This is a genomic window from Nonomuraea sp. NPDC051941 (assembly GCF_044593615.1).
The window spans coordinates 1-57,671 of the sequence record NZ_JBIUCF010000026.1 but is presented as its reverse complement, the minus strand read 5'-3'; the positions used below and the strand labels follow the sequence as shown (position 1 = coordinate 57,671).

The window sequence follows — 57,671 nt, the reverse complement described above, 5'->3', positions numbered from 1 at the left end:
TGTTTCACTGCAGTTCCGACAACTTCCCCCACGCCCGGCCGGGCGTGTCGCCCGGGCGGGTTTCCCTCCGGGTAGCGCGGTCCAACGGCGCAACAACACGCGGAGCGTAACTACACCCCGCCCAAGCGCCCCGGAACGTCCCCGGACCGCACGCGGCGCGGGGACCGAAGGGGCGCACGGGCGAGCGGCATATGGGCCAGAGCGCGACGGCGTATGGGCGAGTGACATGCGGGCCGGAGCGCAACGACGCACGGAGGCCGAAGGGCGCGCAACGGCGTGAGGGGCGCAGTGGCGCACCGGACCGGAGCAGCGTTCCGATCGTGGGCGGGGTGACGTTGGGGATAGAGGCGTGGAGTGGGGGTGGTCGTGGGGCGGGGGCGGGCGCACAATGGGCCGCGAGGAGGGGATTGTGAGCAAGCGATCACGCAGACGCCGCGCTCTTCCCAGCGGCGCACCCGCCTGGATGCCCGGATACGGGCCCGGCGAGCCGCACTGGCCCGGCGAGAGGGATTTCCCGTTCGACGACCCGTCGGAGGGTGGCGAGGGTGGGGTGCGTGAGCCGCGCAAGCCCAAGCCCGCTCCGCCGGCGCTGTCGGCGGAGGCCCCGTTGCCCGAGCAGCTCCTGTACGCCCGCGACCGGACCGAGCCGTCGCCCGGTGAGGTGACCGGGGTTCTGGCTGGTCAGGATGCGTAGGACGGTCCTGTGAGGGAGGCGGTGGGGGCCGCGAGGGGGAGGGGAAATTCGTCCTTTCGGAGGGCAACATCCGCCGATCCGGGTGGGACCATCTACGGAGGGATTTATCCCAAGATGGCGTGATGTATCCCAGCAGGACGGATATCGATGTCAGACAATGAGTTCCCCCTCGTCCAGTTCATGCGCGAAGGCTTCGACCCCGTGGGCGAGCTCGGACGGATCCGGGCCGAGCATCCGGTCTTCCCCATGGAGATCCCCGGCAGCCAGACCGTCTACCTCGTCACCCGCTGGGAGGACGTACGCGGCGTCCTGAGCGACCACGAACGCTTCAGCAACGACTTCGCCGGGGTGATCGGCCTGGGCTCCAACCAGGAGGACCCGGGCGGCCTGGGGTTCCGCGACCCGCCCGAGCACACGCGGCTGCGCAAGCACCTGACGCCCGAGTTCACCATGCACCGCCTGCGCAGGCTGGAGCCGCGCATCGAGGCGATGGTCGAGGAGCACCTGGACCGCATCGAGGCCAAGGGCTCTCCCGTGGACCTGGTGGAGGAGTTCGCGCTGCCGATCCCGTCGCTGGTGGTGTGCGAGCTGCTGGGCGTCCCGTACGAGGAGCGCGCCGACTTCGTGAAGATCAGCAAGGACCGGTTCGACTTCACGGCCGGGCCGGAGGCGTCGCTGCAGGCGATCAACGACGCCATGGCCTATCTGACCGACCTGGTCGCCCGTGAGCGGCAGAACCCCGGCGAGGGGCTGCTCGGCCAGCTGCTGCGCGAGCACGGTGACGAGCTCGACGACCGTACGCTCGCCAGCATGGCCGACGGGCTCCTGACCGGCGGGCATGACACCAGCACCAGCATGCTCGCCCTCGGCACCCTGTGGCTGTTGCAGAACCCCGAGGAGGCCGCCAAGGTCCGCGAGGTCGACGGCTACATCAACGACGTCGTCGAAGAGCTGCTGCGCTACATGACGGTCGTGCAGGTGGCCTTCCCCCGGTTCGCCCGCGACGACCTGGAGCTGCACGGCGTACAGATCAAGAAGGGCGAGATGGTGCTCTGCTCGCTCACCGGCGCCAACCGCGACCCCGCCCTGGGCGAGGACATGGACCGGGTGCGGCCCGGCAGGGAGACGGCGGGCTCGCACATGGCGTTCGGCCACGGCATCCACCGCTGCATCGGTGCGCCGCTGGCGCAGATGGAGATGCGCATCGCCTTCCCCGCGCTGCTGCGCCGCTTCCCGGGGCTGCACGTCGCGGGCGAGGTGCCGTTCAGGGAACTCGCCATCGTGTACGGCGTCAAAGAGCTACCCGTCGCCTGGTAGAGCGGTTACGTTCGCAATGTGAACGAGCCTGTCATCGATCTGACCACGATCAGCGCCGTCCTGTTCGACACCGACGGCGTGGTCACCGACACTGCTCGGGGGCACGCGGCCGCCTGGAAGCACGTCTTCGACGCGTTTCTGCGCGGCCACTCGACACCGTTCGACATCCGGGACGACTATCTGCGGTACGTGGACGGCCGCCCGCGACTCGACGGCATCCGCACCTTCCTCGAGGCACGCGGCATCACGGTGCCCGAGGGTTCGCCCGACGACGAGCCCGGCGCGGCCACCGTGCACGGGCTCGGCCTGGCCAAGGACCAGATCTTCATGGCCCAGGTGGAGAAGTACGGGGTGGCCGCGTTCCCGTCCACGGTCTCGCTCCTGCACGAGCTGCGGCAGCGGGGCGCGCGTACGGCGGCCGTCTCCGCCAGCCTGCACGGTCGCAAGCTGGTCACGTCGGCCGGTGTGCTGCACCTGTTCGACCTGGTGGTGGACGGCAACGACGCAGCCCTGATGAACCTGCCCGGGAAGCCCGACCCCGCCCTCTTCCTGGAGGCGGCGCGCCGGCTGGCGCTGCCCGCCGTCAGGGCCGCGGTGGTGGACGCGGCGCTGCCCGGGGTGGAGGCGGGCGAGAAGGGCGGGTTCGGGCTGGTCGTCGCGGTCGCCAGGGACGGGGCCGAGGCGGCGGAGCTGCGCGCGGCGGGGGCCGAGGTCGTGGTGTCCGACCTGGGCGAGCTGGCGGTCCGCGGCCGGGTCCCGCCCACGATGGCGTGACCCAGGCCAGGTGATCCCACCCCGGGCCAGGGGATCCTGTCCCGACGGCGTGGGCGCGGGTCGGGGGGGGGAGCGGCTCTACCCTTGACGGCGTGACCGTTCTCATCGACCCGCCCAACTGGCCCGGGCCGCGCGGCCTGATGTGGTCGCATCTGGTCAGCGACCGCTCGCTGGAGGAGTTGCACGACTTCGCCTCGCGGCTGGGGGTGCCGGAGCGGGCCTTCGACCGGGACCACTACGACGTGCCGGAGACCGTGCACGCCCGGGCGGTGGAGCTGGGGGCCGAGGCGGTCACCTCGCGCGAGCTGCTCCTGCGGCTGATCGAGTCCGGCCTGCGCCGCCGCAAGCGCCGCTGACCCGGCTCCCGTCAACAGCCGCGAGCGCCGCTGACCCGGCTCCCACGACGACCCGTCGCCAGTGCCGCCGGTCGGGCCCCTGCTACGACGCGCCGTGGCCTGAGGTGAGCGAGGCCAGCTCGCGTGTCATGTTCGACCGTGCCCGCTCCTCCCACAGCTCGCGGGCGCGTTCGGTCCGGTAGAGGCGCGGTACGGCCAGCAGGCGGCGCAGCACCTCGGCCCGTCCCGTCCTGAACAGGTCGTCGGGCACGTGGGCGTACTCCTGCCGGATCCGCCCCGCGTAGTCGTCGTATCCGGGCAGCCCGAGCACGGCCAGGTCGGCGTCGCACAGGACGGCGCCGTCGCGGTCCCCGTCGGCCAGCGTGTCGTGGGCGGCGGTGAGGCGTACCAGCCTGATCACTTCGGCGACCCGGGCGGCGGGCACCCCGCACCTGGGCAGCCTGGACTGCGCGAGCTGGGCGCTGCGCTCCTCGTCCAGGCCCGGCCGCCCGTCGTAGACGGCGTCGTGGAACCAGGCGGCCAGGCGCACGGCGGTCAGGTCGTCCGCCGTGGCCGCGAGCTGCGCGATCCCGGCGAGCACGACGGCCAGGTGGTCGAGGGTGTGGTAGCGGCGGTGCGGCTCGGACCAGCGGGCGATCAGCTCGGCCCCCGTGGTGAGGGACACGGGCGAGTCCCCCACGAGCACCGCCCAGTCCCCCGCGAGCACCGCCGGGTCCCCCTCCGGCACCGCCCGGTCCCGCCCAGAGGCCGCCGAGTCGTCGATCACGCTCTAACCGTACCTTTTGGTAACGTCCAAGACATCGACGGGAACGCGAAGGAACCCCGGCGCCTGCCCCGGTGGCGGGAGCTGCGGGCCGTCGTGCCCGGCCGCCCGCGGCTGTCCAGGGCGCGCCGGGTGGCCGACGCCGCCGACATCGCCGATCTCCGGCTGCTCGCCAGGAGACGCGCCCCGCACATGGTGTTCGACTACGTGGACGGCGCGGCCGAGGGCGAGCTGTCGATGGCCAGGGCGGTGGAGGCGTTCCGGCGGGTGGAGTTCAGCCCGCGGGTCCTGCGCGACGTGTCGCGGGCCCCGACCGCGGTCGAGATCCTGGGCAGGCGGGTCGCGATGCCGGTCGTGCTCGGCCCCACCGGGTTCACCCGGATGATGCACCGCGGGGGCGAGCGGGCCGTGGCCAGGGCGGCCGAGCGCGCGGGCGTCCCCTACACGCTGTCCACCATGGGCACCACGACGGCCGCCGACGTGGCCGCCGCCGCGCCCGGCGGGTGGAACTGGTTCCAGCTGTACGTGGTCCGCGACCGCGCGCGCAACCTGGAGACGCTCGCCCTGGCCCGCGAGGCGGGCATGGACGTGCTGGTCGTGACCGTCGACGTGCCGGTGGCGGGGGCGCGGCTGCGCGACGTGCGGCACGGCCTGACGGTCCCGCCGTCCCTGCGCTGGCGCAGCGCGCTGCAGGCGCTGCGGCACCCGGCGTGGTGGTTCGACTTCCTCACCAGCGAGCCGCTGAGGTTCGCCACCATCGAGGGCGCCCCCGACGACCTGCCCGGGCTCACGAACCTGATGTTCGACCCTTCGGTGACCATGGACGACCTGGAGTGGATCCGCTCGGCGTGGCGGGGGCGGCTGCTGGTCAAGGGCGTGCAGCGGGTGGACGACGCCAAGGACCTGACCGCCCTCGGGGTGGACGGCCTGGTGGTGTCCAACCACGGCGGGCGGCAGCTCGACCGCGCCGCCACGCCGCTGGAGCTGCTGCCCCAGGTCGTGGCCGCCGTGGGCGATCGCACGGAGGTGTTCCTGGACGGAGGCGTCCGCAACGGGGCCGACGTCGCCGCCGCGGTCGCGCTCGGCGCGCGGGCCTGCTTCATCGGCCGGGCCTACCTGTACGGCCTGATGGCGGGCGGCGAGGCCGGGGTGCGGCGGGCGCTGGATTTGCTGCGCGCGGAGCTCGTACGCACCCTTCAGCTGCTCGGCGCCGGCGGGATCGACGGGCTCACCCCCGACATGGTGCACATCAGGGCTTGATCGAAGCCCTAGGCGATGGTGCTGACGGCCCCTTGGAACGCCGCCCCCTGGAAGAACGGCTCCAGCACCAGCGTCGCCGCGCCCAGCGCCACGGCGTCGGGGCCGAGCCGGCCCAGCACGATCGTCTCCGGCTGGAACGGCTGGGCCTGCGTGTTGGCCGCGGTCGCGGCCCTGATCTCCGCCAGCATCCGCCCGCCCAGCATGAGCCCGGCCCAGCCGCCGATGACGATGCGCTCGGGGTTGAACAGGTGGACCAGGCTCGACAGGCCCACACCCAGCAGTTCGACGCTCTCGGCGATGACCGGGGAGCCCTCGTCGAGCAGCCGGGCCAGCGCGGCCTCCTCGTCGGCGGAGTCGGCCACGACGCCCCCGCGGTCGAGGATCGCCTCGGCCCCCAGGTACGCCTCCAGGCAGCCGCGCGCCCCGCACCGGCAGGCCCGCCCGCCCGCGACCAGCTTCAGGTGCCCGACCTCGCCGGCGGCCTTGCCCGCGCCCCGGTAGATCTGCCCGTCGGTCACGACCGTGCCCCCGACGCCCGAGCCCATCAGCACGATGATCGCGTCGCGGGTGCCCTTCCCCGACCCGAACCAGAGCTCGGCCTGCCCCATGGTCTTGGCGCCGTTGTCGACGAACAGCGGCAGCGCCGTGCCCGCGCGTAGGAGCGCTCCCAACGGCACCGCCTCCCAGCCGAACGTCTTGGCCCGCACCAGCGCGTCCGGCCCCGGCTCGACGATGCCGGGCACGCCGACGCCGACGCCGAGCACCCGTTCGGCCGGTACCTCGCTCTCGGCGATCACCGTGTCGACGCCGGCCAGGATGTGCCGGGCGACCAGTTCGGGGTCGTGCCGGGCCGAGCGGACCGCGTAGTGGGCCCTGGCGAGCTTGGTCATCTCCAGGTCGAACAGCTCGACGCTGACCTGCGTCTCCCCCACGTCCACGCCGACGGCGTACCCGTAGGCGGGGTTGACCCTGAGCACCACGCGGGGCCGGCCGCCGTCGGAGTCGACCTGGCCGGCCTCGACGACGACGTTCTCGGAGAGCAGGTCGCCGGTCATGGTGCTGACCGTGGCCGGGCTGAGCCCGGTCGCGGCCGACAGGTCGTTGCGGGTGGCCGGGCCGCCGAAGTAGAGCGCGCGCAGGAGCATCGCCCGGTTCCCCCTGCGAAGATCCCGTACGGTCCTGCGCCCTGACGTGCCCATCCTCGTCCCCGCCTCTCCCGCGATCGCCTCGCCATGGTAGTTCACCAGCTGAAATCGCCATGAACCCGCTGTTACCGAAGCGTTTCCGGTCTGCTCCTGACTTTTTTCAAGGCTTAGATTATGGTCTGGCCATCCCCCCGATGAGGAGATGACTATGAGCCGAGGACTCGTGCGAGGCGTCGTCGCGACGGCACTCGCGGCGGCGCTCGCGACCGGGCTGGCCGCCTGCGGCAGCGGCGGCAGCGGCAGCGCGGACAAGACGCTGACGTTCTGGATGTACCAGGACCGCACCCCGCAGGCCGGACAGGTCATCGAGAAGGTCCGCAAGGACTTCGAGAAGGCCAACCCCGGCGTCACGGTGAAGCTCGTCAAGATCCCCAAGGACGACTACAACACCAAGCTCGGCAGCGCCGTGGCCAGCAAGAGCGCGCCGGACGCGGGCATACTCGACCAGCCCCTGGTCTCCAAGTACGCCCTGGACGGCACGATCAAGGAGGCCCCCGCCGGTCTGATCGACGAGGCCGGCTTCTACAAGGGCGCGCTCGACACCAACCGCGCGAACGGCAAGCTCTACGGCCTCCCGCAGGACCAGACCACGGTCGCGCTCTTCTACAACAAGAAGCTGGTCCCGACCCCGCCCAAGACCTGGGACGAGCTGAAGCAGACCGCCGCCCGGGTGCACGCCGCCGACGCCAAGGTGGCCGGCATGAACGTCCCCAAGGGCGACGGGTACGGCGCCTGGATCCTCCCCGGCGTCGTGCACGGCGCGGGCGGCCAGATGGTGGACGACGCGGGCAAGAAGGTGCTGTTCGACCAGCCGCCCGCGGTGGAGGCGCTGCAGCTCTGGGTGGACCTGGTGAAGTCGTCGCCGCGCCAGATCACCGACTCGGACAAACCCTTCGAGAACGGCCTGGCCGCCATGACGATCTCCGGACCCTGGGACGTGCCGACGATCCACGAGCAGTTCCCCGACCTCGACTTCGGCGTGGCGCCGCTGCCGTACAAGACCGAGCCGGCCGGCAACATCGGCGGCGAGGACTCCGTCGTCTTCTCCTCCAGCAAGAACGCCGACCTGGCGTGGAAGTGGCTGGCCTTCCTGGCGAACGAGACCAACAACGGCGCGGTCGCGGACGCGTTCGGCGGCTTCCCCGTCAACCTCAAGGCGCAGGTGGTCGCCGGCGGCCCCGAGCAGGCGGCCTTCCTCGAGCAGCTCAAGGTGGCGCACGCCCGGCCCGCGGTGCCGCAGTGGATCCAGGTCAACGACGAGATCATCGCCCCGGCGATCGAGTCGGCGCTGACCGGCAAGGTCACCGCGCAGCAGGCCCTGACCGACGCGGCGGGCAAGACGCGCTCCCTGCTCGGCTGGAACGGCTGACGTGGCGGCACCCGCACTGGCGGAAGCGCAGGTGGCGACCAGATCGCGGCGGCGGCCGTCGGCCCGCCGCCGCGACCGGCTCATCGGCTGGCTCCTGGTCACCCCCGCGCTCGCCTATTTCCTGATATTCCTGCTTTATCCGGCACTGTCGGCGCTCTACTACAGCTTCACAGACTGGAACCTGCGCTCCGACGCCGCCTGGGTGGGCCTGGCGAACTACGCCGACCTGCTCTTCGACAACGTGAAATTCCCGCACTTCTGGAAGTCGGTCGGCGTCACGCTGCAGTACACGCTCATCGCCGTCCCGCTGACCCTGGTCTCCGCGCTGGCGCAGGCGCTGCTGCTGAACGCGATCCGGCGCGGGGCGAACCTGTTCAGGCTGCTGCTGTTCCTGCCGGTCGTCACGGCCGAGGCGGCGGTCGGCGCGATCTGGCGCTGGCTCTACGACCCCCAGTACGGCCTGATCAACGCCGTGCTCGGCCTGTTCGGCATCCCGGGGCAGAACTGGCTCAACACCCCTGAGCTGGTCATCCCGGCGCTGGCGTTCATCGCGGCCTGGCAGTGCGGCATCTCGATGATCATCTATCTGGCCGGCCTGAAGGGCATCCCCGGCGCGATCACGGAGGCCGCGGTCATCGACGGGGCCGGCCCCTGGCAGCGGTTCTGGCGGGTGACCTTCCCGATGCTCCGGCCCACCACGTTCTACCTGCTGGTGACGGGGGTGATCGCGGCGCTGCAGGTGTTCGGCCTGGTGTACGTGATCTTCTCCGGCAACGGGCGCAGCGTCACCGGCGGCCCCGAGCAGTCGGGCCTGACGTACGTGCTCCACCTCTACCTGTTCGCCTTCCGCTACGACGCCATGGGGGCGGCCTGCGCGATGTCGTTCATCCTGCTCGTCTTCATCATGATCGTGACCGCGCTGCAGTTCAGGTTCGTCAAGCAGGAGGCGGCATGAGGAAGGCCCCCTTTTACGTGGCGCTGGTGCTGCTGGCGGCCGTGTCGGTGGTGCCGTTCCTGTGGATGCTGGCCACCTCGGTCAAGCACGGGCAGGACATCTACAGCAAGGTGCCCAACCTGCTGCCGCTCGACAAGAAGACCGGCGAGTGGGCGGCGACGCTGGACAACTACGACTACGTGCTGGACGTCGGCGGGCTCGGGAACGCGTTCGTCAACAGCGTCTGGGTGTGCGCGATCCTGGTGCCGGCCAAGCTGCTGGTGGACGCGCTGGCCGCGTACGCGTTCGCGCGGATCCCGTTCCCGGGCCGCGACAGGCTGTTCGTGATCATGCTGGGCGGCATGATGGTGCCCGCGATCACGCTGCTGGTGCCGCGCATCCACGTCACGCAGGCGCTCGGCATGTTCGACTCCGGATGGGGGCTCATCGTCCCGAACATCGCCTCCGTCCTGGACATCTTCCTGCTGCGGCAGTTCTTCCTGTCGATCCCGGCCGAGCTGGAGGAGGCCGCGCTCATCGACGGCGCGGGCCGCATGCAGATCTTCTGGCGGATCGTGCTGCCGCTGTCGAAGCCGGTGCTGGCGGTCGTGACCATCACCAGCTTCCTGTTCCACTGGAACGACCTGGTCTGGCCGCTGGTCGTCACCAACGACCCCGAGCTGTACACGCTGCCGCTGGCATTGCAGCAGCTCGTCGCCAGCCCCGACGGCGGGCGGGCGTACTACATCATGGCCGGCGCCACGCTCGCCGTCCTGCCGGTGATCGCCGTGCTGATCGTCTTCCAGCGCCGCATCCTGCAGGGCATCGCGTTCACCGGTCTCAAAGCCTGAGGAGGAAGAGAGTGCTCATCGACGGCCGGGTGCTGGTCACCGCCGACTACCCCTACTACCGCGACGACCCGGCCGTCTGGGCCGACCGGCTGCGGGCCGTGCGGGACGAGCTCGGGATCGAGGTGGTCACCTGCTACCTGCCCTGGCGGCACCACCAGCCGGAGCCGGGCCTGGCCCCCGACTTCACCGGGGCCACCCACCCGGCCAGGGACGTCGTCGGCTTCCTCGCGCTCTGCGCGGAGCTGGGGCTGCGGGTGATCGCCAAGCCGGGCCCGTTCATCCACGCCGAGGTGGGCTACGGCGGGCTGCCCGACTGGGTCGACCCGGACGCCGACCCGTCGATCGAGCCGCTGCTCGACGCCGAGGGGAAGCCGTCCCTCTGGTCGGACGGCTCCGTCTCCCGGCCGCTGCCCGCGCCGCTCGGCGCCGCGTTCCTGACCAGGGCCACGCAGTGGCTGTCGGCCGTGGGCAAGGAGGTGCTGGCCGGCGCGGCTCCGGTGATCGCGCTGCAGATCGCGAACGAGGGCATCTACACCAGCGGGGCGCTGCCGCTGACCGCCTACGACTACAGCCCGTCGGGGCTGGCGTTCTACCGGGACCGGCTGCGGTCCTGGTACGGGACGCCGGAGGCGTACAACGCGGCGCACGCGACGGCGCACGCGGACTGGGCCGAGGTAGAGCCGCCGCCCAGGGCCGGCGGGCTGCTCGCGCGGGCCGACTGGGGCCGCTTCCACGCCGAATACCTGGCCGAGGTCTACCGCGTCTGGGCCCAGGCCGTCGGCTCCGGCCTGCCCGTCTTCGTGAACCTGAACCCGCCGACCGTCCCCGAGCTGGACGACTGGCTGGCCAGGGTCAGGCCGCGGCTGTGGGGCGGCATCTCGTACGGCTTCACCAACTGGATGGGCGTGGTGTCGGCCGACCGCGACGCCCAGGCCCGCTACGTGATCGCCGCCAAGCTCGCCCCCGGCCCGAACCTGGAGGAGAACTGGGGCTTCTCCCGCCTCTACGACCCCGCCTACATCGACGGCGCGACCAGCTTCCACCAGTCGCTGCTGGCCATGGCGGCGGGCGCGACCGGGTTCAACGTCTACACCGGGGTCTCCACCTCGGGCTGGGCGCCGGAACTCGACGCGGCGCACGAGGGACCGTACCCGGACTGCGCGCCGATCGACGCCGACGGCTCTCCCACCGGCAAGGCTCCGGTGGTGCGGGCGCTGTCGGACTTCTTCGCCGCGCACGGGGCGGAGTTCCTGGAGTGCGCGGGCACGGCGCGCGACGCGTTCGGCCTCTACCTGCCGTACGCCGGGATCGCGGCACTTTCGGGTGCCGACGGACCGGGTTGCGGACGGGCGCTGCGGGCCTTCCACGAGCGGATGCGCGAGCGCGGCCTGGACTACGCGCTGGTCGACCTGGAGGACACGACGGCCGGGGAGCTGGGCGCGTACCGGTCCGTGACCGTGCCCGGCGGCCCGTTCATGCACCGGAGCGTGCAGCGGCTGCTCGCCGACTACGCCGCCGCCGGCGGCCGGGTGCTGGTGGACGGGCCCGTCCCCGCGCTGGACGAGAACCTCGCGCCGTGCGCCCTGCTCACGCCGTCCGCGCCGCCCGCCAACGAAGACGGCTCCCTCGTCCTGTACGGCGCCGCCGACGCCTTCCTGCGCAGCCATCCGGACCGGGACGTCCACTACCTGATCGTGCTTGTCCAGGCCGGCAACCGGGGCCCGATCGGGGTGCGGACGCCGTACGGGACCGTCGAGATCGCCGCCGCGGACGGCGGCGCGGCCGTGCTGCGGCTGACCGGCGGCGGGCTGGGCGATCTGGTGGTGAAGGGCGTCAACGGCTACCTGTCGTCCGCGGTCGCGGCGCGCGTGTCCCTCAACGGTGAGAGCGTCGTCACGGCGGGCCCCGGCGACCTGATCATGATCGCCGGAGTCTGACCAATGCCCGGCATTTATTGACAGAACGGACAGGTATTTCGCCGCCTCGGCTGCCGCTCTGCTCCTTCACACGGGGACGACGTTCCCACCGGAAAGGAGATCGGAATGGCAACCGGAGAATTCCAGGTGATGAAAGTACCGGCCGAGCAACTCGCCGGCGTTCTCCACGGCCAGGTTGTCGATCCCGGCGCGCAACCCACGAACGTCGTGCACCGTAACGAGGGCTGGACCGTGGACGTGAGCTGGGAGGTCGCCGGCGAGCTCATCGACTGGCTGGCGGGCCGCTGGAACGTGGAGATCATCGCCGACCTGCTGGGCGGCGGTGAGACCAGGCACCCCTCACCCCCTGTCGAACTGACCTTCACGCCTGGCTCGGGCAGATACACCGCTTCCGTCCCGATGCGGGGTCAGCTCTCCCCCGGCACCTATGACCTGGTGGTCAACCTCACCACCACGACCGCCGCCGGCACCGCGGGGGCGCTCGGCGGGTTCGTGGTGATCAGCAAGATTGTGGTCAAGGAATGAGGGCCGCCGCCCCGGGCGGCCCGCCCGGGGCGGCCGTGGACGGAGCCGCCATGTCTCTGGTGCTCAACCCCGTGTGGTGGGATCAAGGCCGGCCTGGTCCCGTGGCGATGGGCGCGCTCATCGCCACCGACCGCCTGCTGTCCTATGTGACGAACGAGGAGACGGTCTTCACCCTGGCCCGCGCCGACATCCGGGCGAGCTGGCGGCCCCTGCGCGTCGACCTCACCTGCGCCGGACGCCGCTTCCGGCTGCGCTTCCTGCCGCCGGGGGCCTTGATACGGCCGACCGGCGTCCTGCAAGCCCGCCGTAAGTCACGCGCCCTACGCTCCTGGCTGGCGGCCACGGGGGAAAGACCGGCCGCCTGACGTATCTGACGCCGCTGGAGACGCTCTTATCTCCTCGAGGCGAACTAACGGGAGACCCCATGTCCGACACTCCGATGACCGCGGACGACGTGCTGCGCATCGCCGCTTACAAGGACCGGAGCCCGGCACTCGAAGCGATGGTCATCGCCTACAGCTACCACCGCGTCGCCGGGGACCTCGCCCAGCACCTGGGCAAGGACGCGAACAACTGGTACTGCTACGCCACCTGGACCTCCAAGGCCGTCGGAGAGAGCCTCGACCTCAGCCCCGACTCCCCGTTCATCCTGGACTTCGGTCGCAAGATGCGGGTGCCCCACCGGTTCAGGAGGGTGTTCAGGGCGGTCCTGCTCACCCTGCTCGGGCCCAGCTACCAGCTCGGGCTCGCGCTCGCCAACCGGGCCATCTTCCTGGAGACCGCCAGCCTCGCGGTCAACCTGTGGAACGATTCGCCCGACCGTTTCCTCAGGGTCAGCCCGGAGTCGGATCTGACGCCGAGCCCGCCTGCGTTCCTGACGGACCTGCTGGCCGAGGCCGACCCCCGCTACCTGAAGGACGCCGCGCAGCTCCTGGTCGAGGCCAAGCAGACCGCCGACCCCGAGGCCCGCGCCGAGCTGATGTTCGGCGCCTGCGTGGCGCTGTCCGCCTACGAGCAGGCCCGCGCGCAGAAGGCCCTCGAGCTGGTGCTCTACCGGCCGGTCCGGTGGCTGACGCGGGTGTCGTGGCGGTCGCTGCGCTCGCTGGTGACCCGGCGCCGCTTCCCGAGGTTCCGCCTGTACGCCGCGCGGCACGAGGACCAGCCGTGGCTGACGCGCTGGCTGGAGGGGAAGTGGTCCTCGCTCTACACCCGCCACCTGTTCGCCGTGCAGACGCCGCTCAGCGACATCAAGGTGGGCCGGCCGCTGACCGCGCCGGAGGGCGTGGACATGGAGCGGGTCTGGGCGCCGATCCAGAACGAGAAGGTCCGCAAGCTGGCCGAGGAGTTCATCACGGCCGACCAGGAGGCGTCCACGGCCGGGGTGGCCGACTGGGTGTCCTACCGCGACCGCATGCGCTTCATCGTCAGCTACTTCCGCGTCTACCAGCACGTGGGCGCCCTCTACGACCTGCCCTTCGCCAAGGACGTCGCCGACGGCCTCGCCCGGGAGATGGAGCACGGGCTGGTGCCGCAGGCCGTCAACATGATGCTCGCCCGGGGCGGGCGCAAGGTCTACGAGTATCCGGCGGAGAGCGACCCGGACGCGTTCGAGATGGCGCACTTCGACTTCGAGCCGTTCCTGGAGGCGATCCAGCTCGACCCGTCGGCGAAGTGAGTCAGTCGAGGAAGTCCCTGGTGATCTCGCGGGCTTGCAGGAGCCCGCGGAGCTTCGCGAACGTGCGGGCTCGGGTGGGCCCGATGCTCCCGACCGGCCTGCCCAGCCTGCGCGCCACGTCCACGTAGTGCGGCTCGGAGGTTTCCGTGAGCGCTCTGAACAGGACCCGCTGCGCTGCCGGCAGCTCCTCGACGAGCTCGTCGAGCGTGCCGGCCAGCCAGATCCTGGCCAGCTCCCTGTCCACGTCGTCCGTGCTGCCCAGCGTGTCGAGGTCAGGGGTGCAGATCTCCTTCGTCCGCTTGGTGAGCTTCAGGCACTCGCGGAAGGCGATGGTGGCCAGCCAGCCCGCCATGCGCTGGCCGTCCTCCACGCTCCTGAGGTTCTGCCAGGCCAGCAGCCAGGTCGTCTGGAGCACGTCCTGGGCGTCCTCGTGGCTGAGCCTGAACCGGCGGACGCGGGCCTTGAGCATGGGGCTGAACTCTTCGATCAGCCGCTCCCACGCCATGGCGTCGCCGTCCTGGGCGGCCGAGACGAGGGTGGCGGTATCGGGTCTTTCGATGGTGTCCAGGTACATGTCGATCTCCCTGCCGGGCCGGGCACTCGGGGGGTCGCCATTACCGCCCGGCATCCCAACGGTGCGCCGAGTGATCGCCAGGGGCTGTCTCGCGCGTGACAGTCACGATGTGTTCCTCATCACAATCGGGACATCCAGGACCGTCGGCTGTTCGTGCGCGGGATGCGGCTTAAAGTTCTTGCATGAGCGGGTTCCCGAGCGATGTCCAGCCGGTGGCCTCCGTGCTGGCGGAGATCCCGCTGTTCCGCGTACTCGGAGAAAGCGGCATCGAGAGCACGGCGCGGGCCGGGATGGCGAGGCGTTACCGGGCCGGCCAGATCATCATCCACCAGGGGGATCCGGGAGAGTCCCTCTACGTGGTGCTGGACGGCCTGGTGAAGGTGGTGTTCACGACCGAGCACGGCGACGAGATCGTGCTCAACATGCTGAGCCGCGGCGACACCTTCGGCGAGCTGGCGCTGCTGGACAACTCACCGCGCTCGGCGTCGATCGTGACGGTCCGCCCCGCCTGGGTGTTCGCGCTGCCCAGGGCACGGCTCCTGGAGCTGATGCGGGAGCATCCGGGGCTGGCCGACGAGTTCCTGCGCATGCTCGGCCACATGGTGCGCAGGCTCACCGACCAGGCGGCCGACCTGGCCTTCCTCGACCTGGGCGGGCGGCTGGCCAAGCTGCTGCTGCAACTGGCCGACAAGCACGGCCACGACGACGGGGTGGTGGACCTGCCCGGGTTGACCCAGTCCGACCTCGCCGCGCTCATCGGCGCGTCGCGGCCGGCGGTCAACCGGGCGCTGCAGTCCCTCGTGGCGAGAAACCTCATCGCCGTCAAAGGCCGGGCGATCACGCTGCTGGACGTCGCCGCCCTGCGGAAACGGGGCGGCCTCTGACCGAAATCTGGAGTACGGGGTAGATGAACGATCACGAACGCTGGCCTGAAGAGAGATTCCGCCAGCTGCGACAGCAGGCGGACCCGGACATCGACAAGGTCGTGGCCGAGTACCTGGACGCCCAGCCTGCGGGAAGCGGGCCCCTGGAGCTGGTGAAGGCGGTGATCCAGGAGCTGGCGGCGGCCAAGCGGGAGGCCAGGGCGCCGTCGGGCGAGCCGCCCGCCTCCGCGATCTTCGCGGCCATCGACTTCGCCGCGGAGCTGCCCGGCTGGGGCGACGACCGCGAGCTGCTGGCCAGGGGGCAGGCCGTCTTCGCCGACTACGGGCTCTACCAGTCGGCCGCGCTCTTCTGCAAGTGCCTGCCCATGGCGTACGTGGAGGTGTCCAGCGCCAAGGTGCTGGCCAACGTGTCCCGGCTGGCCACGCACAGCCTCACCCGCCGGGTGGCCGAGACCGGGCAGATGCTGGTCGACGTGATGGGCCTGAAGGCCACCAACAGCCTGGAGCCCGGCCGTCCCGGGCACACCACGGCGCTCGGCCTGCGGATCCTGCACTCCTTCGTCCGCGCCCTGGTCAACGAGCGTTTCGCTGACCACTGGGACACCGCGCGGTTCGGCCCCCCGGTCAACCAGGAGCTCCTGCTGGCCACCATCTTCGACTTCTCTGTGGTGACATGGGAGGCTCTGGAGAGTATGGGCGTGACGCTCTCCGCGGAGCAGCGTGCGGCCCACCTCTACACGTGGAGCGTGTTCGGCCATCTCATGGGCGTGGAGGCCTGCCGTGACCGGCCTCTCACGCTCGAGGACGTCGAGCCGGTCAGCGAGCGCCTGGGCCGCCTGTACGAGTCCAGCGACGAGGGCCGCCGGCTGATGGCCAGGCTGCTGGAGGAGATGGAGGAGTTCATGCACCTGGGGTGGCGCAAGCTGCCGCGCAGCCTGGTGCACTGGGTCTTCCGCGACGCCAAGTACGGCGCCGACCGGGTGCCCGAGCTGCTGGGCGTGCCCAAGCCCGCGTGGTGGTTCACCGCGCTGTTCGCGGCCGGCCGGGCGGCGAACCGGCACGCGGCGCTGGCCGGGCCGGTGGACGGCGTCGTCCGCTGGCTGGTTCGCAGGCTCGGGCGGCAGATCGTGGTCGCCCTGATCGACCGCCACTCCGACGGGCAGGCGGCCTTCCGGATCCCCGGGGACCTGGCCGGCGCCTGGCGGATCAAGCAGTCGCGCTCCGCCGTGAAGACGCGCGAGCTCCGCCGCACGGTCCGCCGGAAGGTGCGCGCGCCCGCGCGGAGACTGAAGGAGCGGCCCACATGACCGCTCCCCACCCGCCCGGCACGCTGACCACGGCGACCATCCTGTTCACCGACGTGGTCAGCTCCACCGCCATGCGCATCAGGCTGGGCGAGGAACGCGCCAACGTGGTCTTCCGCCGCCTCTACCAGCTGCTGCGCTCGGTGGTGACGGCCAACGGCTCGACGTTCACCAAGAGCCTGGGCGACGGGCTGATGGCCGTCTTCGACTCGGCCACGGCCGGGCTCGACGCGGTCATCGCGGTGCAGCAGGCGGTGGCCGACGAGAACGAGCGCGCCCCGGACAAGATCTCCATCAGGGCCGCGCTCGCCGCCGGCGACGTGTGCTGGGGCCACGACGACGTCAGCGGGCTGCCGACCGTCGAGGCGGCCCGGCTGGTCGCCATCGCGGAGGGCGGCCAGGTGCTCTGCACCGACCTGGTGCGGCGGCTGGCGCAGGGGCGCAGCCGGCACGAGTTCAAGGACCTGGGGCGGCTGCCGGGCAAGGGGCTGCGCGAGCCGCTGCACACGTACGAGCTGCACTGGCAGAGCGCCGACCACCACCAGGTCGCCGGGCTGGCCCCCTGGCTGGAGGACGGTCACGTGCTGCCGTTCGTCGGCCGGGACGAGCAGCTGCGGACGCTCGACGGGGAGCTGGCGGCGGCCGAGTTCGGCAGCGGGCTGGTGATCCTCCAGGGCGACTCGGGGGTCGGCAAGACCCGGCTGGCCTCGGAGGTGGCCCGGCGGGCGCTCAAGCGGCAGTTCACGGTGCTGGCCGGGCGGTGCACGGATCCGGCGCGGCGGGCGTACGAGCCGATCGCCGGGGCGGTGGAGCGGCTGGCCCGCACCTCGCCCGCGCTGCTGCTGCGCGCCGGGGTCGACCAGCAGTGCGGCCAGCTCGTCCGCCTGGCGCCCTCGCTGGCCGCTCCCCCGCTGTCGCTGGAGGTGCCGCCGGCCACCGAGCCCGTGTCCGAGCGCTACCAGCTGATGGCGGCGGCCCGCACGCTGATCGAGCGCCTGACCACCGTGCGGCCGGTGCTGCTGGTGATCGACGACCTGCAGTGGGCGACGCTGGAGTCGCTGCAGATGCTCAACGCCCTCATGTGGGACGCCGAGGCGCTGCCGCTGCTGGTCCTGGCCACCTCGCGGCCCCTGCCTGTCGGCTCGGCGGCCGAGTCGGCCCTGCCGGAGCTGCACAAGCTGACGGCCGACAGCCGCACGATCGAGGTGCCCTCCTTCGGGCTGGACGAGGTCTCCCACGCGCTGGCGGAGGTGCGCGGCGGCGGCGACTCCGAGCTGCTGCACCGGATCACCGGCGGCAACGCGTTCCTGGTCAGCGAGGTGGTCAGAGAGCTGGCCGCGGGCAAGGAGCTCGACGGGCTGACCGTGCCCGACTCGGTGACGCGGATGGTCATGGCCCGGCTCTCGCAGCTCCACCCGGACGCCAGAGACCTGGTCAACCTGCTGGCCGTCGGCGAGCGCATGGAGTCGGCCGAGCTGCGGGCGGGGCTGGGGCTCGACGAGGCCCGGTTCGTGGCCGCGGTGGAGGAGGCCATGGGCGCCGGCCTGGTGACCATGTCGGACGGCGGGTCCTGCCGGTTCTCCCACGAGCTGACCAGGACCGCCCTCTACGCCAAGCTGTCCGCGCCGCGGGCGGGGCTGCTGCACGGCAAGGTCGCCGACGCGCTGTGCCGGACCGACCCGCGCGCCATGGAGACCCGGCCGTACGTCGTGGCCACCCACCTCCTGGCCGCCGCCGGGCACGGCCGCGACCCGGTCCGGGTCAGCGCGGCGGCGGACGCGGCCGTGCACGCGGCGCAGTACGCGCTGGCCGGGCTGGCGCACCGCGAGGCGGTCACCTGGTACCAGCGGGTGCTCGACCTGCTGGCGGACTTCCCCGGCGCCACGCTGGAGCGGCGCGCGGAACTGCTGGTCGAGTGCGGCCGGGCCATGTGGCTGGCCGGCGACCCCGACGCCAGGCAGACCCTCGTACAGGCGGCCGACCTGGCCAGGCAGTGCGAGCGCTCCGACCTGATCGTGATCGCGGCGCTGGGCGGCGACCGGGGCTTCTCCACCATCTCGGCGGCACCCGACCAGCAGCGCATCGCACTGCTGACCGAGGCGCGCAGGCTGGTCGACTCCACCGACCTGAGCACCCGGGCGCTGCTGGCGGCCCAGCTCGCCTCGGAGCTCATCTGGGCGCCCGACGGCGAGCGGCGCTTCGCGCTGAGCGACGAGGCCGTGGCCCTGGCCCGCAAGTCGGGCGATCCGCGCACGCTCGCCAGCGTGCTGGGGCAGCGCAGCCTGACGATCATCCCCGCCGACCCGCTGCACCAGCGCCACCGCGACGGCGACGAGATGCTGGAGGCGGCCCGCCGCACGGGCGACGACCTGGCGCTGTTCCACGCGTACGTGCAGCGCACTCCCCCGGTGCTCGACGGCGGCGACGTGACCAGGGCCGCGATGCTGCTCGGCGAGGCGGACGAGCTGGCGCGCCGGCTGGCCCAGCCGCACCTCAACTGGCTGATCGGCTACTCCAGGGCCGGCCTGACCCTGATGCAGGGCGACCTGGCGCAGGCCGAGTCGGAGGCGCAGGCGGCCCTGCGGCTGGGCTCGGAGATCGGCCGCCGCCTGGAGGCCGTGGCCATCTACTCGTCGCAGATCGCCGAGATCCGGCGGCTGCAGGGGCGGCTGTGGGAGCTGCGCGACCGCTATCGCCGCGCCGCCCAGGCGCCGCGCGTCGACCCGGTGCACGCGATCCTGCGGTATCTGTGCGAGATGGCCGACGAGGAGGCCGCGCCCCTGCTCGACCGCATCCTGGCCGACGGCGGCGCCACGCCGCCCCGCAACATGGCCCACCGGCCCGCCCTGGACAACCTCGCCGTGGCCGCCTCCCGCCTGGGGCGGGCGGAGCTGGCCGAGCAGCTGTACGGCTCGCTGGCCGCCGACGGGCAGACGTTCGGCCACGGCGCGGTGGCCCACCACTGCGGGCACCACTACCTGGCGCACCTGTGCATCGCGACGGGCTCACCGCAGCGGGCGGCCGAGCACTTCGAGGCCGCGGCCGAGATGCACGAGCGGCGGGGGGTGCCGCTCATGCTGGCGGAGTCGCTGCTCGACTGGGCCGACCTGCTGGACGGGGGCGAGGTGAGCGGGCCGAAGCCGGCCGACCTGCGCAAGTGGTGCGCCTCGCTGCTGCCGGGCCGTGGCGCGATCCTGCTGGAGCGGCGGCTGTCCTGACCTGGCTTTACTTGGCCGAGGGGGTCAGCGCAGGTAGGAGGCGCCGTTGAGGTCGAGCACGGCGCCGCTGGCCCATTCGGCGGCCGGGGAGGCCAGGTAGACGACGGCCGCCGCGATCTCCTCCGGCCGCGCCACCCGCCCGAACGGGCTCTGCGCCCGGATCGCGTCTCCCCCGGGCCCCGTGAGGTACTCGGTCGTCATGTCCGTCTCGACGAAGCCGGGCGCCACGGCCGCCACCGCGATCCCGCGCGGGGCGAGCGCGATGGCCAGCGACTGGCCCAGCGCGTTCAGCCCGGCCTTGCTCGCCCCGTAGGCGGGGCTGTCCGGCTCGCCGCGGAAGGCGCCGCGCGAGGAGACGTTGACCACGCGGCCGCCGGCGGGCATGTGCCGGACGGCGCACCAGATGACGTTGGCGGTCCCCACCAGGTTGATGTCGAGCGTGCGCCGCCAGGCGCTCTGCCACTCCTCGTACGACAGCTCCGTGAGGGGATGGTGGAAGTAGGTGGCGGCGTTGTTGACCAGCACGTCGATGCCGCCCAGGGCGTCGGCCGCCGCGTCCACCATGCCGCGCACCGCCTCGGGATCGGCCAGGTCGCCCCGCACGATCGTGTGCCCCTCGCCGGGCAGCTCCGCCAGCAGGTCCTGCGCCTCCTTCGCGGAGTCCCGGTGATGGATCGCGACCCGGTCGCCCTGCGCGGCGAAGGCCGCCGCGACCGCCCGCCCGATACCTCTCGACGCACCTGTGACAAGAACTCCACGCCCGCTCATGTCGCCGCACGCTAGCAGGTGCCCGCTCAGAGGCGGCGTTCGGGCTCGCGGGCCGGTGGCGCCCACTGGGGCGGGGCTGCTGCGGGGCCGGCGGGCAGGCTGACGGTGAAGGTGGCGCCGGCGCCCGGGCGGCCGTCCGCGGTGATGGTGCCGTGGTGGCCCTCCACCACCTCCCGTACGAGCGCCAGCCCGAGCCCGAAGCCGCCTCCCACGAACCGGGCGAAGAGGCGTTCGGTGTGCGCCGGGTCGAAGCCCACCCCGTCGTCGCGCACGGTCAGCCGGACCAGGTCGCGGTCCCGGGACAGGATCACCCAGATGTGGCCGCCCGCGCGCGTGTGGCCCAGGGCGTTGTCCAGCAGGGCCGAGACCACGCGGCGCAGCGCGGACTCAACTCCGCGCACCACGTGATCGCCCGGCCCTTCGCACCGGACCTCGATCGTCACCCCCTTGGCCGCCGCGCGGGCGCCCTCGGCCACGGCCAACTCGGAGGCCAGCATCGCGAGGTCGACGGGCGCGAACGGCCGGCGCGACTGCTGGAACCGGGCCGACTGGAGCAGGTCCTCGACCACCTCGCCCAGCTGCCTGGTGCCGGTCACGAGCTGGTCCACCTCGTCGATGAGCAGGATCGGGTCCGTGCCGCCCCGCAGCCGGCGGGACAGGAGCTGGGCGCGGGTGTGCAGGCGGGTCAGCGGGCTGCGCAGCTCGTGGCTGACGTCGGCGGCGAAGCGGCGCTGGCGCGCCAGGGCCTCGCCGAGCGGCGCGATGGCGCGGCGGGAGATGACCTGGCCCACCAGCAGCGCGGCCAGCAGGCCGCCGATCTCCGCGCCGCCGAGCGTGCGCAGCAGGCGCTGCCGTTCGGCTACCTGGTAGCGCAGGTCCAGCGCCGCCTGGAAGGTGTCGGCGCCGCGCCGCTGGGTGCGGATGAGGTACGCGTGCCCGTCCACCCGGACCTCCTCGACCCTGGGCGGCAGCCCGGTGGCGACCTGGTCCATGGGCGCGCGTACCGGAAGCGCCTGCGGCGCGCCCGGGGAGCTCTCCACGGTGCCGTCGGGCCGCAGCAGGTAGAGCCAGACGCAGGGGGGAGGGTGGGCGATGGGGGCGCGCTGCACGGCGGCGGTCAGGTCGCGCCGGGCGGACTCGGCCTGCTGGTGCAGCATGACGCAGTAGACCAGCACCCCGGCCAGGGCCAGGACCAGGGAGATCGCGCCGGCCACCTGCGCGGTGAGGCGCCGGCGGGCCCGCTTCAGCAGCCGCCGCTCGAGCTCCGATCCCGGCCCCGCCGGGCTCATAACTCACCCAGGCGGTAGCCCACGCCCCGCACGGTGTACACGACCCCGGATCCCAGCTTGTTGCGCAGGTAGTAGACGTACGTGTCCACGATCGATTCCTTCTTGGCGCCGTCGAAGACCCGCTGCCGGAGCGACGTGCGGGTGTGCACCTGCCGCGGGCGCGCCGCCAGGGCGCTGAGCAGCCGGCACTCCTGCCCCGACAGCTCGATCTGCTCCCCGCTCGGCAGCCGGACGATGTGCGACTCGGAGTCCAGCCAGCCCGCGCCGAGCGGCAGCAGCGTGGCCTGGTCGAGGTTCCTGCGGTGCAGGGCCCGCACCCTGGCCAGCAGCTCCTCGATCTCGAACGGCTTGACCAGGTAGTCCTCCGCGCCCGCGTCCAGCCCGGCGACCCGGTCGGCGACCGAGCCGAAGGCGGTCAGCACCAGCACGGGGGTGGTGACCGCCTGCCGTCGCAGCCGCCGCATGAGGTCGATGCCGTCGAGCGACGGCAGGCCGCGATCGATGATCAGCACGTCGTACGAGCGGCTCAGCCCCAGATGCAGCCCGCGCTGCCCCTCCAGAGCCAGATCGACCGTGTACCCCTCCTCGGTGAACAGGTCGACGAGCATGCGCCCCAGTTCGCGGTCATCCTCGATGACCAGCAGCCGACGGGCTGTACCCGGTGTTCCAGCCACCAGACCACGGTTACACCACGCCCAGGAGGATTACCAGGTCCACTCGAGCATTGGTTGATCGAGAACCAGGCGCACCACGGTTCACCTGCGCGATCACGATGGATTGGTCCTGACCAGCTCCGAAACTTCCGCAACCTTGGTCCGGGTCTCGAGGCGCTCGGGCAGCGCCAGCTTGTAGAGGGGCAGCGCGCCCACCGCGTACGACTCCCGCCAGCCGAACCCCATCCCCCGCATCGCCAGCGCGCACCTGAAGTACTTGCCGGCGAACCCGGCGAGCAGGATCAGCCCGAACGCCGGCAGAATGGCGCCGCCCGCGATGCCCCCGAGGTGGGTGTTCAGCCCCGAGGAGACGCCGATCCAGTCCGTCAGCCAGCCGGCAGTCAGCGGCACGAGGATGACGACGTACATGCCGGTGGCGCCGAGGCGGCCGGTGCGGGCCACGGTCGCGCCCAGGGGGCGCAGCAGGGGGCGACCACCTTGAGCATCACGACGGCGAACACCGCGGTCAGGCCGATGGTGGGCAGCGCGGCGCCGGCGCCGGTGCCGACAGGATCCTGGCCAGCATGGGGAACGCGGTCAGCGACAGCGCCCCGCCGACGAACAGGGCGAACTGGAAGGGGCTGACGTCCGGCAGCGAGAGCAGGTCGTACAGGAGGAGGCCCGCGCCGAAGCCGAGCAGCAGCGAGGGGACGATCCCCGAGACGGCGCGTCGGGGAAGAGCCAGCCGAAGAACGTCGGCCCCAGGAGCACGCCGGCGACCATCTCGCCGAGCACGCGCGGCTGCATCACCATTTGCGCCAGCCGGCCGCAGATCGCCGCGACGATCAGGATCACGACGAGGGCGGGCAGGACCTTGAGTATGAGGGCGAGGTTCGGATCGGGAGAGGTGACGTGGGCCAGTACGGTCATGTTCGGTTCTCCGCTGGTTGATCGAAGTGGATCTCGCAGAGCCGTTGCCGGCGGGCGTCCCAGACCATGTACGTGCCGAGGACGAGTTGCACGAGGCTGCGCCAGACGTCCTCCCAGCGGTCGCGGACCCGCATGAGGACGAGCGCGGCACGGGGCGGGGACGCGTGCGGCGGGGTGAGCAGGCACGGCCCCCGGTTCGGCAGGGACCGGGTGTGGGCGGCCGAGGAGTGCAGGGCGTGGCGGTGCAGGATCTCCCGCGCCGCGACCCGCATCGCGATCGGCGCCAGCCGCCAGGCCGGGCAGGGTCGGTTGGCGGCGACGCCGAACGGGATGTGGTTGAGCTCTTTGACGGGCCGGTCGAAACGGCCCGGGTCGAAGCGGTCCGGTTCGGCGAACCCGGCGCGGTGGAACTCGGGATAGTCGAAGCAGAGCACCGACCCGGCCGGGATCGCGGTGCGCTCGCCGAGCGGGATCTCGCCGGTGGTGACGCGGTGGGCGATGCCGAAGAGCGGGTAGAGCCGCAGCGTCTCGGAGATCACCTGGTCGAGGTAGCGGTCGTCCCCCGTGCGGGCGCGCTCCTGCACGCCGGGATGCTGCGCGAGGACCATGAGCAGGTGGGCCATGGCCTCCGACAGCTGGACGACGGCGGTGTTGAAGAAGGCGCCCTGGAGGTAGAACGCCTGCTCCTGGGGTGACAGGCCGGCGGGGAGCGGGATCCGCACGCGTGACAGGCGGCCGAGCAGGTAGCGGGTCAGGCGGTGGCGGCGTTCCATGTGCCGCAGGCCGGTGCACTTGAGCGAGGTGACCACGTCGTTCGCGTTGCCCACGATCAGGTCGCGGGCCTCGCGCGGACACGGCTCGGCGAACACCAGCTCGTAGGAGAACTCGGCCCACAGCGGCATCGTCAGGTCGCGCAGCCGCACCGGCCCCCGCGCGTCCGCCAGCGTACGGGCGGCGCAGCGGCGCGTGAGCTCCTCGGCCTCGTCGCGCGGCACGGCGAGCAGCCCGCGCGTCGCCTTGGCCACCGCGTCGTACCGCTCGCCCGCCTCCAGGTGCTCCTGGTGCATCTCGGGGCCGGGCGACAGCCAGTACCAGAACAGGTCCGACAGCGCGGCGCCCCGGCTGCGGCCGCCGGCGGCCGGGTGCGAGTAGACCTCCCTGAAGCGGTCGACGCCCACGAGGTCGCCGGGGACGGGGATGCCCTCGCCCCCGTTGATCCGGTTGAAGACGCGTACGCGCAGCGCCACGACCCTCGCCGGCAGCCACCACGGCAGGCTCGCCACAAACGCCAGGGCCAGGATGATCAGCCCAATGATCAGCATGGCCGCCGCACCATGCCCGGGTCGAGGTCGCCGATCGACGCGCAGCCGCACAGCGTGAGCGCGTGCTCGACCTCCGCGCGCAACCGGCCGAGCACGCGGGCCACTCCCCGCTCGCCGTCCGCGGCCAGCCCCCAGATCACCGGGCGGCCGACGGCGACCGCCGCGGCGCCGAACGCCAGCGCCTTCAGCACGTCCGTGCCGCGCCGGATCCCGCCGTCCAGCAGCACGGGCACGGCCCCGCCGACGGCCGCGGCGATGTCCGGCAGCAGGTCGATCGAGGCGGGTACGGTGTCGAGTTGCCGCCCGCCGTGGTTCGAGACCATGATCGCCGAGACGCCTCGGTCGAGCGCGATCCGGGCGTCGCCGGGATGCGTGACACCCTTGACCACGATCGGCAGCGCGGTCATCTCCCGGAGCCGGTCGAGGTGCTCCCACGACAGCTCGGGCGACATGAGGATCGGGCGAACCCGGTCGCCGTCGCGCAGGTTCTCGCAGCACAGGTGTTCGGGCAGGTCGTGGAAGTCGTTGCGCAGGTCCCGCTCGTGCCGGCCGAGCACGGGCGAGTCCACGGTGACGACCAGCGCCTTGCAGCCGGCCGCCTCGGCGCGGCGCACGACGGTCTCGGTGAAGGCCAGGTCCGGCTGCACGTACAGCTGGAACCAGAGCTCGGCGCCGGGCGCGCCGGCCGCCACCTCCTCGATCGCGACGGTGGCGGCCATGCTGACGATCATGATCGTCTCGGCGGCGGCCGCCGCGCGGGCGGTGGCCCGCTCGCCCTCCGGGTCGGCGAGGCGGTGGAACGCGGTCGGCGCCACCAGCACGGGCATGGCGGCGCGGCTGCCGAGCAGGGTGAGGCCGGTCTGCAGCTTGGCCGCGCCGCGCAGCACCCTGGGCAGCAGTCCGATCCGGGCGAACGCGGCCTCGTTCGCGCGCACGGTGACCTCGTCATCGGCCCCGCCGGCGAAGTAGTCGTAGTGCACGGGGTCGAGGCGGGCGCGGGCCTCGGCCTCGAACTCGCGCAGGCTCCACCGCTCCATCAGACCGGTACGGACGTCAGCCGCGCGGCGAAGAAGGCCCGGAGGGGCTCGACGTGGATCTCCTTGGAGGTCCACTCGTTCTCGAGGTTCTCGGTGATGTGGTGGGCGACCGGGGGCCGGCCGGGCACGTGGTGGCGGACGACGGGGTGGAGGTAGTGGCCCTCATGCGCCCGGACCGAGTCGCTCTGGCGGATCCGGCCCACCTCGACGTCGAAGGGGTCGATCTTGTCATGATCCGGCCCGTACTCCAGGGTGATCGCGAAGTGGCCGCGGTCGCCGATCGGCGGGCCCTGCAGGTCGTACGGCAACTCCTCCAGGTAACGGGCGGTGTCCCCGTCGGGCACGATGACGTCGGCCAGCAGCCCGAACTGCTGCCACAGCGCCGAGGTGCGGTTGACCCGCTCGATGACCGCCGCCGCGAGCGCCGCCGGGTCGGCAGGCAGCACCGTGGCGGGCCAGGGGACATCGTGGTAGCGGGACTCCAGGACGCGGTGCAGCGCGCGCACGCCGTACCGGAAGCCATGGATGAAGCCGCTGGTGCCGTGCTTGAAGTCGCGCGACTGGGTGATCGTGCCGGCGAAGTAGAGGTCCGGCACGTTGACGGACTCGTAGGCCGGGGTGAGCGACGGGAACCTGTCGTTGATCACCAGCTCGGGGCGGCAGTCGTCGCCGAAGATCGAGCCGTCGAAGCGGAAGCCGGTGCAGAGGATCACGCTGTCGTACGGGATGTCCTTGGTGACCTCGTCGACCCGGACGAAGGAGACCGTCACCAGGTACGTGCCGTCCGGCCGGCGCTCGACGCGCTTGACGTCGCCGTCGAGGATCGCGTTCTGGGACTTGAGCTGGTAGGTGTCCAGCAGGCCGTTGTTGACCGCCCGCAGGTGGCCGACGTAATGCGTGCGCCAGGCCATGCGGACCGAGCGCGGGCCCGCCACGTGGATGACCGCGGCGGTCTCCATCAGGTTGTCGGCCGTCTCGAAGGCCGAGTTGCCCTTGCCGATGACGAGCACGCGCTGGTTGACGTAGTCGGCCGGGTCGGTGGAGTGGGTGCCGTACAGGTCGGCCGTCTCGATGCCCGCGATGGGCGGGATGTTGGGCTTGGTGACGCCGGTCGCGACGATGACCCGCTTCGCCTCGTACGTGCGCCCCGTCTCGTCCGTCACCCGGAACATGGAGCCGGGCCGGTCCACGCGGACCACCCGGGAGTCGTAGGCGACGCGCAGGCCGCGCTTCTGGGCGAAGTCGGCCAGGTAGCGGACCATGTCGTCGGCGTGCGGGAAATACCGGTCGCTGTAACGGGTGAACAGCAGGTCGGGGTCGTCGGACAGCAGCGAGTTCCAGTCCATCCGGAGGTTGAGCTCGGGGTCGTCCCATCCGGTGTACTTCTTGTTGATCGAGATCAGCGTGCGATGGCGCGGGTGGGTGCGGAAGAACTGGCCCGGCGCGGGACCCGCCTCGAGGATCAGGTAGTCCCGCCCCTGCTCGTGCAGGAAATACCCCAGCTGCAAACCCGCGGGGCCCGCGCCGATCACCAGGTAGTCCAGGGTCTTGTCCGGCACTGAAGCCTCCGTCACAACGAGGTGATTGAACGGACAACCTCAGTGTTGGCGGGCAATTCTCAGAATTTGCTCAGAGAGGGCGCGTTTGTCGGGCTTGCCGCTGGTGGCGAGGGGGACGGCGGGGACGATCGTGATCGTCTGGGGAACGCTGTCCTCGCCGAGCCGCGCGCGTACCAGCGCCCTCAGCGCGCCCCGGTCCGGGGTCCGGCCCGCGGCCGGGACGACGAACGCGTGCACGGCCTCGCCCGTGTCCTCGTCCGGGGCGCCCACCACGTACGCCTCGTCCACGCCGGGGTGATCGGTCAGCGCGCGCTCGATCGGGCCCGCGTACACCACCATGGCGTTGACCATGATCACGTCGCGGGAGCGGCCGGCCAGGTGGAGGAAGCCGTCCCCGTCCACGTGGCCGAGGTCGCGGGTGCGCAGCCAGCCGTCCTTCAGGGTCTCGCGGGTCTCCTCCTCGTCGCCCCAGTAACCCCGCATCAGGTACGGGCTGCGTACGTGGATCTCGCCCGTCACGCCGGGGGGCAGCTCGCCGTCGTGCTCGTCGCGCACGCTGATCTCGACCCCGGGATGCGGGCGGCCGACGGGCTCCAGCACGCCGGCGGCGATGTGGTCGGGGGTGAGCATGGCGATGTTGCCCGCCTCGGTCTGGCCGTAGCCCTGGTAGACGACCGGGCCCAGCTTCTCAACGGCCTCGGCCAGCCGCCGCGCGCTGATGGGCGACCCCGAGACCATCAGCGCCCGCAAGCTGCTCACATCCACCTTGTCCAGAAATTTCAGCATCTGGAAGAGCCGGGGCACGGTGATGATCGAGCCGGTGATCCGGTGGCGCTCGATCGCGTACGGGAACATCGGCCGCCCGTCGTCCTCCGGGATCACCGCCGTGCCGCCGCCGAGCAGGCACGGCGCCACGAACTCCATCACGACCATGCTGGCCAGCGTGCCGAACAGCAGGTACCGCTCGAAGGCCCCGGCGAGCCCGGCCGCGACGGGCGACCACACGCGCGGCTGCCACGCCCAGTGCTCGCCGAGCGCCCGGTACGTGATCGCGCACCCCTTCGGGCGGCCGGTGCTGCCGCTGGTGAAGGTCAGGGCCGCCACGTCGTCGGGGCGGGCGGTCACGGTCAGCGGCCGTCCGTCGTCGGGGTGCGCCAGCAGGTCGCCGGCGCCCGTACAGGGGCCCAGGGACAGCGTCGGCCGGCCGGGGAGGTGACGGGCCGCGGCGCGGCGCAGGTCGGGGGTCGCGGTCGCGGGGTCCACGAGCAGGGCGTCGATCCCCATCCCCAGCACGTGGACGAGCTGCCCCTCCGGATAGCCGGGCCGGATGCCGACGACCCGGCAGCCCAGCGTGTGCGCGGCCATGTGGGCGGCGAACGCCTCGGGCGTGACGGCCGTGCGCACCGCGACGGCCCGCCCAGGACCCAGGCCCGCGGCGCGCATCGCGCCCGCCAGCCGCCGGATCAGCTCCAGCAGCTCGCCCCGGGAGAGGGTCCTGTCGCCGTGCTCGAAGGCCGGTCGATCCGGGGCGTCGCGCAGCGCGTCGAGCAGAGGCTGCGGAAAGGGCATGTGCGCCTCCTCTGTGCTTCCATATTTCCGGATTTATCGCGACATTAGACGGCACAGATCAGAGACCCATCAGAGACGTGCAGGTGGTGAGCGCGACGTGAAAGTGATCGGCGCGGGCTTCGGGCGCACGGGCACGCGGTCGCTCAAGGCGGCCCTCGAAATTCTGGGCTTCGGCCCCTGCTACCACATGTCGACGGTCATCGCGGAGCCGTACCGCGTCCGGCAGTGGCTCGATGTCGGGGAGGGCCGCTCCCGCGACTGGGACACGCTGTTCGCCGGCTTCCGGTCGGCGCTCGACTGGCCCGCCTCGGCGTACTGGCGCGAGCTGGCCGGGCACTACCCGGACGCCAAGGTCGTCCTGACCGTCCGCGACCCCGCCCGCTGGTACGACAGCGTCAGCGAGACCATCTTCCGCAGCGCCCTGGAGGAGCGCCGGCTCCCCCTGCGCCGCCGGGTGACCCGCTGGCTGGTGGCCCGCCGCGCGCCGGATTTCGCCCTCTACCCGCGCATGGCCAGGGCGACCGTCATGGACCGCGTCTTCGGCGGCCGCATCGACGACCGCGACCACGTCCTCAACGTCTACGAACGGCACGCGGCCGAGGTGCGGGCGGCGATCCCGGCGGAGCGGTTGCTGGTGTTCGAGGTGCGGGACGGGTGGGAGCCGCTGTGCGCGTTCCTCGGCGTGCCCGTGCCGGAGATGCCGTTCCCGCAGGTCAACGAGCGGGCTGCGTTCCGCGCGAAACGGCCGCGCCGGCTCCTTCGGCTGATCGTGCGCGGCCGTTGACGGCGCCCCGGCCCTCCCGCACGACCGGCCGAGTGTTCCCGAACGCCATCCAGGAAGATCGCGAATGCGTAGGGTGGCATGGCATGAACCTGGACCTTTCCGACTACCGCGCCAAACTGGCGTCCGCGTCCCCGGAACGTGCCTGGAAATCCCTGCGTGAGCTCGCGCTGCGCGGGGAGGGCGACGCGCTCGCGCTGGCCGCGGAGTTCGCGGAGATCGCCGAGCCGTCGTCCGAGAAGCTGCTCAGGCTGTGGCCCCAGGCGCTCGACCCCGACGCCTTCGCCGAGCACCTGCTCGCCCCCGCCTTCGACGACGAGGGCCGTACCGAGCTGGAGCTGCGCCGGCGTGACTCGCTCACCGGGCTGCGCCACCTGACGATCCTGCGGACGTTGGTCCTCGACCACTGCAAGCGCCTCACCGACCTCTCCGAGCTCGCCGCGCTGACCGAGCTGCGCGAGCTCAAGCTGGACGGCTGCGCGGCCGTCAGCGACCTGCGGCCGCTCGCCGGGCTCGTCGGCCTTGAGGTGCTCGAGGTCACCAGCTCCCCCGCGGTGTCCGACGTCTCCCCGCTGCTCGGCCTGCGCAACCTGCGCCGTCTCAGCCTGCGCAGCAGCGGGGTGACCAGCGTCGAGGGGTTCGGCGAGGCGTTCCCGTACCTGGACTGGCTCGGTCTCGACAACTGCCGGTTCATCGAGGACATCCGGCCGCTGTCCGGGCTGCGCCGGCTGACCGAACTGGACGTGAGCCGTACCAAGATCACAAGCATCGACGGCCTGTACGGCCTCGACTCCGTCACCGAGCTGCACATGCACTGCGCCCGCCTGACCAGCCTCGACGGGATCGCCGCCATGCCCGCGCTCGAACGGGCGTATCTCAGCGGCTGCACGAAGCTGAAGAGCCTCGACGGCCTCGGCCACCACCCCCGCCTGACGAACCTCGGCCTGCCCAGCGCTCCGCTCCCCGACCTGCGCCCGCTGTCGCGGCTGCCCGCCCTGACAGGGATCACCGTCGAGAGCTTCACCAAGCTCACCTCGCTCGACGGGCTCGAAGGGCACCCGTCGATCAGCGAGGTGTACCTGGCCTACACCGACCTCATGACGGACTTCTCCGCGCTCGCGCGCATGCCCGCCCTGCGCACCCTGACCCTGCAGGGGCTGGACCACCTCTCCGACCTCAGCCCGTTCGCGGGGCTGCTGAACCTGGAGGAGCTCTACGTCGCCTGCACCGGCCGCCTGACCACCCTGGACGGGCTCGAGCGCCTGCTCTCCCTGCGCACCCTGCACCTCTACGACTGCGGCTCGCTGAGCGACCTGGGAGAGGCCGGCGGCTTCCCGTCGCTCAAGGAGGTCACCGTGAGCCGCTGCCCGGCCCTGCCGCCCGACCTCCTGTCCGACCTGCGCGCCCGTGGCGTGCTCAGCGACTGAACTCGGCGGCGGCTCGGGTCGCCGTGGTGATGAGCTCGTCGGCGACCCAGCGCGCGACGCCGGCGGGGTAGGGCGCCGACAGTCCGAGGACGATGTGCCGGAAGCCGGCGTCGAGCGCCTCGCCGATCGCGTCCCGGGTGATGTCGGGCTGGTCGTAGGAGACCGGCAGGTGGATCGAGCGGATGATCGAGGCGGGGTCGCGGCCGAGCTCGGTGCAGTAGCGGTCCAGCAGCCGGCTGCGGCGGACGACGTCGTCGATGTCGCCGCCGGGGATGTTCCACAGGTCGGCGTGCTCGGCGGCCACGCGCAGCGTCGGGCCCGAGCGCCCGCCGATGAGGATGGGCGGGTGAGGGCGCTGGACGGGTTTGGGGTTGCAGAACGCCCCGGTGAGCCGGACGTAGGTGCCGTGGAAGTCGAACGGTTCGTCCTCGGTCCACAGCCGCCGGATCACCGTGCACGCCTCGGCGAGGCTCCCCACGGCGTGCGCGGCGTCGTGGAAGGGCAGGCCGTGCGCGTCGTACTCGCGCCGGGCCGAGGGCCAGCTGGGCCGCGAGCCGGCGCCGATGCCGAAGTCGAGCCGTCCGCCGGAGACGATGTCGACGGTCGCGGCGATCTTGGCCAGCAGCGCGGGCGGCCGGAAGCGGTTGCTGGTCACGAGCAGGCCGAGGCGCAGCCGCCGGGTCTGCGCGGCGAGGGCCGAGAGCAGGGTCCAGCCCTCGTACGTCGTCCCGTCAGGGTCGCCGAAGATGGGCAGGAGATGATCGAACAGCCATGCGTGCTCGATCTCCGGGATCGTGTCCGCCTCGCGCCAGACCCGCAGGACGTCCTGGTAGTCGACCTGCGACGGGGCGGTCATGATCCCGAAGCGAGGCCGGGAGGTGTGCAACATCGGGCCGCTGATCCTTTCGGTCGGTCAATCGGAACACGGTTCAGCGCGGCGCTTCCTGACCGCGCCATACTTGGTGACCAGAGCTCTGCTCTGGCATCATGAGCAATCGGAACCTAGTTCCGATTACGATAAGGAACGGGGTTCCGTTTTGGCAAGCTCGGCAGCGGAGGAAGCGGCACGGTGAACGAGGGCGGCACGGGGCGGGCGGCCCCGCGCAAGCGGGCCGACGCCCGGCGCAACGAGAGGACGCTGCTCGACGCCGCCGCGGCGGTCTTCGTGACCTCGGGCGTCGAAGCGCCGGTGCGCGACGTCGCGGCCAGGGCGGGAGTCGGGGTGGCCACGATCTACCGCCACTTCCCGACGCGGGCGGACCTCATCATCGCCGTCTACCGGCACCAGGTCGAGGCCTGCGCCGAGGCCGCCCCGACCCTGCTGGCGAGCGGCGCGACCCCGCACGCCGCGCTGGGGCGATGGATCAACCTGTTCGTCGACTTCCTGGTCACCAAGCACGGACTGGCCGCCGTGCTGCGGTCGGACGACGCCGGCTTCGACACGCTGCACGCCTATTTCCTCGACCGGCTCGTGCCCGCGTGCGCCCAGCTCCTCGAAGCCGCGGCCGCCGCCGGCGAGATCCGCTCCGACGTGGACGCCTACGAGCTCATGCGCGGCGTCGGCAACCTCTGCATCGGCGCCGACAACGATCCTCGCTACGACGCTCGCCGGCTGGTCGAGCTCCTCATCGCAGGACTGCGCCTGCCGCACCGCTAAAGTTCGATCGGATCAGCGTTCCGGATGCCGGACGAGCCGATCTTCCGCCCGCCGAAGTGAACAAACTGATTCACACGCTCCCCGCGGCGATAGAGGATCGTGGACATGGCGAAGGACTACCGGTACGCCGACGCCGTCCGGCTCCTGGGCGGCGCCGATCCGGCGGTCGAGAAGATCGACCTGCTGCTCGGCATCGGCACGCTCGGACTCTGGGACGTGATCGACGCCAAACAGCAGTTCGTGCAGGTGGGCAACACCCTCCTCGGCCGGTGGCGCGAGTGGCGCACCGGCCGCGAATGGCACAGCCGTACCGAACGCATGGAGGCCGCGCACACGATCCTCGTCATCACGGCGTTCTTCGAGGCGGTCGACTCCATCGATCTGCCGTTCAGCTCGCAGGACCTGCGGATGAGCAAGGAGGAGCAGGCGAAGCTGGCCGGGCATTCGGGCATCGACCTGTCGCGTGGCCTCCCCCGTCCTTCGCCGTACCTCCCTTTCGAGCAGGCCAAGCGAGCCGTCCTCGAGTTCTACGAGACGTACGGTCATCGCCTGCGGTCGTTCGTCATGAGACTGAAGGTCTGGGACGGGCTCGGTCCGTCCGAGCGGGAGAAGGTCGTCGCCCAACTCGAGCGGAAGCTGCCGGAGACGGCCGTCCGGCACTACGAGGACCGGTACCGGAGGCTGGCGCTCGATGTCCCCGAGTTCGCGCTGTGGGCGGGGATGATCGAGCATCAGGCGACGAGAGCAGGCCTGGCGGAGCTCGAGCGGTTGCTGTCCCTGGTCGCCTCGGGCGCCGCCCTCCCGGCCCAGCTGACCACCCTGAGCAGGCTGCACCGCGCGGCGTTGAAGGAACCGCTGGCGGCGACGAGGGGACAGGACGAGACGGCCGCCGCCGTGCGACTGCCGACCGTCGAGGAGGCCTATGTGACGCCTCGCTTCCGTACGAGCGAGGTGCGCCACCCCACCGACCCCAGCCTCGAAGCGTGGTGGGACGACCTGGAGGTCCGCGATGACCTGCCGCGGTTCCTCGCCGGCTTTCTGACCCGGTCGACGGCGAGCGAGGTGCCGTTCGTCATCCTCGGCCAACCCGGCGCGGGCAAATCCCTGCTGACCAAGGTCCTGGCCGCCCGGCTGCCGGAGGGACGGTACCTGCCGGTCCGGGTGCCATTACGGGACGTAGCGGCGAACGCCGACATCCAGGAGCAGATCGAGCAGGCCGTCTACCGGCTCAGCGGTGAGCGGCTGGAGTGGCCCGCTCTGGCCAGGAGCGCCGAGGGCGTCCTGCCCGTGGTCCTGCTCGACGGCTTCGACGAACTGCTGCAGGCGACGGGGGTGCGCCAGTCGGACTACCTCGAGAAGGTGGCCCGGTTCCAGCGGCGCGAGGCCGATGCCGGCCGGGCGGTCGCGGTCGTCATCACCTCGCGTACGGCCGTCGCGGATCGGGCCGCGTTCGTCCCCGGCACCGTGGTCGCCAGGCTCGAACCGTTCAACGAGGCGCAGATCGACCGCTGGCTGACCGCCTGGAACGCCAGGAACGACGCCTATTTCGTCCGGCAGAGGATCAGGCCGCTCGCTCTGGACGTCGCGCTCGCTCAGCGAGCCCTGGCGGAGCAACCGCTGCTCCTGCTGATGCTCGCGCTGTATGACGCCGACGGGAACGCGCTGAGCAAGGACGCGGCGGAGTTCCGGCAGACGGAGCTCTACGAACGGCTGATGCGCCGATTCGTGGAGCGGGAGCTGGAGAAGGCCTATCCCGAGGACCAGGTTCCGTTCCTGCTCGAACGCGAGATGCTGCACCTGTCGTACGTCGCGTTCGCGATGTTGAACCGGGGCCGCCAGTGGGTGACCACGGCCGAACTGGACCACGATCTGTCGGGACTGGAGTTTCCCGCGCAGGTACGCACCGGCACCTTCGCCACTCCGCTCACGGCCGGCGAACTCGCCATCGCGAAGTTCTTCTTCGTCCATCGCGCGCAGGCCACCCGCGACCACGACGTGGTGCAGACCTACGAGTTCCTGCACGCGACCTTCGGCGAGTATCTCACCGCCCGGCTCATCACCACCCTGCTGGGTGACCTGGCCGTCAAGCAGTCGGGCCTGGTGGTGACCGAGGTCGACGACGGGCTGTTGCAGGCCCTGCTGTCATGGTCGGCGCTGTCGTCCCGTACCACCGTCGTCTCCTTCCTGCGGGAGCTGGCCGAGGCGAAGGGCGCGGAGAGCCGCTGGGGCGAGCTCGTCATGTGGCTGAGCCGCCGGTTGGACACGCGGTTGAGCGTGCCGTACCCGAACTACCGCCCGCGCACGGCCGGCCTCCCGCAGCGCCACGCCTACTACTCCGCCAACCTGCTGGTGATCGCGCTGGCCTGCCTGGCCGTCCTCAGGGCCGGCGCGTTGCTCCCGGGGCACGAGGACCCGCTCACCGAGTGGCGACGCCACACCCTGCTGTGGCGCTCGCAGTGCGCGGCCGGCGAATGGGCGAGCCTGATCAACCTGGTGCAGGCGGACATCGTCGCGCTCCAGGACGGCGAATGGGACGGCGAATGGGACATCGAGCTGCGGCTCGACCTGAACGGCTCGACGCCGCAGCCGATCGCCGGCGACTGGGTGGAGAACGAGCCACCCGGCGACCACTCCATCTGGCACGGCGCCTTCCCCCCACCTCGAACACCGTCCGCCGGGGCGATGCTCGACGTACCGCTGCCGGTGGCGGAGCCGGCCGACGGGGCGAGCCTGCTGGACCGGGTCGCCGAGGTGTGCGAGGCCCGGTACGAACACGCCCAGATCCGCACGGTGCCGGCTCACCCCCCGTACCTGCTGATGACCGTCCCCGAGGACGGGTTCGTCCGCCAGTACCTCATCGGCGCCCACCTGGGCCGGGTCACCGAAACCGACGTGGAGGCGTTCCTGCGGCATGTGCACGCCGCCGTGCCAGGCCCGGGATCCGAACTGGTCTACCAGGGGCCCGCGCCGGCCACGGCGGTGCGCGACTACGCCACGCGCAGAGGGCTCAGGCTGCGCAGCTTCACCGAATTCCAGGGCCTGCTCGACCTGTCGAACTACGTGGCCGAGCAGACCAGGCGGCTGCGCTCCGACCGGCGCTACCCGCCCGACCTGTACGTACCCCAGCGGTTCAGGGAGCTGGACCGTCCCCAGCCAGGCGTACAGGAGGACCTGGCCAAGGAGCTGATGCGGCTGCTGGCCGCCGACCACGGACGGTTCATGCTGGTGCTGGGCGACTTCGGCCGGGGCAAGACGTTCGCACTTCGCGAGCTGGCCCGGCGCATCCCGGCCGAGCTGCCGCACCTGACGCCGGTCTTCATCGAGCTGCGCGCGCTGGAAAAGGCCCAGTCGATGGACTCCCTGGTGGCGGCGCACCTCGCCGCGCACCACGAGCGGTTCATCGATCTCAAGGCGTTCCACTACATGCTGCGGCAGGGGCGGATCGTGCTGCTCTTCGACGGCTTCGACGAGCTGGTGACGCGGGTCACCTACGACCGGGCGGCCGACCACCTGACCACGCTGCTCGCCGCGGCCCAGGACAAGGCCAAGATCGTGGTCACCAGCCGTACGCAGCACTTCAGGTCACACCATCAGGTCCTCACCGCGCTGGGCGAGACGGTGGGCATGCTGCCGCAGCACCGGGTGCTGACCGTGGAGGATTTCACCCCCGCGCAGGTGCGGGCATACCTGCTCAACAGGTACGGCGACGAGCAGGCCGCCGACGACCGGTTCGCGCTGATCGGCGGCATCTCGGATCTGCTGGGCCTGGCCCAGAACCCGCGCATGCTCAGCTTCGTCGCCGACCTGCCCGGCGAGCGGCTGCGCACGGTGGCCACGACGGGCGGCGCGATCAGCGCGGCAGGGCTGTACGAGGAGATCCTGACCTCGTGGCTGGCCTTCGAGGAGCGGCGGGCCGGGGTGCCGGGCTCGGCGGCGGTGCTGAGCACCGAGGAGCTGTGGCAGGCGGTGACGGCGCTGGCGCTGCGGCTGTGGGAGTCCGGGAAGTCGCTGCTGGATCTGGACGAGCTGACCGAGATCGGCGAGACGCTGACAGGGCTGGCCGACGGGCGGCTGTCGGCCGCGCAGGCGGCGCACGCGGTGGGGTCGGGCAGCCTGCTGGTGCGGACCGAGGAGGGGATGTTCGGGTTCATCCATTCCTCGGTGATGGAGTGGCTGATCGCCCGGCATGTCGCCCTGGGCGATCCCGCGCCGCTGCCGCGCCGGCACTTGTCGACGCTGACCGTGGACTTCCTGTGCGACCTGGCGGACGTACGGTGGCTACGGTCGTGGGTGACGGAGACGCTGGCCGACGCGGGTGCCGACGACGTCTCGCGGGCCAACGCGATGAAGATCGCCGGCCGGCTGCGGCTACCCGCCGGCCCCGATCTACGGGGGGCCCGGCTGACCGGCGAGGACCTGTCCTACCGGGACCTCTCCGGCGTCGACCTGAGCGGGGCGGACCTCACCGACGCCCGGCTCGTGGGGACCAACCTGGCGCGGGCGGTGCTGCGGGACGCCCGGCTCGTGGGTGCGCGGCTGGACGAGGCCGTACTGACCGGGGCCGACCTGCGTGGAGCGGACCTGACCCGGGCCAGGCTGGCCCGGGCCGACCTGCGCGACATCGCGACCGAGGGCAGCCGCTGGGACCTCGCGGCACTGATCGGCGTGACCCGCTCACCGGCGCTGGCCGACGACCCCGCCCTGCGCGGCGCCGCGATCTCGCCGGGCCGGCCGGTGGCCGTCGAAGTGGCGCCCGCGCTGCTCGGCGTGCCGTACGGCCATCGCCACGAGAGCGGCCGCCTGCCCGAGCCGATCGCCTACCACCCCGACGGCAACACCCTGGCCGTGGGCAGCGACGACGGCGGCGTGCTCATCTGCGACTCCGCCACCGGCTTGCCGCTGCGCACCCTGTACGGGCACCGGGGGCGCGTCCACAAGACCGCGTACGCCTCCGGCACGCTGGTCACCGGCGGCGACGACGGCACGATCCGCCTGTGGGACCCGGCCACCGGCGAGTGCCTGCACGTGCTCACCGGGCACCCGGAAGGCGTCTGGCCGGTGGTGCTCAGCCCATCCGGTGAGCGGGTGATGGCCGGCGGCGCCGACGGGGTGGTGCGCGTGTGGTCGGTGCGCACAGGGGAAACGGTGGCGACCTTCCCCGGCCACTCCTCCCCGCTCCACACCGCCGCGTTCGCCGGCGACCTGCTGGCGACCGGCGACGCCGCCGGCGCGATCAGGGTCTGGGAGCCGGGCACCGGCCGGGTGCGGCACGAGCTCGCCGGCCACGGCGGCGCGGTGCATCGCCTGGCGCCCAGCCCGGACGGCCGCCTGCTGGCAGCCGGGTACGCCACGGGCCTGATCCGCCTGTGGGACCCGCACGAAGGCTCGCTCGTACGGGAGCTCCCCGGCCACGCGGGCCCGGTCCGCACGCTGTCCTTCGACCCCACCGGACGGCTGCTGGCCTCAGGAGACGCCACGGGCGCGGTACGGCTGTGGGACGTGGCCGACGGCATTGCTCGCGGAGCCCTGCCGGGTCACGACACCGCTGTCCACCAGGTGCTGTTCAGCCCCGACGGGCACGTGCTGGCCAGCGGGGACGCACGCGGGGTGGTGCGGCTCCAGCGGCTCGACGGTGAGCGGGTGGAGCTGACGGGGCACCATACCTCGGTGTGGCCGTTCGCCTTCCGGCCCGACGGCCGGCAGCTCGCCACCAGCGGCAACGACGGCACGGTGCGCCTGTGGGACGCGCTCACCGGCCGGAGCCGGCGCATCCTCCGCGGGCACGGGCGGCGGATCTCCACGGTGCGGTTCAGCGCCGACGGCTCGATGCTGGCGACCGGCGGCAACGACGGCGTCGTACGCGTGTGGGAGCCGTGGACCGGGCGGCAGCTGCGGCAGTTCACCGGCACCTCCGACCGGCTCGTCTCCGCGGCGTTCTCCCCCGCCGGTCCGCTGCTGGCCACCTCCACCAACGACGGCGGCGTGCACTTCTGGAACGCCGCCACGGGTGAGCACGAGCGCGAACTCAACGCCGACACCGACCAGGTGTGGGCCGAGGCGTTCAGCCCCGACGGGAGCATGCTGGCCATCGCCGACGACGAGGACAGTGTCAGGATCTGGCACCACCCGACCGGGCGGCTGGCGGCCGAGCTGACGGACCACCTCGGGCGGGTGCGCGCCATCGCGTTCAGCCCCGACGGGCGGCTCGTCACCACCGGCTGCGACGACCGTCGCGTACGGCTGTGGGACGCCGAGACCGGCACGCTGCGGGTCCAGCTGATCGGCCACGACGACCGCGTCTACGCGGTGGCCTTCCACCCGTCGGGCGACCGGCTGGCCAGTGCCGGCCACGACGGCACGGCCCGCGTCTGGGACGTGTCCACCGGGGAGTGCCTCAACGTGCTCCGGGAGGGGACCGGCCGGCTGTGGGCGGCCGCGTACAGCCCCGACGGGTCGTTGCTCGCCACAGCCGGCGACGACCTCGCCGTACACCTTTGGGATCCTGAGACGGGCCGCCGGCTGCACACCCTGGCCGGGCACACCCGGCGCGTGGTCTCGGTGGCATTCGCGCCGTCGGGCGATCTCCTGGCCAGCGCCGGGGACGACGGCGGCGTCATCCTGTGGGACGTCGGTCCCGGCACGGCCCCGGCGCGGCGTGCCACCCTGCTCGGCCTGCCGGACGGCTGGGTCGCGCTGACGCCCGACGGGCGCTACAAGCAGATGGGCGAGGTGGCCGGGCAGTTCTGGTTCGTCGTGGGCATGCGCCGGTTCGAGCCTGGCGAGCTCGACCTGTACCTGCCGTCGGTCCGTCAGGTACCGCTGGACCACCCTCTCTGGGGAACTCCCGGCACCTGAGGCGTCGTTCGGCGGGCGGCAGAAGCGACCTGTCACACCCGCCCGCTAGATTCACACCAACCACATTTGATCTTCACCACCTGGATGTACGGCATGCACCCCCTCATCGTCGCCTTAGCCCTTGTCACCGCCGCTCCCACCACCGCCCACGCCCGGACAGCCGAACCCGACCCGGTGGCGGGCCTGCGTTCGCTGCTCGTCCGCGGCGCCGGCGCGACGGCCGAGTTCTACGGTCAGGCCTCCACGGACCTGTCCAAGGAGGTGCAGCTGAACGGCAGGCGAACCTTCATCGGGAGCGGCATGGGACTGCGCGGAACCAGTAAGGTCAAGCTGGGCCGGGCCGGCGTGATCGCCTCGGAGCACGCTCGGCAGCTCAGCGTGAGCAGCAAGGAGTTGATGGTGGAGGAGGCGCCCAAGGACCCTTACTTCGCCGGCGTGCTCGCGACGGTGGGACGCTGCGCACCATCAGCGTGGGCGGCTGGCAGTACCAGCTCGCGCCGCGGGCGAAGACCTGGGTGCGTACCGGCCGCGCCAGCGGCGCCGCGGCCGCGTACGGCGACCAGTTCATCAACGTCCTGGAGCCGGCCACACTGCGCAAGCTGCTGGCCACCAAGACCCGCAAGACCGTCGGGCCCTGGACCACGGATCACACCACCGGCCGCAAGCAGCGGATCTACAACCTGACCGGGACGATCAAGCTCAAGGAGCTCTATCGCGTCTCCCCCAGCTTCCGCGAGGCGGCGGGGACCGCGGCCCTCGGGACGTCTGAGGTGACATGGACGTACATGTACGACGACCGCGGATGGCCGTACCGGGTCGGCTGGCGCTTCTACGCGCACCCGCGGCCCGAGGTCCCGGGGCTCGGACACGACCGGATCCTGCGGGGGCACCTGGCCACGCAGTACCGGAACTGGGACAAGCCCATGACGATCACCGCGCCCCAGGCGAAGCCGGGCCGGGGACTCGCGGTGGACGACCTCGCCGACGTCCTCAGCGCCCCCGAGCGCCGCAAGTGAGGAACGCGCTGTAATCGCCTGGGCGTGGAGACAAGCTCCACCTGACCTCCCTCATCACTGTGGTCGGCTATGCGCTGATCGCCGTTCTCGCTGAAGGGAGCAAGGCGCTCTCCTGACTGGCCGGACAAGGGAGAGGGCGACCATCACCCGATCGCCGCCCTCCCCTGCCTCCCTCTCATGGCGCACGCCGTCGACCTCGCGACCGGCCGGCCCCGCCTGTTCGCCTCCAGGTGCACCCAACCTCAGGCACCGCCGAAGGAACTCCGAGCTCAGGCCGTTCTCAGGGGTTGCCGTACTTCTTGACGAACTGGTAGTACGTCCATGCCCATGCCCTGCAGTCGGGCCGCACCAGGATGAAGTAACCCCCGCATACCTTGTCGCGCATAGTGATGTAGAACCGGTTGTCCACGTCAAGCTTTCGCGTACGGGTGTTGTCGAGGTAGTACTTGTACTTCTTCTTCTGGTTGGCGATCAGGCCGTACCCGTAGTCGTGGGAGTCACAGGCCGGTCGCATATCGAAATTGTGGGGCTTGTCCGGAGACTTCGTGCAGTGGTCGTAGTAGATGCCCCTGACCTTGAAGCCGCTGGCGGTCCGCTTCCAGTCGGGCTTCCGCCACTTGCCGCCGTGCCACGCCCAGGCCGAGCAGCCCGACTTCGTGTACCACATCCAGGTGACGGCAGTGTTGCACTTCTTCGGGTAGGACTGCGGGGGATCCACGCCGTCCGGCAGGAAGTCACTGGCCGGCGGCTCGGTGGCGTTCGGGTCGTCGAGCCCGGCCGCGCCCTCGGTCGGCCCGCCGTTGGCCGGCATGTCCGTGCCGGTGGCGACCACCTGGGGAGCGGCGACGCCCGCCGGGAACGACAGCTGCCAACCGCCGCTGGTGACGGACTCGATCGACGACAGGCGCCCCACCGAGTCGTAGGCGTAGGTTCCCTGGACGGCGCCGACGCTGGGATCGCTCGCGGTGCGCAGCAGGCCGTTCAGGTCGTAGGCGTAGCTCGCCTCGATCTGCGCCGCCTCGGTTCCGTAGGTGACCGCGATCTCCTTGAGCCGGCCCGCGTAGTCGCCGTTGGCGGTGCCGGTGGCCGTGGTGGCCGTGGCGTAGGTGAACCTGGTGACGGTCGCTGGGGTCGCGGCGCCGGCCGGCTCCTTCACCGTGCTGACGCGGCCCTGGGCGTCGTAGGTGATCGTGGACTTGCCGAAGGCGGTGCTGCCCACATCGGTCACCCGCCAGGGATCGGCGCCCGGCGCCCCGGCCGGGCGGGCCCAGGTGTAGGTGAGCTGGAGGTCGCCCGTGCTGATGGGGGTGCCGTCGGCGGTGGCGAAGGTGTCGTCGCCCGCCTCCACGGGGCCCGGATCCGTCACGAGCGTCTCGGTCGTCGTGGTGCGCATCGCCCCGATGACGGCGTCCCACTTGGTGGTTTCGGTGATCTTGGACCCGCTGGCAGCCTCGTACGTCTGGACGCCGCCACCGTCGGGGAAGGAGACGCTGCTCTTCAGGGGATAGCTGGTCGACGTCCCCTCATCGAGCTCCGTGACGACGATGGTGCCGTTCTGGTTCTCGAGTTTCCGGTTGATCTCTCCGCCGGCGAACTCGGCCTGCCAGCCCGGCCCGAACACGCCCAGCTCGGGGCGGGTCGCCGGAGCGGACTGCGGCCTGGCCAGATCGTCGGCGGCCAGAACCACGCCGTGCCTGCGGCTGATCGCGCCCGCGGACACGTCCAGCTCGGTGAGCTTGAAGGTCTTGGTGTCCGAGGAGTACTGACCGGGGCCGACCTCCTGGACGTTCGCCGGCGGCGGCTCGTCGAGCGCGGCGGCGGAGACCACCTCCGGGGAGAGGAAGGGGAGGAGCATCGCCGAGACGGCGACGGGGAGCGCTAATCGGCGCAAGGGGTGCCTCCAGGTGAAAGGAGAAAGTGATTTGATCACCTGGAGAGTAAGGGTCGGTAAATCACCTGGCAAGAGCTGGACAATCCCATGGAACAATGTTCAAATCGCCTGTGAAGCTATGCCTTGGATGCGATTCATTCGCGCATTCATGCAGGTCGACGGGCTCCATGGCGAATTTATGGCGAGCTTATGGCGACAGTGTGGAGCCGTCGACAATAATGACCCGAAGGCGTATTCAGTAATTCGCGAATACAAGATCGCGTCAAATCCCGCTGCCGCGACGCCATGGTCACCGAAGCCCTTCGCAGACAACTCGTAGACCACCTGCCAGGTCGAGAGCAACATCGTTGGATTCACAGCCATTACCACCGGGACCCCGCGTCGAGAGACAACGCGTCTGGGATCCTCGGGCGAACTAGCCGGTCAGCCGCCGCTTGAGGGTCGTCAAGCCACGCAAGGCAAGCAGGCGGGCCGCGGTGGATTCCATGTTCAGCCAGCTGACTGATGCGCACAATGCGAACCGGTGGCAACGTCCTGGAGGCCGGCAGGTGCGCGTCAACGCCACGGTCATGGGCGAGTGCGGCAGCCCCGGACCAGGCCACCATCGCCGGTCCCGTGTTCTAGGATCCTGGGCCTATGAGCCAATTGCGGACGCTGTCTGCCACGGAAATCCCTTCGGAACGACTCCTGCTTCGCAAAGCACACGCCGCCGACCGTGAAGAATTCATCGAGCTCATGACCGATCCCGAGGTTCAGGCCTACCTCGGTGGTCCCCGGCCTCGGAGCGACGTCGAGCAGCACTTCGATGCAGCCATAACCGCCAACGCGACATCCAGCCCTGGCAACTATGTCATCGCCGACAACACGACGAACCGACTTATCGGAACATTGATGCTCGCCCACCGGCCGACCGACCGCCCCAGGCGTGTCACCGAGGATGGCGAGGAACTGGAACTGGGCTATCTCCTGCGGCGCAGTGCATGGGGCGCGGGGTTCGCATTCGAGGCCGCAACGGCCGCATTGGGCGCCGCAGCCGGCGAACTCCCCGACCAGCCGGTCGTACTCGCCACCCAGACCGCGAACAAGCGATCTCTGAAACTCGCCGCCCGCCTCGGCTTCCGCCCCATCAGCACGTACGAGGCGTTCGGCGCCGAACAGACCCTCTGCACCGCTCCCCTGTCCCTGTTCCAAAGCTGATCTCATCATCCAACCCAGCGGCCCCCAGACCAGGAAGCCCAGGGTCTCAGGTGTTCCCCAGACCGTCACCGGCCACTCGGAGTCGGCTTCCTCCTGCACGCACTGATTGATCAGTTCGGCGAGGGCTTGCCGGCCCTGCTCGGGGGAGTGCCTGCAGGAGAGCAATCACCGGATCAGGCAGCTGCATCGTGGTGGCCTCGGGCGCGATGGCGTCGTCAACGCTGAGATCCCGCTTGATGACGATCTCCGTGAACGCTCTGGCAAGAACGCATTCGAGCGTGTTCATGATGAGGCTCCCAGCCGATCGTTTGTGGTCATGATGGGGCCCAGCCGATCGTCGGGGTTGCGGCGCGCCCGCGGGACGGCTGCCTACGCTCTGTCGGGAAGCCAGAACACGAGCGCCGGAACAGACCTCAACGTCTTCTACGCCCGGTATCGCATTCTGAACGGCAACCGATTCTGGGTTGCGATTAAGTGACAGCCGCCGCGGGCGCCACGGGTGTGGCGCCCGCGCCTCACAAGGACACGTGCGATGAGGACCTCAGAACTACTTTGGCATCTCGCCCACCGCTATGGTCTGGGATCGTCGTTCACCGGCGTGTGGGTGGAGAACCGGGAAATCCCGGAGACCGTCCGGCTGCTGGGCGCCGACACCACCACCGGAGTGGACTGCCGTTGGGCCGACCTGCGCAGAGAGCGGGAAACCGGCAACGACCAGGGATTCCTCTGGGCCGGACGGCTCAACAGCCGCTGGACCCAGCTCATCCACGTCGGCCAAGAGGCCCTGGACGCACTGCCGAAACTGTCCGAAGGGAGCAGAAGAGCGCTGCTCATAAGCTGGCATGTGAACAGCACCGGAAACCTCCTCTATGCGAAGGACGGGGATTACACGACAATTTTCGACATCACGCGACCGGCCCGGCGAGGAGGCGCCGATCCACATGCTCTCGACCGATACGCCGAGGGGTTGACGTTCGATACCCACGACACGTCGTGGGAAAACGATCCAGAGCTTCCCGCAGGATGGCTGGAGTATTGCCAATGGGAAGAGTCGCGTTCGGAGACGGGAGCGTCTGACGACGACTACGACAACATGCCTCCCGAGTGGACAGGCTTCCTCGAACTGGCGGCCAACGGATACAGCCCGCCGCTGGCTACCTGCATGGCCTCCGCGTTCGTCCTCGTGGGACGCATCGTGGGCCGGGAGCTGGATGAGGCCTGGATGGAAGGGGTGCACACCCGTTTCGCCTTCACCGATCATTGATCCGAAGGCCCGCCCAGCTCAGGTCGCGGGATGACTGCGAGGGCGGATGGGCGGGCCTCCGGACTCGTTCTGCGTTGACTTCGACCTCGGACGGCACCGCCTCTGCCCGAACCAGGTCGACGGGTGCAGCACGGAGTCCCCCTCGTGGGCAGTCCGTGGCGACCGCTCTACAAGCGGCCCTTCCAGACTCGGCGGCTTCGGGATCACGGTCGAGATCCAGGTGCTGCCGTACGACATGGCCGACCGCGGACCGTTCGCCAAAGACCCTGGACACGCCGCCTACGACCTTGCGCTGATCGACCTGGGCGATCCTTCGCAGTGGCCAGAGTGCTGGACAGGTACGCGGACAACTTCCTGGTTCCGCAGCCGCGCGGCGGCGAGGGCGGGGCGGGTGTGGCAGATCGCGGTGCAGGTACGCCGCGGGGCGGCGGCTGCCGGAGCAACTCGCGATGCACGCCGTGGTGGCGGAGCTTCAGCTTCATCACCGGGAGACCAAGACACCGGGCTCGTCGGCCGTGCCACCGATTCCAGACGTGTGTGCAGGCGTTGAAAGAGCGTGCTGAACAGCAGGCTGCCGACGAGTCGGCCGCGGGCGACGCCTGGGTGAGTGATGATCTCGTGGCCACGACCAAGCACGGCACGCCGTACGAACCACGCAACTTCAACCGGCACTTTCATGCCGCCTGCCGGCATGCCGACGTGCGACTGATCAAGGTTCACGACACGCGCCGCATGTGTGCCTCGCTCCTGGCCGCGCTGTAACTGCTGAGATTCAGGGTTTATGCCCTGTGACCTACAGCTTCGCCCTCGCGGCTTCTCAACGTTGCCTACGTGATCGCAAGGTGATGTGCCCTGCGTAAACCGCACTTCGGTCTTGTTCCATCTCGCTCGAACGGACGGGCGAGGGGTCCCTACGCCCGTCCGATGTCAATGTCCGACTTTCACAGATGCGTCTGAATTATCAGTCACCGGTACACCGATCGAACAAGATGCCCTCCTCGCAGACCTGAATAGAGGTAGGAGTCTTTGAGTAACTGCGCTGACCACAGCCAGGTGCTGACCCGTTGCTGTCCCAGACGAGGCGGTCACCGCCGAACCACCCGTAGACGCCGCGTCGGTCAGGCTCCTTATCACATACGATCACGTCGCGCCCGTCATGACAGGCGAAGTTCGCTCCCAGCCGCACGCAAGTCGGTGCGGCGGATGCTGGCGCTGCGGTTGTCAGTGTGAGCAATGCTGCGCCGACTGCCGCCAGGGCGGCTGGTTTTCCGACCTTCCTCACTCCTCTTTCACCCCTGCACTCCTTCCGTTGCGAACTGAACGTCAGGATTTCAGGGCCTCGTCATAATCCTGTCATAGCCCTACTGCACGCCACTCCGACACCCAACCTGATCGCACCAATCCATCCTTTCTGCCGTCGACTCGACCCACCGCAGAGCGACAGCGGACTGGCGGGGCGATAGGACTCGAACCAGATCACGCTGTTTAGATCGGTTCACGCCGGTCCCGACTCGATGTCGGCCCAGTCATCCGAATCCAGATCCGTTCAGACCCGTTCACCTGGCATGGCTCCCGCATTGCCCCTCTTCGGGCGCTCAGCCAATCACGGCCATAGCGCAGGACTAACCCGCCTACGTGACGAGTCGTCCATATGTCATGCCACGACTCCCCAAGCGCCAGTGGACCCAGTGACCAGCTATTTAAGCATCGGGATCTCCCGCTGGGTCGTCTGGTCTATGAGCCGTCGATCACCCAATGGGTTCTTGAGGCGAAGCGAAACCTTCCGATAGTAACCCATGTCCGTGTGCGCTATTCCTTCCCCCCAGGGAAACAGCGGCTCACAGTTATCGCGAACCCTTATCCCAATGGTTACGTCGGTAGTCTGTTCGGAGACTGTTGAAGTAGTTACTTCTTGACAGGAAGACCCCTGCGCGGCGACAGTGACCGTCTTTCCGTCGGGAGATATAGCCGCATATGCGATGCCATACCACTGCGATTGTCGGCCACAGGCACTCAGCGTGACAACGACACCAACTGTCGCTATCAGATATCCAGCAGTCCGAGTGCCAGTGGCCATTTGCTTGATCTTTCTGGTAAGGGAAGCTTACGTTTCTTCATGTCACCGTCCGAACACCGGCATCGCGATCATGCTGTGACCGAAGGGGCCGCCAGGGAGGCTCGTTCGTGCTGGTTCACCTCACGTGGCTCCCAACCTGGCTTCCCTTGAGTTCTCAGCCGATCACGTTCTCAGGATGTCCAGCGCCAGAAGCAGCGTGCCAAGGCCGATCGCTATCGCTCCCGCCACCAGTCCCGCCACCGACCTGCTGCGGTTGGACACCGTGGAGATCGTGGGCTTCCTTCGCACCCCCGGCCATGCCAGCGCTGCCGCCACGATCCCAAGAGCCAGCATCGTCCAGTTCGGCGTCCCCAACTTCGCTCTCAGCGGGCCACCGGCGAAGATGGCGAGACAGGCGACGATCAGAGAACCGAGACCCAAACGATCGGATAATCGCGTCATGGCGAGCGAGTGTAGATCACTCACCTGTCATTCCATCGATCAAGCGAGAGACGCGGAGCCGGGCTCTTGCGCTAAGGCCAGGGCGTCAAGGTGTCGTTGACACTAACCGGGCCAAATACAGTGGAACATTGCCCTTCTTGGCCTGCCCGTCTGCCGTCGTCCCACCCGAAGGGGTAGCGGGCCGGCCGCAGGGCTGCCCGGCCGTGCGTCCGTTGTCAGGGCCGCGATGAAGAGGAGGCGGCCTCGCGGCTGGTCTCCTTGGGCTTTGTCCTGGGACGGCGGCAGGCGGGTAGGCTTCCACGGCAACCCGATCAGACGGGCAGGGGAACGATCTTGGCTGCCCGGAGCCGGAGCGCCCCCGCTAGAGGCATGGGGTAAGGCCCTGTGACCGCGCACGCGTGCGCTGACCGGCTCGGCCCCGTGACCTGAGAAGTGCGCCCTCCTCCGTGACCAGGCTGTACCGTCGCACGGCGGCCCCGTTCCACTCGTCCGCGCCAGCCGTCCGGCGATGCCGCTCGAGGCATTGCCACGACCGACGCCGCACCTGCAGCTTTCCAGGCCAGCCCTCGACAGCGCTCGGTCCTGATTTCTGTCGTACGCGGCTCTTAGATTCGGCGTCATGGATGAGATGCCCACGAACGGGCGGCTGACATTGCGTAAGATCCGGGCACGTTACCCGAACGCGTACGAGCGGTGCTGTCCGTCTGACGATGCGCAACTTATGGCGGGCTACCGTGACGGTCGTAGCGTTGAAGACCTTGCGGAGGAGCTCGGTCGTCAACCCAGCCCGATCGAGTCGAGGCTTGCCAAGCTTGCACTCCGCGTTCTTCGTGCATCCGCTGATGTGGATGCATCGGCTTCCGCCTCCGAGACTCCAGATCCTTTCTAAGGTGGCCCGGGATTTTTGGTGCGTACCGACGCGCCGCCGGCGGGGCTGGAACCGCCGGGGTACCGCCTGGCGCTTGCGCCATTCGGCGGCGGGGTTCCCGAGCGGCGGCCCTGTTGGGCCTGGCCCCTGGTCGGCGGTGCGAGCGGCCCGCCTTGAACTTGAAGACGTACAGAAAGTTCTCACACAGCACACAAGCGATGTCTGTCGGGTCCCGAGACCTGGCACACGCAAGCGATGCCCGTCAGCGTCTGTCAGATGGCATAGTCACCCGGAAGATCAAAAAGGTCACATCCCATGTTGGGATGTGACCCTTGACCTTGGTGGGCGATACTGGGATCGAACCAGTGACCTCTTCGGTGTGAAGGAAAACCGGGGAGTCTGGAGACGTCGATCTGAGTCGATCGGGGGGCTTCTCACCTCGCCAAACACTCCAGGGAAGACGCGGGTAATCCGAGGAAGTCACACAGTGTTGGCTCCCAAGATTGGCTCCCTGCGGCTCCTTCTTACGAGAGGGAGGTTGTCATGTCTGCAAGATCAATGAGCGCTCCAGCCCAGGACATCGGTCGCCCCGGAGGGCGACCACCACCTACATCACCCCGGCGAAGCTGACCGACTAGGTGCGGGTTGCGACCCTCGGTCGTCCCTGAGGGTGACCGCCACTCCAACGGCCAGTACGCCACCAGCCCGGACGTGTCGTTGCGACCCTCGGTCGCCCGGAGGGCGACCGCCACGAAGCGTACCGAGTGGCTCGCCGCGCGCGGCTACCAGTTGCGACCCTCGGTCGCCCCGGAGAGCGACCGCCACGAGTCCGCGCCGGGTTTTAGAGCCCAGTCCAGGTTGTTGCAACCCTCGGTCGCCCCGGAGAGTGACCACCACTCTTGCTGCGGCGGCTCACCGAGCTCGGGCGCGCACGTGTTGCGACCCTCGGTCGCCCCGAAGGGCGACCGCCCCCCGATCTCGGCCGCTATTCCGTTCCTGTTGCTGAAGGGTTGCGACCCTCGGTCGCCCCGGAGGGCGACCGCCACATTCTGGACATGGTGGGGAGCCTCCCCCGCATGGAGTTGCAACCCTCGGTCGCCCCGAGGGCGACCGCCACGTCGGCGGACACGCCCGAACGATCCCGAACAACTCGGTTGCGACCCTCGGTCGACCCGGAGGGGCGGCCGCCACCTGCTCAGTGAACTGGGCATCGTGAACGTACTGGTTGTTGCGACGCTCGGTCGCCCCGGAGAGCGACCGCCACAGACGCGGTGCCGCCAAGCTTCAGACGCCCTGTTGGTTGCGACCCTGGGTCGCCCCGTAGGGCGACCGCCACCCCGGCGCGAAGGCACCGACTCACAGCCCTTCCTTGTTGCGAACCTCGGCCGCCCCGGAGGCGACCGCCACTAGATGGCCTTACGGTGTTGCATGTCGTACGCGGAGTTGCGACCCTCGGTCGCCACGTTGCCGGGCGGAGGACATCAGCGGACCCAGCTTCGCGTTGCGACCCTCGGTCGCCCCGAAGGGCGACCGCCACATCAAGCCTTGCACGTTCTGACGGCCGATCTCGGCGCTGCGACCCTCGGTCGCCCGGGAGGGCGACCGACACCCGATCAGGACGGCGATCTTGCCGTTGCGGGCATCATCGTTGCGACCCTCGGTCGCCCCAGAGGGCGACCGCCACCGCCACATCGTAGGTGCCGTACGCCATCGTAGTTGCGGCCTTCGGTCGCCCTGAAGGGCGACCACCACCCGCTGGATTATGCGGTACGCGGTCTGGTCGTTGCCATTGCGACCCTCGGTCGACCCGGAGAGCGACCGCCATCCGTCACCATCCCGGCCAGAGCTGTGTCCAGGTCGGTGTTGCGACCCCCGGTCGCCTTGGAGGGCGACCGCCACACGAGGCCGTCACCCGGCCGTGCCGCCACCATGCCTCGTTGCGCCCCTCGGTCGCCTCGAACGGCGACCGCCGCGGTACAGCCGCTCTTCGCGCTTCTCGCACACGTCGAGATTGCGACCCTCGGTCGCCCCGGAAGACGACCGCCACTTGCACGAGCCCGCCTTGGCCGCCGAGCACGCTGTCGTTGCGAACCTCGGTCGCCCCCGGAGGCGACCGCCACCGGGAAAGACGCCGCAGCCCGCTGACCAGACGAGACTGTTGCGGCCCTCGGTCGACCCGAAGGGCGACCGCCACCGCGAGAACATGACCACCACCGTCACGTGGCAAGAGTTGCGACCCTCGGTCGCGCCGGGGCGACCGCCACGTCGCCGCCGAGACGCAACGCCAGTTGGCCGCGTACCTGTTGCGACCCTCGGTCGCCCCGAGAAGCGACCGCCACCTGCATGGCGAGCGCCTGCCACTGGGCTGCCTGGTCGTTGCGACCCTCGGTTGTCACCCCGGAGGGCGACCGCCACCTCGTGGCCGCCGGAGCGTCTTTGCCCAGTTTGAGGTTGCGACTCTCGTTCGCCCCGAAGGGCGACCGCCACCCCGGAGATCTTCGGAGCGCTGGAGCGGTCCCTGGAGTTGCGATCCTCGGTCGCCCCGGAGGGCGACCGCCACGCGGCCATGGCCCGGAACCGGCCGATCAGCTCGGCGTTGCGACCCTCGGTCGCCCCGGAGGGCTACCGCCACTACACCAGCAGCGAGCAGGATCTGCTCAACCAGCTGTTGCGACCCTCGGTCGCCCCGGAGGGCGACTGCCACAGCATCTGAGCAGGCGTTATGCCTTTCTCGGTGCCGCTGCGAAGACTTGCGAATTCACTTATCAAGGAACAATTGGGGCAATAATTACTTGGGGACCTACCGCGTGTCGCTATGCGCCCACAAGCTTTCGGCCACGCACACCCCTTACCTGGAGGATCCGTGCGAGAGCTGAACTTTAGAAGACGGCGCCGACAGTTTCGCCGCGTTCCGCCAAATCGGCGCCAACAACATCAATTGCTAACGTTGGGCAGGGTCGGCAACTCAGGCGGCCGACCCTGTGTCACTGCTTCCCGCTGGCCATCCATGATCATAATCGCGATCCACAACCGGCTTTGTGGCCAGAAAGCGGCATGCCTGGTACGCGCCGTCGTCGTCACTTCGGGCGGCTTCACCATGATCAAGCTTGGCGTTCATCATCATATTGAGCTCCAAGCAGGCGAGAGGTTAATTGTCGGTAGCCCCTTGTACGGTTTCGGGCCATGAAGACAGTTAGCCCCGCCCAGCGCGACTCAGGTCCCGACGAATGTCCGTTATGGGCACATAGCCGCGCCAATAGGACTGACCGCAGGCACCTTCTTGAGGATCATCTCCGGTCGGTGGCCTGGTGGGCGGGGCAGTTCGCCGAAGCGTTCGGCGCTGACCAGCTTGCCTATTGGCTGGGGCTGACGCATGACTTCGGGAAGGCTGCCGATATTTGGCAGCGGAGACTGCTTGAGGTGGAAGGCACCGATGATCCTGTGGGGATCGATCATCGAGCGGCGGGGACTCGGTTCTTGGTAGACCAGCTCGGGTTTGACGCGTTCGCCCTACCGGTCTATGGCCATCATGGCGGGTTAGATCATCCGAGCGCGATGGCAAACTTCCTGGCGTCTCCTCCCTTGGATGCTGTGCATGAAGAGCAAGCGCTCCAGCGTCTGCGGTCGCGTCTTCCTGAACTGGCTACGCCGACGGCTCCGATCTGGCCGCCGTGCGCCTCTGATGCACTGGGTGCTGAGCTGCTGACGCGGATGTTGTTCAGCGCCTTAGTCGACGCGGACCACTTGGATACCCAGGTTCATTTCGGTAAGCGACGTGAGCATGTTGCTACCCCGGTGGCTGCGGCTCAGCTGCTGGACCGGTTCGAGGCTGGGCGCAAGGCCAAGCTTCGCGATCGACTCGATCGGACACCGAGTCCGGTCGATCCGCTGAGGAACGAGGTGTACGACGCGTGCGTCGCCGCGGCATCGCACAAACCGGGGTTCTTCAAGCTGGCGGCGCCGACCGGTCTCGGCAAGACGATCTCCAGTGCGGGGTTTGCGCTGCATCACGCGGTAGCGCACGGGTTGCGCCGGGTGGTGGTGGCGGTGCCGTTCATCTCGATCACCGAGCAGAACGCGAACGTGTATCGCGACCTCATGCGCTCGACCCCACAAGATTCGGTGGTGTTGGAGCATCACAGCAGTGTCGCGTTGGAAGGCCCGGGCAGCCGGTGGCAGCGGCTGGCGGCCGAGAACTGGGATGCGCCGTTCATCGTGACCACGACGGTGCAGTTGCTGCATTCGCTGCATGATCGACGGCCATGGGCGATGCGCAAGCTGCACCGGCTGGCTCGCTCGGTCATCGTGCTGGATGAGATTCAAGCGTTGCCGGTGCACCTGCTGATCCCGATCTTGGCGATGTTGCGTCAGCTGGTGGAGCACTTCGGGGTCACGGTGGTGCTGGCCTCGGCGACTCAGCCGGAGTTCTGGGATCTGCCGCCACTCCGTGAGGTGCAGGCGGTGGAAATCCTGCCAGATCCTGCCGACCTGCAGCGGCGGCTGCGTTCTATCCGGCCGATGCGTTACCGGTGGGAGGTGAGTCCCCGCCCATCGCTGAAGCAAGTAGCCGTCATGGTGGCCGCAGAGCCGACCAGGCAGGTGCTCACCGTGGTGAACACCGTCGATCACGCCCGCACCGTGTATGACCTGCTGAACCAGGAGCGGTCGGGGACGGTACGGCATCTCTCCACCCGGATGTGCCCCGAGCATCGCCGCGATGTGCTTGCAGACGTCGAGGCGACCTTGAAGCGAGAGCCGGCCGAGCCGCTGTATCTGGTGTCCACCCAGCTGATCGAGGCGGGCGTCGATCTGGACTTCCCAGTCGTCTACCGAGCGATGTCGCCTGCGGAATCGATCCTGCAGGCCGCCGGTCGGTCCAACCGGGAAGGACGACGGCCCGAGGGCGGCCTCGTGGTGATCTTCGATCCGGCTGAGCAAGCCATGCCAGCCAGCTACGGGCTGCCTGTCGCCGAGACCCGCCGCCGATTCGGCCCTGCCAAGCAGACCGAACCAGACGACCTCCAAACGCTGGCGGACTACTTCCATGGCTACTATGCCACCCTGCCGGATAAGGCTATGGGCTCCGAGCTGCTGGCCGCTCGCGCTTCCTGGGACTTCCCGACGGTGGCCAGAGACTTCCGGATGATCGACGAGGACGGCATCCCAGTCGTCGTGCGGTACCACAACCCCCACGCCAACGAACGGCCGGATCCGATCGACAGCTGGCTTCAACAGTTGCGGCGTGACCCCGCCCGCGGGCATGTGTGGCTGCGCCGCCTTCAGCCCTACACCATCTCGCTGCCCAAGAGCCAACTCACCAAGCCGCACGTGGCAGCCCTGATGCGTCCAGTCATCGGCGATCTGTACGAGTGGATCGGCGACTACGACCTCAATACCGGCATCGTCATTCCCGCCAAGGAGGAGAGCGCGTGAGCAAACCCGCCCGCGAGTCCTATCCCGCCCTCGTTATGGAGGTGCGCGGAGACTTCGCCTGCTTCACCCGTCCGGAGCTAAAGGCCGAACGCGTCAGCTATCCGGTGATGACACCCAGCGCCGCCCGCGGCGTGCTCCAGGCGATCTTCTGGAAACCGGAGTTCGACTACCGGATCGAGCAGATCGACGTGCTCAACGAGATCAAGTGGTTCAGCATCAGGCGCAACGAGGTCACCGACGCGCCCAGCCTCAGCACGGTACTCAAGGAGGGTCGCCGCTACCATTTCCGCGCCCCAGACAAGCGCGACCAGCGCAACACCGTGGCCTTGCGCGACGTGGCCTACCGCATCCACGCCCAGATAGAACTCAAGCCCCACGCCACCGCTCACGTGGCCAAGTACCGCGACCAGTTCCACCGCCGGGTCGAGCGCGGAGCCTGCTTCACCCACCCCTACCTGGGCACCCGTGAGTTCTCCTGCACCGACTTCAGCACACCCGACTACAGCAATCAGCCCATCAAGCGCAGTGAAGATCTGGGCGTCATGCTGCTGCGCATCGACTACGACACCCCCGCTCCGCGCTCGCTCTGGTTCACCGCCCAACTGCACCAGGGCGTCTTGAAGGTGCCGCGTGAAGGCATCCACGACCCGGCCCGGGATGCCGAGATCGACACCGCCGAACGGCGGAGGGCCTGATGCTCCTGACTCGCCTCCAGCAATACGCCACCGCCCACCCCGAGCACATCCCGCCGCCCTTCCACATCCAAACCGGTGTGCATTGGCTCGTCGACCTGGACGGACGCGGCTACCCGGCCGCAGGACCGGTCGCCGAGCTCGCGCCGATCCGCGATCCCGGTGATCCCAGCGGACGGCGCGGCCTGCCTATGGTGGTGCCCAGCCTGGGCCGCACCTCGGCCGTCGTACCACTACTGGCCTGCGACAAGATCGAGTACGCGCTGGGCTGGCCCGACCCCAAAGACGCCGACGACGAACGCAAACGCGCCCGAGCGCACCGCTACCACCAGGCATTCATCGACCTCGTGTGCGCCTGGGCAGACCACGACCCCCACGAGCCTGCCGCGCAAGCCCTACGCGCCTTCCTCACCTCCCAGGGCGTTGGCCACATCCAGCCGCCGGAACACTTCACCTCTGGCCAGATCGTGATGTTCCGCATCGACGACCAGCCCGCCCACGCAACCGCCAGCGCCCGCGCCTACTGGAGCCTGGTCGCCTCGCAGCGCAAATCCTCCGGCGCCCACGACCGCTGCCTGATCTGCGACACCGTCCAGCCGGTACTACAACGAGCCCCACGCCCCGTCCGACCCGGCCTGATACCGACCGTGGGCCACGACCCGTTCAGCAAGACCGAGCGTAAACGCGGCAACTCCGCCTCCCTGGTGAGCGTCAACCAGCCCGCTCAGGGCTTCAACCTTGTCACTGGCCTGCAGCACACCCCCCTGTGCGAAACCTGCGTCGAGGGCTACACGGGCACGCTGGAACACCTGCTGCAACATCCCAACCACCGGCGCACCATCGGCGACACCGCGATCATCTGGTGGATCGTGCCAAACGACCGCACAAGCAACCCGGCCGTCCCGCAGAGCGGGGCCCCCATCCAGCTGCTCTTCAAACCTGATCCCATAAAGATCGCCACCATGCTAGACGCGCCCCGCGCCGGCGCTCCCATCGTCGCCGGCACTTCACACACCGAACGTTTCTGCGCGACCACCCTGTCCAACAACTCCGCCCGGATCATGGTCCGCGACTGGATCGACATCCCTCTGCCCGAGGCGGAACAACACATCGCGTCCTGGTTCTCCGACATGCTCATCACCGACCCCTGGACAGGCCAGCGACGCTTCCCCTCCCTATTTCGCCTAGCCCTGGCACTCGGACGCTGGCAGCCCGGCAAGAACGGTGCCCGTGGCAACTACGCCCCCTTCGGCGCCAAGGGCGCCCAACGCCCCGTCTGGATCCAACGCGAACTCCTACACTCCGCCCTCAACGGCACCCGACTGTCCTCCGCCATGCTGGCCCACCTGCTGCTACGCGTCCGCACCGACGGCGGGTTCGACCTCACCCGCCAAGCCCTGATCCGGCTCTGCCTGACCCGCTGCCATCCCAACCAAGCCCGGAGGCTTCCCATGGCCCTCGACCCCAACGACGACACCCCCGCCTATCTGGCCGGCCGCATGTTCGCCGTTCTGGAGTCCCTCCAATACGCCGCTACCCGCGCGGGTGGCGGACAGCTCAACACCACCCTCGGCGACCGCTACTTCAGCCGTGCCGTCACCAGCCCAGCCTCCGCGCTGATCCCCGCCGTCCGCGGTTCCCGCGCCCACATGAAGAAGCTACAAACCCGCGACCGCAAGGCCTACGCCGACTTCTTCGCCCGCAACCTCAACGACCTCATCGGCCGGCTACGCCCCTTCCCCACCTCCCTGACCCTGTACGACCAGGGACTATTCCTCAACGGCTACGCCGACCAGCGCAACCACGACATCGCCCGCGCCCGCACCCGCCGCCTGGCCGCCGACGACCTCATCCCTGACAGCGCCGCCGACGATCCCAACACCGACGCAGAACCCGGCACCACCCCCGACACCGACAACTCCGTCGCCCTGGAGGACTGACCATGACCGACCAGATCCCCACCCACCTCGACCCCGCCCACCGCCACGACATCGTCATGCTCTTCGACGTCCACGACGGCAACCCCAACGGCGACCCTGACGCCGGCAACCAACCCCGCCTCGATGCCGAGACCTACCAGGGCCTGGTCACGGACGTCGCCCTCAAACGCAAGATCCGCGACACCATTCCCCTGCTCCACCCCGACGACCCTCGCTACAAGATCTTCATCGAGGCTGACGTTGCCCTCAATAGCCAGATCGAACGGGGCTTCGCCGGCGCCGGCGTCAAACCCAGCAAGAAGGCCACCCCCCAAGAACGCGACGCTGTCCACAAGTGGATGTGCGACAACTTCTACGACGTCCGCCTCTTCGGAGCCGTCCTCTCCACCGGCGATGCCCAAGCCGGACACGTCCGCGGCCCCCTCCAATTCGCCTTCTCCCGCAGCATCAGCCCCGTGTTCCCTGTCGATCACGCCATCACCCGCATCACCCAAACTCGCCAAGCCGACATCGACAAAGGCGAACGCACCGAAATGGGTTCCAAATGGACCGTTCACTACGGTCTGTATCGCGTCCACGCCTACTACAGCGCCGCCCGAGGTCTCCAAACCGGCATAACCAGCCAAGACCTCGACACCCTCTGGCAAGCTCTGACCAACATGTTCGATCACGACCGCAGCGCCACCCGTGGCGAAATGGCCATCCAGGGCCTCTACATCTTCAGCCACGACAACGCCTTCGGCCGCGCCCGCGCAGCAACTCTCTTCGACCGCATCAAGGTCACACCCCTGAACCAGAACGTGCCCCGATCTATCGATGACTACAAAATCGAAATCAACGACACAGACCTACCAACTGGAATCACACTTACATCGCTCATCTGAGGCGAAGCAGGCCGCGAGGCATTATGCACTAACTGCAAGGCAGCGCCAGCTGCACCTGGTGCTGCCCACTACAGCATTACCAGGCATCTGATGATCGTCCTTACAGACGGCCGAGAACTGAAGCGGAACGAGGACCGGAGCCTGGGTCACGTGAGTCGCGTATCGAAACTTGAGAACTGAAGACAGAAGCAAGACACAGTCAAGCAAGGCGGTCGTCCTCACCGGCCGAGTATCGAAACTTGATGGCGAGTGCGACGGGGGTCAGCTGGCGGGGGGGGGGGGGGGGGGGGGGGGGGGGGGGGGGGGGGGCGGGCGGGGGGCGCCGGGGGGGGGGGGGGGGGGGGGGGGGGGGGCCCGCCCCCGCGGGGGGGGGGGGGGGGGGGGTCGGCGCCGCTCCCGCCGGGCTGGCTCACGGGGCTGGCCGGGAAGGTGCCGCTGGCGGCGGGGGCCGCCGGGAAGGAGCCGGTGCCGCTCCTGGGCG

Annotated in this window: 44 protein-coding genes; 28 read left to right on the top strand and 16 right to left on the bottom strand. The window is 70.0% G+C overall.

Annotated features, from left to right (window positions below; genetic code table 11):
- Window positions 1–409 precede the first annotated feature (409 nt).
- The 4 genes from ACIHFD_RS36785 to ACIHFD_RS36770 all read left to right on the top strand — a co-directional run bounded on the left by ACIHFD_RS36785 (window position 410) and on the right by ACIHFD_RS36770 (window position 3,141).
- Window positions 410–694 carry a hypothetical protein gene (locus ACIHFD_RS36785; RefSeq protein WP_397370920.1) on the top strand — a complete coding sequence of 95 codons (285 nt, stop codon included), beginning with the start codon at window positions 410–412 and terminating at the stop codon, window positions 692–694.
- Between the two features lie 147 nt (window positions 695–841).
- Entirely contained in the window at window positions 842–2,011 is a 1,170-nt protein-coding gene (locus ACIHFD_RS36780; RefSeq protein ID WP_397370919.1) for a cytochrome P450, read from the top strand.
- Between the two features lie 18 nt (window positions 2,012–2,029).
- Window positions 2,030–2,785 carry an HAD family hydrolase gene (locus tag ACIHFD_RS36775; protein WP_350727146.1) on the top strand — a complete coding sequence of 252 codons (756 nt, stop codon included), beginning with the start codon at window positions 2,030–2,032 and terminating at the stop codon, window positions 2,783–2,785.
- A 92-nt stretch (window positions 2,786–2,877) separates the two neighbouring features.
- Window positions 2,878–3,141, top strand: a complete 264-nt coding sequence (locus tag ACIHFD_RS36770; protein WP_350727145.1) for a DUF4031 domain-containing protein — start codon at window positions 2,878–2,880, stop codon at window positions 3,139–3,141.
- 82 nt (window positions 3,142–3,223) lie between these two features.
- Here the strand turns inward: ACIHFD_RS36770 and ACIHFD_RS36765 are convergent, their stop codons facing one another.
- On the bottom strand, window positions 3,224–3,907 hold the full coding sequence (locus ACIHFD_RS36765; protein WP_397370918.1) for a metal-dependent phosphohydrolase: 684 nt from the start codon (window positions 3,905–3,907) through the stop codon (window positions 3,224–3,226).
- A gap of 93 nt (window positions 3,908–4,000) precedes the next feature.
- Here ACIHFD_RS36765 and ACIHFD_RS36760 point away from each other — a divergent pair, with 93 nt between their 5' ends.
- Window positions 4,001–5,164 carry an alpha-hydroxy acid oxidase gene (locus ACIHFD_RS36760; protein WP_397370917.1) on the top strand — a complete coding sequence of 388 codons (1,164 nt, stop codon included), beginning with the start codon at window positions 4,001–4,003 and terminating at the stop codon, window positions 5,162–5,164.
- A gap of 8 nt (window positions 5,165–5,172) precedes the next feature.
- Here the strand turns inward: ACIHFD_RS36760 and ACIHFD_RS36755 are convergent, their stop codons facing one another.
- Window positions 5,173–6,408, bottom strand: coding sequence for an ROK family protein (locus tag ACIHFD_RS36755; RefSeq protein ID WP_397370916.1), 1,236 nt, complete (start codon window positions 6,406–6,408; stop codon window positions 5,173–5,175).
- A 109-nt stretch (window positions 6,409–6,517) separates the two neighbouring features.
- Here ACIHFD_RS36755 and ACIHFD_RS36750 point away from each other — a divergent pair, with 109 nt between their 5' ends.
- The 7 genes from ACIHFD_RS36750 to ACIHFD_RS36720 all read left to right on the top strand — a co-directional run bounded on the left by ACIHFD_RS36750 (window position 6,518) and on the right by ACIHFD_RS36720 (window position 13,660).
- On the top strand, window positions 6,518–7,738 hold the full coding sequence (locus ACIHFD_RS36750) for an ABC transporter substrate-binding protein (protein WP_397370915.1): 1,221 nt from the start codon (window positions 6,518–6,520) through the stop codon (window positions 7,736–7,738).
- A 31-nt stretch (window positions 7,739–7,769) separates the two neighbouring features.
- A complete protein-coding gene (locus tag ACIHFD_RS36745) occupies window positions 7,770–8,693 on the top strand; it encodes a carbohydrate ABC transporter permease (RefSeq protein WP_397370914.1) in 924 nt (307 codons plus the stop codon).
- On the top strand, window positions 8,690–9,523 hold the full coding sequence (locus ACIHFD_RS36740; RefSeq protein ID WP_350727139.1) for a carbohydrate ABC transporter permease: 834 nt from the start codon (window positions 8,690–8,692) through the stop codon (window positions 9,521–9,523). The genes ACIHFD_RS36745 and ACIHFD_RS36740 overlap by 4 nt, the downstream gene beginning before the upstream one ends.
- A gap of 11 nt (window positions 9,524–9,534) precedes the next feature.
- Window positions 9,535–11,460, top strand: a complete 1,926-nt coding sequence (locus tag ACIHFD_RS36735) for a beta-galactosidase (RefSeq protein ID WP_397370913.1) — start codon at window positions 9,535–9,537, stop codon at window positions 11,458–11,460.
- A gap of 105 nt (window positions 11,461–11,565) precedes the next feature.
- The gene (locus ACIHFD_RS36730) at window positions 11,566–11,985 is read left to right on the top strand and encodes a hypothetical protein (RefSeq protein WP_397370912.1); all 420 of its coding nucleotides are present in this window, start codon (window positions 11,566–11,568) and stop codon (window positions 11,983–11,985) included.
- The gene (locus tag ACIHFD_RS36725; protein ID WP_397370911.1) at window positions 11,982–12,350 is read left to right on the top strand and encodes a hypothetical protein; all 369 of its coding nucleotides are present in this window, start codon (window positions 11,982–11,984) and stop codon (window positions 12,348–12,350) included. The genes ACIHFD_RS36730 and ACIHFD_RS36725 overlap by 4 nt, the downstream gene beginning before the upstream one ends.
- 59 nt (window positions 12,351–12,409) lie before the next feature.
- A complete protein-coding gene (locus tag ACIHFD_RS36720; protein WP_397370910.1) occupies window positions 12,410–13,660 on the top strand; it encodes a hypothetical protein in 1,251 nt (416 codons plus the stop codon).
- Window position 13,661: 1 nt separating this feature from the next.
- Here ACIHFD_RS36720 and ACIHFD_RS36715 read toward each other — a convergent pair whose 3' ends face one another.
- Window positions 13,662–14,234, bottom strand: coding sequence for an RNA polymerase sigma factor (locus ACIHFD_RS36715; RefSeq protein WP_350727135.1), 573 nt, complete (start codon window positions 14,232–14,234; stop codon window positions 13,662–13,664).
- Window positions 14,235–14,416: 182 nt separating this feature from the next.
- Between ACIHFD_RS36715 and ACIHFD_RS36710 the strand changes: the two genes are divergently transcribed.
- From ACIHFD_RS36710 to ACIHFD_RS36700, 3 genes are read left to right on the top strand one after another with little or no spacing between them, the layout of a single operon-like run.
- Window positions 14,417–15,118 carry a Crp/Fnr family transcriptional regulator gene (locus ACIHFD_RS36710; protein WP_350727134.1) on the top strand — a complete coding sequence of 234 codons (702 nt, stop codon included), beginning with the start codon at window positions 14,417–14,419 and terminating at the stop codon, window positions 15,116–15,118.
- Window positions 15,119–15,141: 23 nt separating this feature from the next.
- A complete protein-coding gene (locus ACIHFD_RS36705; RefSeq protein WP_397370909.1) occupies window positions 15,142–16,425 on the top strand; it encodes an oxygenase MpaB family protein in 1,284 nt (427 codons plus the stop codon).
- Window positions 16,422–19,640 carry an ATP-binding protein gene (locus ACIHFD_RS36700; protein ID WP_397370908.1) on the top strand — a complete coding sequence of 1,073 codons (3,219 nt, stop codon included), beginning with the start codon at window positions 16,422–16,424 and terminating at the stop codon, window positions 19,638–19,640. The genes ACIHFD_RS36705 and ACIHFD_RS36700 overlap by 4 nt, the downstream gene beginning before the upstream one ends.
- 24 nt (window positions 19,641–19,664) lie before the next feature.
- Here ACIHFD_RS36700 and ACIHFD_RS36695 read toward each other — a convergent pair whose 3' ends face one another.
- From ACIHFD_RS36695 to ACIHFD_RS36655, 9 genes are all read right to left on the bottom strand, one after another.
- A complete protein-coding gene (locus ACIHFD_RS36695) occupies window positions 19,665–20,408 on the bottom strand; it encodes an SDR family NAD(P)-dependent oxidoreductase (protein WP_397370907.1) in 744 nt (247 codons plus the stop codon).
- Between the two features lie 26 nt (window positions 20,409–20,434).
- Entirely contained in the window at window positions 20,435–21,697 is a 1,263-nt protein-coding gene (locus ACIHFD_RS36690; protein ID WP_397370906.1) for a sensor histidine kinase, read from the bottom strand.
- Window positions 21,694–22,371, bottom strand: coding sequence for a response regulator transcription factor (locus tag ACIHFD_RS36685; protein ID WP_397370905.1), 678 nt, complete (start codon window positions 22,369–22,371; stop codon window positions 21,694–21,696). The genes ACIHFD_RS36690 and ACIHFD_RS36685 overlap by 4 nt, the downstream gene beginning before the upstream one ends.
- A 93-nt stretch (window positions 22,372–22,464) precedes the next feature.
- Window positions 22,465–22,812 (bottom strand): hypothetical protein, encoded by a 348-nt coding sequence (locus tag ACIHFD_RS36680; protein WP_397370904.1) that lies wholly within the window; start codon window positions 22,810–22,812, stop codon window positions 22,465–22,467.
- Window positions 22,813–22,947: 135 nt separating this feature from the next.
- Window positions 22,948–23,280, bottom strand: a complete 333-nt coding sequence (locus ACIHFD_RS36675) for a hypothetical protein (protein ID WP_397370903.1) — start codon at window positions 23,278–23,280, stop codon at window positions 22,948–22,950.
- Window positions 23,277–24,602 (bottom strand): cytochrome P450, encoded by a 1,326-nt coding sequence (locus ACIHFD_RS36670; protein ID WP_397370902.1) that lies wholly within the window; start codon window positions 24,600–24,602, stop codon window positions 23,277–23,279. Before ACIHFD_RS36670 ends, ACIHFD_RS36675 begins: the two co-directional genes overlap by 4 nt.
- Window positions 24,596–25,639 (bottom strand): alpha-hydroxy acid oxidase, encoded by a 1,044-nt coding sequence (locus ACIHFD_RS36665; RefSeq protein ID WP_397370901.1) that lies wholly within the window; start codon window positions 25,637–25,639, stop codon window positions 24,596–24,598. The genes ACIHFD_RS36670 and ACIHFD_RS36665 overlap by 7 nt, the downstream gene beginning before the upstream one ends.
- Window positions 25,639–27,198, bottom strand: a complete 1,560-nt coding sequence (locus ACIHFD_RS36660) for an NAD(P)-binding domain-containing protein (protein ID WP_397370900.1) — start codon at window positions 27,196–27,198, stop codon at window positions 25,639–25,641. The genes ACIHFD_RS36665 and ACIHFD_RS36660 overlap by 1 nt, the downstream gene beginning before the upstream one ends.
- Before the next feature lie 39 nt (window positions 27,199–27,237).
- Window positions 27,238–28,767: a class I adenylate-forming enzyme family protein gene (locus ACIHFD_RS36655; RefSeq protein WP_397370899.1), complete on the bottom strand. Its 1,530-nt coding sequence runs from the start codon at window positions 28,765–28,767 to the stop codon at window positions 27,238–27,240.
- 97 nt (window positions 28,768–28,864) lie between these two features.
- Here ACIHFD_RS36655 and ACIHFD_RS36650 point away from each other — a divergent pair, with 97 nt between their 5' ends.
- Both ACIHFD_RS36650 and ACIHFD_RS36645 read left to right on the top strand, forming a co-directional pair.
- Complete coding sequence (locus ACIHFD_RS36650; RefSeq protein WP_397370898.1) at window positions 28,865–29,551, top strand: sulfotransferase family protein; 687 nt, start codon at window positions 28,865–28,867, stop codon at window positions 29,549–29,551.
- Window positions 29,552–29,634: 83 nt separating this feature from the next.
- Window positions 29,635–30,975, top strand: a complete 1,341-nt coding sequence (locus tag ACIHFD_RS36645; RefSeq protein WP_397370897.1) for a leucine-rich repeat domain-containing protein — start codon at window positions 29,635–29,637, stop codon at window positions 30,973–30,975.
- Here the strand turns inward: ACIHFD_RS36645 and ACIHFD_RS36640 are convergent.
- Window positions 30,965–31,831, bottom strand: coding sequence for an LLM class flavin-dependent oxidoreductase (locus ACIHFD_RS36640; protein ID WP_397370896.1), 867 nt, complete (start codon window positions 31,829–31,831; stop codon window positions 30,965–30,967). The two genes, ACIHFD_RS36645 and ACIHFD_RS36640, sit on opposite strands and share 11 nt — an antisense overlap.
- 213 nt (window positions 31,832–32,044) lie before the next feature.
- On the opposite strand from ACIHFD_RS36640, the gene ACIHFD_RS36635 reads away from it, so the two are divergent.
- The 3 genes from ACIHFD_RS36635 (at window position 32,045) to ACIHFD_RS36625 (ending at window position 40,503) form a co-directional block, all read left to right on the top strand.
- Entirely contained in the window at window positions 32,045–32,632 is a 588-nt protein-coding gene (locus tag ACIHFD_RS36635) for a helix-turn-helix domain-containing protein (protein WP_350727120.1), read from the top strand.
- Window positions 32,633–32,737: 105 nt separating this feature from the next.
- Entirely contained in the window at window positions 32,738–39,487 is a 6,750-nt protein-coding gene (locus ACIHFD_RS36630) for an NACHT domain-containing protein (RefSeq protein ID WP_397370895.1), read from the top strand.
- Window positions 39,488–39,957: 470 nt separating this feature from the next.
- On the top strand, window positions 39,958–40,503 hold the full coding sequence (locus ACIHFD_RS36625; RefSeq protein WP_397370894.1) for a hypothetical protein: 546 nt from the start codon (window positions 39,958–39,960) through the stop codon (window positions 40,501–40,503).
- 280 nt (window positions 40,504–40,783) lie between these two features.
- On the opposite strand, the gene ACIHFD_RS36620 is transcribed toward ACIHFD_RS36625, so the two are convergent.
- Complete coding sequence (locus tag ACIHFD_RS36620; RefSeq protein WP_397370893.1) at window positions 40,784–42,394, bottom strand: phospholipase A2; 1,611 nt, start codon at window positions 42,392–42,394, stop codon at window positions 40,784–40,786.
- A gap of 636 nt (window positions 42,395–43,030) precedes the next feature.
- Here ACIHFD_RS36620 and ACIHFD_RS36615 point away from each other — a divergent pair.
- Window positions 43,031–43,591, top strand: a complete 561-nt coding sequence (locus ACIHFD_RS36615; protein WP_397370892.1) for a GNAT family N-acetyltransferase — start codon at window positions 43,031–43,033, stop codon at window positions 43,589–43,591.
- 46 nt (window positions 43,592–43,637) lie between these two features.
- Here ACIHFD_RS36615 and ACIHFD_RS36610 read toward each other — a convergent pair whose 3' ends face one another.
- The gene (locus ACIHFD_RS36610) at window positions 43,638–43,877 is read right to left on the bottom strand and encodes a hypothetical protein (protein WP_397370891.1); all 240 of its coding nucleotides are present in this window, start codon (window positions 43,875–43,877) and stop codon (window positions 43,638–43,640) included.
- Between the two features lie 246 nt (window positions 43,878–44,123).
- On the opposite strand from ACIHFD_RS36610, the gene ACIHFD_RS36605 reads away from it, so the two are divergent.
- Together ACIHFD_RS36605 and ACIHFD_RS36600 are read left to right on the top strand one after the other, a co-directional pair.
- Complete coding sequence (locus ACIHFD_RS36605; RefSeq protein ID WP_397370889.1) at window positions 44,124–44,855, top strand: hypothetical protein; 732 nt, start codon at window positions 44,124–44,126, stop codon at window positions 44,853–44,855.
- Between the two features lie 537 nt (window positions 44,856–45,392).
- A complete protein-coding gene (locus ACIHFD_RS36600) occupies window positions 45,393–45,617 on the top strand; it encodes a hypothetical protein (RefSeq protein WP_397370888.1) in 225 nt (74 codons plus the stop codon).
- Window positions 45,618–47,094: 1,477 nt separating this feature from the next.
- Here ACIHFD_RS36600 and ACIHFD_RS36595 read toward each other — a convergent pair.
- Window positions 47,095–47,397 carry a hypothetical protein gene (locus ACIHFD_RS36595; RefSeq protein ID WP_397370887.1) on the bottom strand — a complete coding sequence of 101 codons (303 nt, stop codon included), beginning with the start codon at window positions 47,395–47,397 and terminating at the stop codon, window positions 47,095–47,097.
- 3,368 nt (window positions 47,398–50,765) lie between these two features.
- Between ACIHFD_RS36595 and ACIHFD_RS36590 the strand changes: the two genes are divergently transcribed.
- From ACIHFD_RS36590 to cas7c, 5 genes are all read left to right on the top strand, one after another.
- Complete coding sequence (locus tag ACIHFD_RS36590) at window positions 50,766–50,954, top strand: hypothetical protein (protein WP_397370886.1); 189 nt, start codon at window positions 50,766–50,768, stop codon at window positions 50,952–50,954.
- A gap of 470 nt (window positions 50,955–51,424) precedes the next feature.
- Window positions 51,425–53,674, top strand: a complete 2,250-nt coding sequence (gene cas3 / locus ACIHFD_RS36585; protein ID WP_397370885.1) for a CRISPR-associated helicase Cas3' — start codon at window positions 51,425–51,427, stop codon at window positions 53,672–53,674.
- The gene (gene cas5c / locus ACIHFD_RS36580) at window positions 53,671–54,369 is read left to right on the top strand and encodes a type I-C CRISPR-associated protein Cas5c (protein WP_397370884.1); all 699 of its coding nucleotides are present in this window, start codon (window positions 53,671–53,673) and stop codon (window positions 54,367–54,369) included. The genes cas3 and cas5c overlap by 4 nt, the downstream gene beginning before the upstream one ends.
- Window positions 54,369–56,306, top strand: a complete 1,938-nt coding sequence (locus tag ACIHFD_RS36575; protein ID WP_397370883.1) for a type I-C CRISPR-associated protein Cas8c/Csd1 — start codon at window positions 54,369–54,371, stop codon at window positions 56,304–56,306. The genes cas5c and ACIHFD_RS36575 overlap by 1 nt, the downstream gene beginning before the upstream one ends.
- 2 nt (window positions 56,307–56,308) lie before the next feature.
- Entirely contained in the window at window positions 56,309–57,190 is an 882-nt protein-coding gene (gene cas7c / locus ACIHFD_RS36570) for a type I-C CRISPR-associated protein Cas7/Csd2 (protein WP_397370881.1), read from the top strand.
- Window positions 57,191–57,671: the final 481 nt, after the last annotated feature.

Coding starts and splice junctions, on each gene's coding strand:
- ACIHFD_RS36695 (WP_397370907.1), bottom strand. CDS start 20,408: ATGAGCGGGCGTGGAGTTCTTGTCACAGGTGCGTCGAGAGGTATCGGG.
- ACIHFD_RS36615 (WP_397370892.1), top strand. CDS start 43,031: ATGAGCCAATTGCGGACGCTGTCTGCCACGGAAATCCCTTCGGAACGA.
- ACIHFD_RS36610 (WP_397370891.1), bottom strand. CDS start 43,877: ATGAACACGCTCGAATGCGTTCTTGCCAGAGCGTTCACGGAGATCGTC.
- ACIHFD_RS36705 (WP_397370909.1), top strand. CDS start 15,142: ATGAACGATCACGAACGCTGGCCTGAAGAGAGATTCCGCCAGCTGCGA.
- ACIHFD_RS36780 (WP_397370919.1), top strand. CDS start 842: ATGTCAGACAATGAGTTCCCCCTCGTCCAGTTCATGCGCGAAGGCTTC.
- ACIHFD_RS36605 (WP_397370889.1), top strand. CDS start 44,124: ATGAGGACCTCAGAACTACTTTGGCATCTCGCCCACCGCTATGGTCTG.
- ACIHFD_RS36645 (WP_397370897.1), top strand. CDS start 29,635: ATGAACCTGGACCTTTCCGACTACCGCGCCAAACTGGCGTCCGCGTCC.
- ACIHFD_RS36575 (WP_397370883.1), top strand. CDS start 54,369: ATGCTCCTGACTCGCCTCCAGCAATACGCCACCGCCCACCCCGAGCAC.
- cas3 (WP_397370885.1), top strand. CDS start 51,425: ATGAAGACAGTTAGCCCCGCCCAGCGCGACTCAGGTCCCGACGAATGT.
- ACIHFD_RS36630 (WP_397370895.1), top strand. CDS start 32,738: ATGGCGAAGGACTACCGGTACGCCGACGCCGTCCGGCTCCTGGGCGGC.
- ACIHFD_RS36730 (WP_397370912.1), top strand. CDS start 11,566: ATGGCAACCGGAGAATTCCAGGTGATGAAAGTACCGGCCGAGCAACTC.
- ACIHFD_RS36670 (WP_397370902.1), bottom strand. CDS start 24,602: ATGCTGATCATTGGGCTGATCATCCTGGCCCTGGCGTTTGTGGCGAGC.
- cas7c (WP_397370881.1), top strand. CDS start 56,309: ATGACCGACCAGATCCCCACCCACCTCGACCCCGCCCACCGCCACGAC.
- ACIHFD_RS36750 (WP_397370915.1), top strand. CDS start 6,518: ATGAGCCGAGGACTCGTGCGAGGCGTCGTCGCGACGGCACTCGCGGCG.
- ACIHFD_RS36665 (WP_397370901.1), bottom strand. CDS start 25,639: ATGGAGCGGTGGAGCCTGCGCGAGTTCGAGGCCGAGGCCCGCGCCCGC.
- ACIHFD_RS36740 (WP_350727139.1), top strand. CDS start 8,690: ATGAGGAAGGCCCCCTTTTACGTGGCGCTGGTGCTGCTGGCGGCCGTG.
- ACIHFD_RS36675 (WP_397370903.1), bottom strand. CDS start 23,280: ATGACCGTACTGGCCCACGTCACCTCTCCCGATCCGAACCTCGCCCTC.
- ACIHFD_RS36640 (WP_397370896.1), bottom strand. CDS start 31,831: ATGACCGCCCCGTCGCAGGTCGACTACCAGGACGTCCTGCGGGTCTGG.
- ACIHFD_RS36700 (WP_397370908.1), top strand. CDS start 16,422: ATGACCGCTCCCCACCCGCCCGGCACGCTGACCACGGCGACCATCCTG.
- ACIHFD_RS36655 (WP_397370899.1), bottom strand. CDS start 28,767: ATGCCCTTTCCGCAGCCTCTGCTCGACGCGCTGCGCGACGCCCCGGAT.
- ACIHFD_RS36720 (WP_397370910.1), top strand. CDS start 12,410: ATGTCCGACACTCCGATGACCGCGGACGACGTGCTGCGCATCGCCGCT.
- ACIHFD_RS36715 (WP_350727135.1), bottom strand. CDS start 14,234: ATGTACCTGGACACCATCGAAAGACCCGATACCGCCACCCTCGTCTCG.
- ACIHFD_RS36725 (WP_397370911.1), top strand. CDS start 11,982: ATGAGGGCCGCCGCCCCGGGCGGCCCGCCCGGGGCGGCCGTGGACGGA.
- ACIHFD_RS36710 (WP_350727134.1), top strand. CDS start 14,417: ATGAGCGGGTTCCCGAGCGATGTCCAGCCGGTGGCCTCCGTGCTGGCG.
- ACIHFD_RS36690 (WP_397370906.1), bottom strand. CDS start 21,697: ATGAGCCCGGCGGGGCCGGGATCGGAGCTCGAGCGGCGGCTGCTGAAG.